This is a genomic window from Nocardia sp. NPDC051750 (assembly GCF_044453135.1).
In the GTDB taxonomy this organism is placed as follows: domain Bacteria; phylum Actinomycetota; class Actinomycetes; order Mycobacteriales; family Mycobacteriaceae; genus Nocardia.
This window is the reverse complement of sequence record NZ_JBITCK010000001.1, coordinates 1,050,369-1,108,039: the sequence shown is the minus strand read 5'-3', so window position 1 is coordinate 1,108,039 and position 57,671 is coordinate 1,050,369. Positions and strand designations below refer to the sequence as shown.

General features: G+C 68.1%; 45 protein-coding genes, 1 tRNA gene and 1 other RNA gene (2 of these 47 cut by a window edge). 22 read left to right on the top strand and 25 right to left on the bottom strand.

The annotated features are described in order from the left end of the window. The 3 genes from ACIA75_RS04785 to ACIA75_RS04775 all read right to left on the bottom strand — a co-directional run. Positions 1-441: the 5' portion of a response regulator transcription factor gene (locus tag ACIA75_RS04785; RefSeq protein ID WP_397099928.1), read on the bottom strand. The gene continues 222 nt to the left of window position 1, outside the view; only the first 441 of its 663 coding nucleotides appear in the window; it begins with the start codon at positions 439-441; the stop codon falls past the left edge of the window. A 3-nt stretch (positions 442-444) separates the two neighbouring features. After that, positions 445-1,860 (bottom strand): sensor histidine kinase, encoded by a 1,416-nt coding sequence (locus ACIA75_RS04780; protein ID WP_397100932.1) that lies wholly within the window; start codon positions 1,858-1,860, stop codon positions 445-447. A 1,130-nt stretch (positions 1,861-2,990) separates the two neighbouring features. After that, positions 2,991-3,482: a hypothetical protein gene (locus ACIA75_RS04775; protein WP_397099926.1), complete on the bottom strand. Its 492-nt coding sequence runs from the start codon at positions 3,480-3,482 to the stop codon at positions 2,991-2,993. A 437-nt stretch (positions 3,483-3,919) separates the two neighbouring features. Between ACIA75_RS04775 and ACIA75_RS04770 the strand changes: the two genes are divergently transcribed. Next, positions 3,920-5,266 carry a serine hydrolase domain-containing protein gene (locus tag ACIA75_RS04770; RefSeq protein WP_397099924.1) on the top strand — a complete coding sequence of 449 codons (1,347 nt, stop codon included), beginning with the start codon at positions 3,920-3,922 and terminating at the stop codon, positions 5,264-5,266. A 42-nt stretch (positions 5,267-5,308) separates the two neighbouring features. On the opposite strand, the gene ACIA75_RS04765 is transcribed toward ACIA75_RS04770, so the two are convergent. From ACIA75_RS04765 to ACIA75_RS04755, 3 genes are all read right to left on the bottom strand, one after another. Further along, positions 5,309-6,343, bottom strand: coding sequence for an aspartate-semialdehyde dehydrogenase (locus ACIA75_RS04765; protein ID WP_397099922.1), 1,035 nt, complete (start codon positions 6,341-6,343; stop codon positions 5,309-5,311). Positions 6,344-6,346: 3 nt separating this feature from the next. Continuing rightward, complete coding sequence (locus tag ACIA75_RS04760) at positions 6,347-7,612, bottom strand: aspartate kinase (protein ID WP_397099919.1); 1,266 nt, start codon at positions 7,610-7,612, stop codon at positions 6,347-6,349. A 178-nt stretch (positions 7,613-7,790) separates the two neighbouring features. Further along, the gene (locus ACIA75_RS04755) at positions 7,791-8,360 is read right to left on the bottom strand and encodes a dihydrofolate reductase family protein (RefSeq protein ID WP_397099917.1); all 570 of its coding nucleotides are present in this window, start codon (positions 8,358-8,360) and stop codon (positions 7,791-7,793) included. Positions 8,361-8,495: 135 nt separating this feature from the next. Between ACIA75_RS04755 and ACIA75_RS04750 the strand changes: the two genes are divergently transcribed. Further along, positions 8,496-8,681 (top strand): DUF1918 domain-containing protein, encoded by a 186-nt coding sequence (locus ACIA75_RS04750; protein ID WP_397099915.1) that lies wholly within the window; start codon positions 8,496-8,498, stop codon positions 8,679-8,681. A gap of 170 nt (positions 8,682-8,851) precedes the next feature. After that, positions 8,852-9,313, top strand: coding sequence for an SRPBCC family protein (locus ACIA75_RS04745; RefSeq protein WP_397099913.1), 462 nt, complete (start codon positions 8,852-8,854; stop codon positions 9,311-9,313). Here ACIA75_RS04745 and ACIA75_RS04740 read toward each other — a convergent pair. From ACIA75_RS04740 to ACIA75_RS04730, 3 genes are all read right to left on the bottom strand, one after another. Beyond that, the gene (locus ACIA75_RS04740) at positions 9,298-10,161 is read right to left on the bottom strand and encodes an ion transporter (RefSeq protein ID WP_397099911.1); all 864 of its coding nucleotides are present in this window, start codon (positions 10,159-10,161) and stop codon (positions 9,298-9,300) included. The genes ACIA75_RS04745 and ACIA75_RS04740 overlap by 16 nt on opposite strands. 220 nt (positions 10,162-10,381) lie before the next feature. Continuing rightward, positions 10,382-12,016, bottom strand: a complete 1,635-nt coding sequence (locus ACIA75_RS04735) for a GMC oxidoreductase (protein WP_397099909.1) — start codon at positions 12,014-12,016, stop codon at positions 10,382-10,384. A gap of 109 nt (positions 12,017-12,125) precedes the next feature. Further along, positions 12,126-12,890 carry a sulfite exporter TauE/SafE family protein gene (locus ACIA75_RS04730; protein ID WP_397099907.1) on the bottom strand — a complete coding sequence of 255 codons (765 nt, stop codon included), beginning with the start codon at positions 12,888-12,890 and terminating at the stop codon, positions 12,126-12,128. 576 nt (positions 12,891-13,466) lie between these two features. On the opposite strand from ACIA75_RS04730, the gene leuA reads away from it, so the two are divergent. Together leuA and ACIA75_RS04720 are read left to right on the top strand one after the other, a co-directional pair. After that, positions 13,467-15,263, top strand: coding sequence for a 2-isopropylmalate synthase (gene leuA / locus ACIA75_RS04725; protein WP_397099905.1), 1,797 nt, complete (start codon positions 13,467-13,469; stop codon positions 15,261-15,263). A gap of 159 nt (positions 15,264-15,422) precedes the next feature. Then, the gene (locus tag ACIA75_RS04720; protein ID WP_397099903.1) at positions 15,423-17,681 is read left to right on the top strand and encodes an AAA family ATPase; all 2,259 of its coding nucleotides are present in this window, start codon (positions 15,423-15,425) and stop codon (positions 17,679-17,681) included. On the opposite strand, the gene ACIA75_RS04715 is transcribed toward ACIA75_RS04720, so the two are convergent. Further along, a complete protein-coding gene (locus ACIA75_RS04715) occupies positions 17,675-18,586 on the bottom strand; it encodes a LysR family transcriptional regulator (RefSeq protein ID WP_397100930.1) in 912 nt (303 codons plus the stop codon). The two genes, ACIA75_RS04720 and ACIA75_RS04715, sit on opposite strands and share 7 nt — an antisense overlap. A 93-nt stretch (positions 18,587-18,679) precedes the next feature. Here ACIA75_RS04715 and ACIA75_RS04710 point away from each other — a divergent pair, with 93 nt between their 5' ends. From ACIA75_RS04710 to ACIA75_RS04690, 5 genes are all read left to right on the top strand, one after another. Then, entirely contained in the window at positions 18,680-19,723 is a 1,044-nt protein-coding gene (locus ACIA75_RS04710) for an EamA family transporter (RefSeq protein WP_397099901.1), read from the top strand. Positions 19,724-19,936: 213 nt separating this feature from the next. Beyond that, entirely contained in the window at positions 19,937-21,631 is a 1,695-nt protein-coding gene (locus ACIA75_RS04705; RefSeq protein ID WP_397100928.1) for an FAD-dependent oxidoreductase, read from the top strand. 304 nt (positions 21,632-21,935) lie between these two features. Next, the gene (locus ACIA75_RS04700; protein WP_397099899.1) at positions 21,936-23,174 is read left to right on the top strand and encodes a MurT ligase domain-containing protein; all 1,239 of its coding nucleotides are present in this window, start codon (positions 21,936-21,938) and stop codon (positions 23,172-23,174) included. Further along, complete coding sequence (locus ACIA75_RS04695) at positions 23,171-23,881, top strand: type 1 glutamine amidotransferase (protein ID WP_397099897.1); 711 nt, start codon at positions 23,171-23,173, stop codon at positions 23,879-23,881. Before ACIA75_RS04700 ends, ACIA75_RS04695 begins: the two co-directional genes overlap by 4 nt. A 9-nt stretch (positions 23,882-23,890) precedes the next feature. Further along, positions 23,891-24,532: a hypothetical protein gene (locus ACIA75_RS04690; protein ID WP_397099895.1), complete on the top strand. Its 642-nt coding sequence runs from the start codon at positions 23,891-23,893 to the stop codon at positions 24,530-24,532. A gap of 21 nt (positions 24,533-24,553) precedes the next feature. Here ACIA75_RS04690 and recR read toward each other — a convergent pair whose 3' ends face one another. Together recR and ACIA75_RS04680 are read right to left on the bottom strand one after the other, a co-directional pair. After that, a complete protein-coding gene (gene recR, locus ACIA75_RS04685) occupies positions 24,554-25,162 on the bottom strand; it encodes a recombination mediator RecR (RefSeq protein ID WP_280438247.1) in 609 nt (202 codons plus the stop codon). Positions 25,163-25,181: 19 nt separating this feature from the next. Continuing rightward, positions 25,182-25,514 (bottom strand): YbaB/EbfC family nucleoid-associated protein, encoded by a 333-nt coding sequence (locus ACIA75_RS04680; protein WP_397099892.1) that lies wholly within the window; start codon positions 25,512-25,514, stop codon positions 25,182-25,184. Positions 25,515-25,650: 136 nt separating this feature from the next. Here ACIA75_RS04680 and ACIA75_RS04675 point away from each other — a divergent pair, with 136 nt between their 5' ends. Both ACIA75_RS04675 and ACIA75_RS04670 read left to right on the top strand, forming a co-directional pair. Beyond that, entirely contained in the window at positions 25,651-26,193 is a 543-nt protein-coding gene (locus ACIA75_RS04675; RefSeq protein ID WP_397099890.1) for a hypothetical protein, read from the top strand. A 68-nt stretch (positions 26,194-26,261) separates the two neighbouring features. Beyond that, positions 26,262-26,615: a VOC family protein gene (locus ACIA75_RS04670; RefSeq protein ID WP_397099888.1), complete on the top strand. Its 354-nt coding sequence runs from the start codon at positions 26,262-26,264 to the stop codon at positions 26,613-26,615. A gap of 146 nt (positions 26,616-26,761) precedes the next feature. On the opposite strand, the gene ACIA75_RS04665 is transcribed toward ACIA75_RS04670, so the two are convergent. Then, positions 26,762-27,196: an SRPBCC family protein gene (locus ACIA75_RS04665; protein WP_397099886.1), complete on the bottom strand. Its 435-nt coding sequence runs from the start codon at positions 27,194-27,196 to the stop codon at positions 26,762-26,764. A 325-nt stretch (positions 27,197-27,521) separates the two neighbouring features. Here ACIA75_RS04665 and ACIA75_RS04660 point away from each other — a divergent pair, with 325 nt between their 5' ends. Beyond that, positions 27,522-28,958, top strand: coding sequence for an FAD-binding oxidoreductase (locus tag ACIA75_RS04660; protein WP_397100926.1), 1,437 nt, complete (start codon positions 27,522-27,524; stop codon positions 28,956-28,958). Then, positions 28,955-30,271: a class I SAM-dependent methyltransferase gene (locus tag ACIA75_RS04655; protein ID WP_397099884.1), complete on the top strand. Its 1,317-nt coding sequence runs from the start codon at positions 28,955-28,957 to the stop codon at positions 30,269-30,271. The genes ACIA75_RS04660 and ACIA75_RS04655 overlap by 4 nt, the downstream gene beginning before the upstream one ends. Positions 30,272-30,283: 12 nt before the next feature. On the opposite strand, the gene ACIA75_RS04650 is transcribed toward ACIA75_RS04655, so the two are convergent. The 4 genes from ACIA75_RS04650 to ACIA75_RS04635 form a co-directional block, all read right to left on the bottom strand. Further along, positions 30,284-34,006 carry a protein kinase gene (locus ACIA75_RS04650; RefSeq protein WP_397099882.1) on the bottom strand — a complete coding sequence of 1,241 codons (3,723 nt, stop codon included), beginning with the start codon at positions 34,004-34,006 and terminating at the stop codon, positions 30,284-30,286. A gap of 410 nt (positions 34,007-34,416) precedes the next feature. Further along, a complete protein-coding gene (locus tag ACIA75_RS04645) occupies positions 34,417-36,567 on the bottom strand; it encodes a 3-hydroxyacyl-CoA dehydrogenase NAD-binding domain-containing protein (RefSeq protein ID WP_397099880.1) in 2,151 nt (716 codons plus the stop codon). Between the two features lie 109 nt (positions 36,568-36,676). Beyond that, positions 36,677-37,888, bottom strand: a complete 1,212-nt coding sequence (locus tag ACIA75_RS04640) for an acetyl-CoA C-acetyltransferase (RefSeq protein WP_357241206.1) — start codon at positions 37,886-37,888, stop codon at positions 36,677-36,679. 299 nt (positions 37,889-38,187) lie between these two features. Next, positions 38,188-41,178, bottom strand: coding sequence for a DNA polymerase III subunit gamma and tau (locus ACIA75_RS04635; protein ID WP_397099877.1), 2,991 nt, complete (start codon positions 41,176-41,178; stop codon positions 38,188-38,190). A 116-nt stretch (positions 41,179-41,294) separates the two neighbouring features. On the opposite strand from ACIA75_RS04635, the gene ACIA75_RS04630 reads away from it, so the two are divergent. Both ACIA75_RS04630 and ACIA75_RS04625 read left to right on the top strand, forming a co-directional pair. Then, positions 41,295-43,571, top strand: coding sequence for an MMPL family transporter (locus ACIA75_RS04630; RefSeq protein WP_397099875.1), 2,277 nt, complete (start codon positions 41,295-41,297; stop codon positions 43,569-43,571). Beyond that, positions 43,568-44,257 (top strand): TetR/AcrR family transcriptional regulator, encoded by a 690-nt coding sequence (locus tag ACIA75_RS04625; protein WP_397099873.1) that lies wholly within the window; start codon positions 43,568-43,570, stop codon positions 44,255-44,257. The genes ACIA75_RS04630 and ACIA75_RS04625 overlap by 4 nt, the downstream gene beginning before the upstream one ends. A gap of 1 nt (position 44,258) precedes the next feature. On the opposite strand, the gene ACIA75_RS04620 is transcribed toward ACIA75_RS04625, so the two are convergent. Then, positions 44,259-45,101, bottom strand: coding sequence for a neutral zinc metallopeptidase (locus tag ACIA75_RS04620; RefSeq protein ID WP_397099871.1), 843 nt, complete (start codon positions 45,099-45,101; stop codon positions 44,259-44,261). 383 nt (positions 45,102-45,484) lie between these two features. Here ACIA75_RS04620 and ACIA75_RS04615 point away from each other — a divergent pair, with 383 nt between their 5' ends. Next, positions 45,485-47,095 (top strand): DUF2207 family protein, encoded by a 1,611-nt coding sequence (locus tag ACIA75_RS04615; RefSeq protein ID WP_397099869.1) that lies wholly within the window; start codon positions 45,485-45,487, stop codon positions 47,093-47,095. A 66-nt stretch (positions 47,096-47,161) separates the two neighbouring features. Here the strand turns inward: ACIA75_RS04615 and ACIA75_RS04610 are convergent, their stop codons facing one another. Together ACIA75_RS04610 and ACIA75_RS04605 are read right to left on the bottom strand one after the other, a co-directional pair. Beyond that, positions 47,162-48,445 carry an ROK family protein gene (locus tag ACIA75_RS04610; protein ID WP_397099867.1) on the bottom strand — a complete coding sequence of 428 codons (1,284 nt, stop codon included), beginning with the start codon at positions 48,443-48,445 and terminating at the stop codon, positions 47,162-47,164. A 269-nt stretch (positions 48,446-48,714) separates the two neighbouring features. Next, positions 48,715-49,020: a hypothetical protein gene (locus ACIA75_RS04605; RefSeq protein ID WP_397099865.1), complete on the bottom strand. Its 306-nt coding sequence runs from the start codon at positions 49,018-49,020 to the stop codon at positions 48,715-48,717. 84 nt (positions 49,021-49,104) lie between these two features. Between ACIA75_RS04605 and ACIA75_RS04600 the strand changes: the two genes are divergently transcribed. From ACIA75_RS04600 to ACIA75_RS04590, 3 genes are all read left to right on the top strand, one after another. After that, on the top strand, positions 49,105-49,479 hold the full coding sequence (locus ACIA75_RS04600; RefSeq protein WP_397099863.1) for a hypothetical protein: 375 nt from the start codon (positions 49,105-49,107) through the stop codon (positions 49,477-49,479). Positions 49,480-49,573: 94 nt separating this feature from the next. Next, positions 49,574-51,637, top strand: a complete 2,064-nt coding sequence (locus ACIA75_RS04595) for a hypothetical protein (RefSeq protein ID WP_397099861.1) — start codon at positions 49,574-49,576, stop codon at positions 51,635-51,637. Further along, positions 51,637-52,353, top strand: coding sequence for an ESX secretion-associated protein EspG (locus ACIA75_RS04590; RefSeq protein WP_397099859.1), 717 nt, complete (start codon positions 51,637-51,639; stop codon positions 52,351-52,353). Before ACIA75_RS04595 ends, ACIA75_RS04590 begins: the two co-directional genes overlap by 1 nt. Before the next feature lie 128 nt (positions 52,354-52,481). Here ACIA75_RS04590 and ACIA75_RS04585 read toward each other — a convergent pair whose 3' ends face one another. Further along, on the bottom strand, positions 52,482-53,054 hold the full coding sequence (locus tag ACIA75_RS04585; RefSeq protein WP_397099857.1) for an HhH-GPD-type base excision DNA repair protein: 573 nt from the start codon (positions 53,052-53,054) through the stop codon (positions 52,482-52,484). Positions 53,055-53,238: 184 nt separating this feature from the next. Between ACIA75_RS04585 and ACIA75_RS04580 the strand changes: the two genes are divergently transcribed. Then, positions 53,239-54,045 carry a methyltransferase domain-containing protein gene (locus ACIA75_RS04580; RefSeq protein WP_397100924.1) on the top strand — a complete coding sequence of 269 codons (807 nt, stop codon included), beginning with the start codon at positions 53,239-53,241 and terminating at the stop codon, positions 54,043-54,045. 13 nt (positions 54,046-54,058) lie between these two features. On the opposite strand, the gene ACIA75_RS04575 is transcribed toward ACIA75_RS04580, so the two are convergent. From ACIA75_RS04575 to ACIA75_RS04565, 3 genes are all read right to left on the bottom strand, one after another. Then, positions 54,059-55,345 carry an aminotransferase class I/II-fold pyridoxal phosphate-dependent enzyme gene (locus ACIA75_RS04575; RefSeq protein ID WP_397099855.1) on the bottom strand — a complete coding sequence of 429 codons (1,287 nt, stop codon included), beginning with the start codon at positions 55,343-55,345 and terminating at the stop codon, positions 54,059-54,061. A gap of 475 nt (positions 55,346-55,820) precedes the next feature. Continuing rightward, an RNA gene (gene ffs / locus ACIA75_RS04570) (signal recognition particle sRNA small type) lies at positions 55,821-55,915 on the bottom strand. 244 nt (positions 55,916-56,159) lie between these two features. Further along, positions 56,160-56,245, bottom strand: a tRNA-Ser gene (locus tag ACIA75_RS04565). A 144-nt stretch (positions 56,246-56,389) separates the two neighbouring features. Here ACIA75_RS04565 and ACIA75_RS04560 point away from each other — a divergent pair. Continuing rightward, positions 56,390-57,127 (top strand): hypothetical protein, encoded by a 738-nt coding sequence (locus ACIA75_RS04560; protein WP_397099853.1) that lies wholly within the window; start codon positions 56,390-56,392, stop codon positions 57,125-57,127. Positions 57,128-57,161: 34 nt separating this feature from the next. Here ACIA75_RS04560 and ACIA75_RS04555 read toward each other — a convergent pair whose 3' ends face one another. Next, positions 57,162-57,671: the 3' end of a wax ester/triacylglycerol synthase domain-containing protein gene (locus ACIA75_RS04555; RefSeq protein ID WP_397099851.1), read on the bottom strand. Its footprint extends 867 nt past the window's final position; only the last 510 of its 1,377 coding nucleotides appear in the window; the start codon falls outside the window, past its right edge; its stop codon occupies positions 57,162-57,164.

Here is a 57,671-nt window from a genome sequence, read left to right as displayed (position 1 = left end):
CTCGACGCGCACCCGCCGGGACCGCAGATCGAGGCTCAGATCGTTGTGCGACAACGAGTCCGACGGCGCACTCGCCATCGTGTCGTCCTGTAGACGCAGCCGCACGCGCGCCAGGAGTTCTGCGAACTGGAACGGTTTGGTCATGTAATCGTTGGCGCCGCCCTCGAGGCCGGCGACCGTATCGTCGACGCTGTCGCGCGCGGTGAGCACCACCACCGGGGTCCGCACGCCTTCGCCGCGAAGCCGGCGCAGCACGGTGAACCCGTCCATCGACGGGAGCCCGATGTCGAGGATCACCATATCGAAGGCACCCGAGCGGGCCATCAGCAGCGCGGTCTCGCCGTCCGCGACGTGTTCGGTGGTGTACCCCGCCGCGCGCAGGCCTTTTCCGACGAACGACACGATGTGCACATCGTCTTCCGCGAGCAGGATCCGGCTCATGCGCTATCCCTTTCGTTCGTTCTGGTCAGCGTCGTCGCGACCGATGGGATGGGCCGGATCGACCGGCAGGTCGAGTCCGAAAGTTGCGCCGTCCCCGGGCACACTGCGCACCCAGGCCGACCCGTGGTGTGCGTCGGCAATCGCCCGCACGATGGCCAGGCCGAGCCCGGCGCCGGAACGCCGGTCGGCACCGGAACTGTCGGCCGGAGCACCACGCCGGAACCGGTCGAAGATCACCGGCGCGTCCTCCGGGGATACGCCCGGCCCCTGGTCGGAGATCCACAGCGATAACGTGCGAGCGGATTCGGCACCGCTGAACCGCGAGCCCAGCTGCACGGTGGTCCCATCCATCGAATAGCCGACCGCATTCGCCGCGAGTTGCAGCATCGCCTGGGTGACCCGCTGCGCATCGATCCACGCGGTCCCCTCGGCGACCTCCATCAGATGCCAGCGCCGCTCCCCCAGGGGCTGCACCTTGGATTCGATATCCAGCATCGTCTGCGCGATATCGACGGGACGCCGCACCACGAAATCCGGCTGTTCGGCCTTAGCCAGCATCAGCAGGTCGGAGACCAGGCGCCCCATCCGGTTCAGTTCGGAATCGACGAGGGCCAGCGTGCGGCGCCGTTCCTCCGGATCATCGGAGAGCAACTCCAAGTGCCCGCGCACCACCGTGATCGGCGTGCGCAGTTCGTGGCCTGCATCGTCGACGAACTGCCGCTGGGTCGTATAGGCGTGCTCGAGTCGATCGAGCATATCGTTGAAGGTCTCCGCCAGCGCCGCGATATCGTCGCGTCCCTCCACCGGAACACGGGCGGTGAGATCCGTTTCGCCGATCTCGGCGGCCACCGCCCGCACCGTGCGCACCGGCAGCAATATGCGCCCGGCGACCAGGTAGGCGACACCGGTGGTCAGCGCCAGCCCGGCCAGCGATACCGCGGCGACGGTGCGCATCGTCCGGTCCACACCCGCACGCGCGACTTCGGTGAACGCGGCAACCACGAACGATCCCCGGTCGCTCCCGGATTCGACGTCCACCCGGCCCCACCGCATCTCGCCGGCCGCCGAGGCGACCACCCCGGACGTCTTCTCCGGTATCGCCGTCGCCGTGAACAGGTCTGGGTCGGCGGCGACGACAGCGGGCAGGTTACCCCGGATGCCACCGAGTTGCCTGCCGTCGACGATCCCCACCATCACCTCACCGTCGATCGGCGACTGACGGAGCAGATAGGTCTCGAGCAATCGCTCCACCGAGGTGAACGGTTGGGTCGTGGTGGGGTCCACACCCTCGTCGGCGAAGGTACGGAATTCGTCGGCCTCCTGAGCGATATCGGCGTTCGCCCGGGTGTTCACATCGCGCAACAGCAGATTCCGGGCGGTCACCAGCACCACGACCAGCAGCACGAATGTCGTGAGCATGATCCAGGCGGTGATCTTCCACCGGGCCGGCAATCGCGATCCCCGCCGAGGCGGTACCCGCCGGTCGGCCGCCGGGAGGCCGGCTGTCGACGGGGTGACCGATCCGGATGGCTGCAGAGGTAACACCACCGTGCCGAGAGAATGCGGGGGGTCGCGATCAATCATCACTGTCGAACTGGCCATCGGAGTCCGGCTGATCATCCGCGTCGTCATCGAATCCGCCGTCGGCGTCATCGTCACCCTGCTGCGGAACCGGAACCGGAACCGGAACCGGAGCCGCGGGCACGGGTGCTGGTGCTGGTCGACCAGGTACGGGCGCAGGAGCCACAGGTCCAGGAGCCGGGGCCATCGTCCCGGAAGCAGACGGCGGGCCGGACGGCCCCGGCACCGGATGCGGTGGGCCGTCCCCCTGATTGTGCCCGGGCGCTGGGGCGGGCGGGCCCGGATCCTCCCCGGCGCGCTGCGCCGTCGACGCGGTCGGCGCGACACTCACCTCGACCGACGAGGGATCGAGCTCTGGCTCCGGAGAGCGGGTCAGGGCAAAACTCACCAGTACCACGGCAGCGGCACCGGCCAGGACGAGCGCGGCGGCAAATGAACGAGAACCGGACATATCAGCCACTATGCCCAACCTCGATGACCCCACCGTGAGACCCGGATGAGGATTTCTTCATCAGCACACGCGAACGACCGGCCGGACGATTCGACACTGCTTCGTCCGGCCGGTCGCTGTCTGTGGGCGCTGCCGTACCGATTCTCGAACGGTTACCTTTCGCGGTGGCGGACCGGACGCACCATGTTCACCGGTCCACCACTGAGCATCCGGAAGAGCCGAACGTTTCGACGGCTGCCGCCGGCCCGGTCACCCCGCGAGACCGGGTCGGCAGACGGCACCCTGCCCGTGAGCCGGTCTGTCACCCCGCGAGACAGACCGACCCACCCGGTCACCCAGCTCCCCCGCTGGTCGACCGGCCCCCCGGGTGGTTCCGGAGCTCCTCCCCGGACACCGGAACCACCCGCACCCCCACCGGATCCCCCACGTCCCCCGGATCCGCTCTTTCCGGGATGCGTACCGGGTCCTCCCCAGGCACCGGTCCGCATCCCGCCCCCTCTTTCAGCGGCGTCGTCGACTACTGGCAGGAGTCGAAGACGCCGAGCTCGGTGCGACCGTCCTTGATCAGGTAACCGGTCGCGTACAGTTCCGTGCTCGCCACCGGGTTCTCGCCGTCCGGTGCCAGCCACTCCACCTCTTGGACCACCGAGTAAGCGTTCGGGTCGTTGCGGAGGACGTCCACCTCGGTGTCGTCCATCTCGGCGGGCTCGGTATCACCCGCGCGTCCGCTCTCCCATTCGCCGGCCCCGGCCAGGACACCCTGGGCCGAGTCGACGATCACCGTGCGGTACCGGATCTGCTGGCGTTGCCCGGGCTGGTAACCGGCCTGGGCAAAGATCACCGGCGCGTCGATTTCGATCACGATCTTGTCGTCGGAATGAGTACAGGTGGCCTGGCCGGTGACGGCGGCACCCGGCTCACCTTCGGTGGCCGCGGCGGGTCCGGCGGTGAAAACCACGGCGGTGGCGGTGCCGGCCAGGGCGAGAGCGGTGGTCAGCTCGGTGATCATCTACGGGTTCCTGTTCGCGGTGTGAGTGCCGGGTTCGTGCTCCGGCATGACTCAACAATGCGGCCCCGTACTTGGCACGCCCTTAACGTGAACTTATAACGCTGCGAACACGATCCGTCACAGGCCGATCAAGGTCGCAGTACGGTCCGAGCGGGTGCACCGGTATCTGTGTATCTCGGGCATCATGGAGGACATCCGCTACGACAAGAGTGGGAGTGTCGATGGATACGTTGGTCCTCTGGGCGCTGGCCTGTGTGGTCTATTGGTTCGGCTTGCTGTAGCCGCGCCCGCACCGACCTCGGGACGGCACCGCAGCACGAGTGCCGTCGACAGGACGCCCCTGATCGATCCGCGATCGATCAGGGGCGTCGCGTATCCACGGCCGCTCCGGCTCGGCGATACCGGTACTGCCGACCACCCGGCATTACTGTGTGCGCATGGCGCGTTTCGGTGGGCTCCTGGCGGGAGTCGCGGCGGTAACACTGGTGGCAGGACAGGTTTTCGCGGCCCAGGCACACGCCACACCCGCGGAGGTCGACTGTGCGGTGAGTTCCGGGCGGGAACCGCAGCGGGCGCAACCGGAACAGGTGGGCCTGGACACGCACCGACTGTCCGACGCGCTGACCTTCGCCGCGAGCCGGAACCGGCTGAATGTCCAGGTCTTCCGGCACAACTGTCTGGTCGGCGAGGGCCCGGCGAACGACCGGACCGGGCATATCCCGTGGAATGTGTGGAGCGTGACCAAGAGCGTGATCTCACTGCTCACCGGGATCGCGGCCGAGCAGCGCCTGGTGGATATCCACGCCCCGATCGACCGGTATCTGCCACCGGGCCTCGGCGACGCGCGGCGCCGGGCGATAACGGTCGAGAATCTGCTCACCGAAACCTCCGGCATGCGTACAGGGGTGGTCACCGAGGGCCTCACCGGCGCCGTCCCCCTCGATCCCAACAGCGCGGTGCAGGCCCTGGGCGTACCACTGGATCACGAGCCCGGCACCGTGTTCACCTACAGCCAGCGCACCGTGGACCTGCTCTCCTATGTGCTGGAATGCGCCGTCGGCGAACCCCTGCAGGAGTTCGCACAACGAGAACTGTTCGCACCGTTGGGTATCGAACGAGGTGACTGGTACTGGGCACGCGACCGCTCCGCCCACACCTACGGCTACGCGCATCTGCTGATCCCGCCGGACGATCTGGCCAAACTGGGCCTGCTCGTCGCGAACAACGGTAATTGGAGCGGGCGGCAGGTTGTGTCCGCGGAGTATCTGGCCCGGGCGATCACGCCGTCACCGGCGAATCCGTGCTACGGGTACCTGTTCTGGGTGGGGCCGGGTTGCGCGGAGAACCCTTCGTTCCTGCCGCCGGACACCTACTCGATGTCGGGTATGGGGTTGCAGAACGTGTTCGTGGTGCCGAGCCTGGACCTGGTCGTGGTGTGGACCGGTGTTTTCGGCAACGTCAGCAAATACGGGCCGGCCGGCATCATCCAGAACTTCGATGAACTGCCGCACGAGTTCTTCCGCCGTTTGCTGGCCGCGTTCCGGGAACCGCCGGTCGCCGATCCGGGCCCGTACGTGGAACCGCCGTTGGCGGTGGACCCGGATTCGTATATCGACACAGATATTCTGCTGGCCGTCTTCGGTATCGGCCCTTCGGCGTACCCGGGCTGCGATGTATTCGCCTGCCTGGGCGAACCGCTGGCCGCACCGTTCAGCGATGCCCCACCGGGATGCGCACTGCTGGTGTGTCTGGGGACGGATCCGCGGACACCGGGGATCCACTGAACCACTGTCCCCGGCGCACCGGATGCGCCGGGGACAGACCGATCAGCGGTCGGCGAGCAGGACTTCCGCGATCTGGATCGTGTTCAGCGCGGCGCCCTTGCGCAGATTGTCGCCGGAGATGAACAACGCCAGACCACGACCGTCCGGGACACCGGGGTCCTGGCGGATACGGCCGACCAGGGATTCGTCCTTACCCGCGGCGGCCAGCGGGGTCGGCACGTCGACGACCTGCACCCCGGGTGCCTTGGCCAGGATCTCCTGCGCGCGCTGCACCGACAGCGGGTCGGCGAATTCGGCGTTCACCGACAGCGAGTGTCCGGTGAACACCGGGACCCGCACGCAGGTGCCGCTCACCAGCAGATCCGGGAGTCCCAGGATCTTGCGGCTCTCGTTGCGCAGCTTCTGGTCCTCATCGGTCTCGCCGGAGCCGTCGTCCACCAGCGATCCGGCGAGCGCGAGAACGTTGAACGCAATGGGTGCCACGTACTTGTTCGGGGCCGGGAAATCCACGGCGCTGCCATCGTGGGTGAGCTTCTCGGCGTCGTCGATCACCGCGCGGGTCTGCGAGGCGAGTTCCTCGACCCCGGCCAGACCGCTACCCGAGACCGCCTGGTAGCTGGACACGATGAGCCGCTGCAGACCGGCCGCGTCGTGCAACGGCTTCAGCACCGGCATCGCGGCCATCGTGGTGCAGTTGGGGTTGGCGATGATGCCCTTGGCCGGATTGCGGGTCGCTTCCGGATTCACCTCGCTGACCACCAGCGGGACATTCGGATCCTTGCGCCAGGCCGAAGAGTTGTCGATCACAGTGACCCCGGCCGCCGCGAACCGGGGCGCCTGCACCCGCGACATGGTCGCGCCGGCGGAGAACAGCGCGATATCCAGGCCGGACGGGTCGGCGGTTTCGGTGTCCTCCACGGTGATCTCACCACCGCGCCAGGGCAGCTTCTTACCCGCCGAACGCGCCGAAGCGAAGAACCGCACCTCGTCGGCCGGGAAATCGCGCTCCTCGAGAAGTTTGCGCATCACGGCGCCGACCTGACCGGTCGCGCCGACCACGCCCACACGAACACCCATGGTTTATCGCCCCGTTCCGGCATGCACGACGGCGACCTCGTCGCCGCCGAGATCGAAGGCGCGGTGCAGTACCTGGACCGCGTCGTCGAGTTCGGTGTCTTTGACCAGGACCGAGATGCGGATCTCGGAGGTGGAGATGAGGTCGATATTGATACCGGCCTCGGCCAGCGCCTCACAGAAGGTGGCGGTGACCCCGGGGTGACTCTTCATACCGGCGCCGACCAGCGACACCTTGCCGATGTGATCGTCGTAGAGGACCTGGGAGAAACCGATTTCGCCCTGGTGTTTGGCCAGCAACTCCACCGCCCGGGTGCCCTCGGATTTGGGCAGGGTGAAGGTGATATCGGTCTTGCCCGTCTCCACCTTGGAGATGTTCTGCAGGACCATATCGATATTGATCTCGGCCTCGGCCACGGCACGGAACACCTTGGCGGCGTAACCCGGCACATCCGGTAGCCCGACCACAGTCACCTTGGCCTCGCTGCGGTCGTGCGCGACGCCCGTGAGGATTGCTTGCTCCAAGGGAATGTCCTCCATCGATCCGTAGACGTAGGTGCCCTGCTTGTCGGTATAGGACGAACGCACATGCACGGGCACGTTGTAGCGGCGTGCGTATTCGACGCAGCGCAGCATCAGCACTTTGGACCCGCAGGCCGCCATCTCCAGCATCTCCTCATAGGAGACCTGTTCCAGCTTCTGCGCGTCGTTGACGATGCGCGGATCGGCGGTGAACACTCCGTCCACGTCGGTGTAGATCTCACAGACGTCGGCTTCGAGCGCGGCGGCCAGGGCGACCGCGGTGGTATCGGAACCGCCGCGACCCAGCGTGGTCACGTCCTTGCTGTCCTGGCTGACGCCCTGGAAACCGGCGACCAGCACAATGGTGCCCTCGTCCAGGGCTTCGCGGAGCCGGCCCGGCGTCACGTCGATGATCTTGGCTTTACCGTGCACGGATGTCGTTATCACACCGGCCTGGGAGCCGGTGAACGACCGCGCCTCGGCGCCGAGCGTATGGATGGCCATGGCCACCAATGCGTTGGAGATGCGTTCACCGGAGGTGAGCAACATATCCATCTCCCGGGCGGGCGGCGCGGGAGAGACCTGTTCGGCCAGGTCCAGCAGTTCATCGGTGGTGTCGCCCATGGCCGAGCAGACCACGACCACGTCGTGGCCCTGCTTCTTCGTCTCGACGATCCGTTCGGCGACGCGCCGGATCCGGTCGGCCGAGGCGACCGAGGATCCTCCGTACTTCTGGACAACGAGTGCCACGAGGGGTCCTCCAATGTCGGCGAACAGGCGATCAGTGCATAAGCGTACCGAGCCCGGTCCGCCTGTCCCGGGAGTATCCGCCCTGGTTGTGGAATAACACACAGCTGCGTGACGTCACGTTTACCGCCCCCGGCGCCCGGCCCACGCGCGGGTACCGGGACCGGGACAGTCACGCGATTCAGCCGCGGTCGAACCAGGTGACCTGGGTTCCATTGCTGAATTCCTGCCGCCGCCGGGGCGTGAAAAGCGTCGGCCGGAACTGCCCTGCCAGCAGCGGGATACCGCTGCCCGCCAATACCGGATAGCTCTTGATGACCAGCTCATCGATCTCGTCGATCAGGGCCCCGGCGAGCTCGGCGCCGCCGCAGAGCCAGATATCGAGGCCGTTCCGCAGTTTGAGCTCGCGCACCAGTTCCACCGGATCGGTGGCGACGATCTCGACTTCCGGGAAATCGGCGGGATCGAGCGTGCTGGAGAAGACGTACTGCTTCAAATGTGCGTAGGGACTGCGGACCCCTTCGACCAGCCCTGGTTCGTAGGTCCGCCGGCCCATGAGCACCGTGTCCCACGACTTGTTGGGTGTATCGACGGGAATCCCGACGAGTTCCCGCACATGCACCGGAATGGATTCCGGGTAGGGGTTCCATGTGGCCATATCGTCGGGCACCGGGAAGAAGTCGTATTCGCCACCGGGCCCGGCGATGTAGCCGTCGATCGTGACGGCGATGTAGTAGACGAGCTTTCGCATGAGGCCACCTTCGGCTTATCACTTCAGTTGGAGTGGTTTGAACGTAGTACTACAGATGAAGTGGTGTCAAGGGAGTGGTAATAGCTGAGGCGCAGGGGTTGTGATTACCGACACGGTCGCCGAATAATGGGAATCATGATGGCGAACGTCGGAGACCGCTTGCATGTGCACGGGCACACCGTCGGGCAAAGTGATCATGAAGGGGAGATCGTCGAAGTGCGCGGCGCGGAGGGATCGCCGCCGTACATCGTGCGTTTCGACGACGGCCACGAATCCCTGGTCTTCCCGGGACCGGACGCGACCGTCGAACATCCACACTGAGCCCGCCCCTACACCCAGCCGGAGCACCAGCAAACGGCCGTAGTTATTTGCGGACCGCATACCCGCGGGCCGGTCACCCTAGTACCCAGGGTCAGCGTGTTGACGATCACGCGACACCCGAGACACAATCGTGGCTTATTTGTAATAAGCCCGGGGGTGTGAGGGACCAGATGCGTACGAAGACCGATATCAGATTCGATGTCCAAACCGACCCCTCTCAGGTCATGGACGCGTTGCTGGCGGTCGAAATGTTCTCCGAATGGTCGCCCGATTTCACCGACGCCCGGGTCGCGACCCGCGACGACGAGGGCCGGCCGCGGCGGGTCTTCGTCACGGTTTCCGTCGCCAATTCGCCCGATATGCAGGTGTGGGAGTTCGCCTGGTCGGACAACCGGATGTCGTGGGAGGTCTCCGACAGCACCCGCGGGATCAAGGGTGGCGGATTCTTCGAGGTCACCGCCGATACCGGTAGCAGCGAGGTACTCCTGCACGTCGAGCAGTACACGCCGACTCCGCTGCCCGGGTTCCTGCTCAAACGATCGGTCCGCAAGTCCTACGAAACCCTGGTGGAGAACTTCGCCGCCTACGCTGAACAGTTCCCCGAGGCCGAGACCACCTACGACCTGGTCTGATTCCGGAGCCCGTTGTGATGCCGGGCGGTGAGGTGATGCGGGGTGGGGCCGTAGGCCGACGGCGCCACTTTCACCCCGGAGCGCACCGAATCGCGGATCTGGTCCACGTTCTCCCGGATCATGTCCGAAACCAGCTCGTCGGTGCGTGGGTCGGCGAGCACCTGGAACAGAATGCGGAACACAGTATCGGCGACCAACCGGATGATGTCGTCGTGGAAGGGGATGTAGCGGACCCGGCCGGTCTGCGGGTCGTTCTTGATCATCTCGACGATCATGTCGTCGAGTTCGCCGCGGTTCTCCTCCAGCGCTGTCGCGATATTGCGGGTGTAGTGGCCCGTGCGCAGCACCGCGGTGACCTCCTCCATGATCGCGATGGTCATCGGTCGCTTGATCACCTCGACGATGGTGCCCACGGAATGGTTGATCACCGCCGCGGTGACCCGGTCGCCGAAGACGCGGTCGGCCACCCGGGCCAGGCGCACGAGGATCACGATGATCCGCAGCAGCCGGAAAGCCCGGAAGAACGGGCTGGTCACCGGGATCATGCCGAGGATCTCGTACCAGTAGACGAACGGGTAGGTCCAGGGCCAACCGGCCCGGCGCCAGCGCCACAGGAATTCGACCGCGAAGATCGCGCAGATCGTGTAATCGGCGATGGCGATGTAGTGGTAGGTCTCCGGTGCGACCTCGAAAAAGGTGATCCAGCAGACCAGCACCACCGAGACGACGGCCAGCGCCAGCATCACGAAATCGGTCCACAGGGCGGGCGGTTTCCGCGGGAATTCGTCCGGTTCGGCCGTATCGGCTACGGGCAGCGGACCGGGCCCCGTGGACGGCGGTGTTGACACCTACATTCCCTTCGACGCCGAAAGTTCGCGTTCAAGTATTACCCGCCGGCCGCGCACCCGGCCGCGGATCATGCCCAGCCGCGGGCCGAGCATCATCGAGCGGGCTGCCGGGATTGTCCGGTGGAGGCGCTCCCATCCGGTTACCGCCGGTCGGCAACGCTGTGGGCACACCCATCCACAGACCGCGCGTATCGGAGCGAAGGCGGCGATACGCGCGGGGTCAGCTGCCCTCGCGGATGATCGCCTCGATATTGCGCTCGGCCAGCGCGGAGATGGTCAGCGACGGGTTGGCCGTTGCCGTGCTACCGGGAATCGCCGCACCGTCCATGACGTACAGGCCGGGGTGACCGTGCACCCGGCCGTACGCATCGGTCGCCTTACCCAGGACGGCACCGCCCAGCGGATGCGCCGTGAACAGCGCGTTCGCCTCGTAACCGAGCGCGCTGTACTCGGCCAGCGCCCCGGCCCGGTCCGCGATCCGCCGGTCCACCGCTCGTGCCGCCGCGGTCACCTCGTCCTGCGCGCGTTGCGGCCAGGAGAGCCCGACCCCGCCCGTGGCCGGGTCGAAACCGAAGCTGGCACGGGTGGGATCCAGGACCACGGCGAGCGAGGCGAGGGCTCCGGTCTCGAACGGAATACCCGGGATGTACCAGTTCTCCAGGGTCAGCGCGGGACCGCTGTCGTCGAAGATCCGGCTGGCACTGGGCACACCCTGGCCGTGGCCGGCGACCGAACTGGCACCGCGGGCGAGCACCACATCACCGTTGGTGCCCCACCCGGCACCGATGTGCTCGTTCAAGCGGGGCAGCGTGCCCATCTCCCGGGCCCGGACCAGCAGTTCGGAGGTGCCGATCGAACCGGCACCGAGGAACAGCTTGTCGCAGGTGAGCGTGCGGGTTCCGAGCACCACGCCGGTGGGGTGGAGCGTGCTCACCGTGACCGCGAACCGGCCACCCGATTCCGCGGCGATGGCGTCCACCCGGTGGCCCGGGAAGATCCGTGCCTTTCCGGTGGCTTGGGCATCCTTCAGATAGTTCTGGTTGAGGTCGAATTTGGCGCCGTTGGAATTGCCGAGATTGCTGCGGCCCACCGTTGCCGAGGGCCGGGTGGAACCGTTCAGTTCACCGCGCACGATGTCCCAGGTGAAAATGGAATCGTTCGGGATCGGCTGGTAACCCGCCTTGCGGACCTGGTCGTCCCAGGCACGCGAATGGCTGAACGGCGCGGAATGGTAGATATCGGCGGGCATCGGGTCCAGCCGCAGCATGGCGCGGACCCGCGGATAGTAGACGCGTTCCAGTTCCCCGTAATCGACCACACCACCGAAAACGTGGTCGAACAGCGAGCGCGGCGGCGCGATCATCGCTCCGGTGAAGACCACCGACCCGCCACCGACCGCGGCCCCACGCCACACATCGATACCCGGATACCGCGTGCAGTCCAGCACGCCGCCGAAATCGGCGAACTGCATCGGCACCTTGGTGACGCCGGTGAAGCTGGTGGTGTGCCAGAACCCGCGGCCGTCGGGCAGGTCGTCGCCGGTGAAGATTTCCCGCCAGGGGTCGTTGGGCCAGCGTGACCCGCGTTCGAGCACCGTGGTGGCGACACCGGCACGGGCCAAGCGCAGCGCCGATACGGCCGCGCCGAATCCGGAGCCGATGACAATGGCCTCCGAATGCTGCGGCGCCTCGGGCACCGGCGCGAATATCTCCGGGACCCACTGGGCGAACAGTTCGTGCCAGATGGGCTGGGCCGCGGCTCGGGGCAGGACGGGACCCGGTTTCGGGACCGCCGACCCCACCGCACCGATCAGAGCAGCCGCCCCCGCGGCCTTGAGAAGGGCACGCCTATCCACCCCGATACCTCTTTCGTAACGCAACAAGCGCACGGATGGTACCGAGATTCACCGGTATTGAACAGCGGAGGCGGCGAACAATGATGGCCCCGAGGGGGATTCGAACTGGTCAGCCGATCAGTAGGCGCACCACCGCGATCGTGCCGACCACCACGATCACCGCGCGCAGCACATTCGGCGACAGCTTGCGACCCACCCGCGCGCCGAGCTGACCGCCGATGATCGACCCGGCCGCGATCAGCCCGACCACTCGCCAGTCGACCTCGGCGACAACAATGAAGATCGCCGCGGACAACGCGTTCACCAGCAGGGCGAGCACATTCTTCACGGCGTTGAGGCGCTGCAGGTCCTCCTGGACGAAAACCCCGAGCAGCCCGAGCAGCAGCACGCCCTGGGCGGCACCGAAGTAGCCCCCGTAGATCCCGGTGGCGAAGATCGCGGCCAGCAGGATCGGGCCGCCGTGCGCAGATGGCGAATCCGCTGCCCGCTGCCGCTCCCGGACCCAGGCCGACAGCCGTGGCTGCACGACCACCAGCACCAGCGCGGCGATGATGAGAACCGGCACGATCGCCGCGAACGCCCCCTCGGGCAGCGTCAGCAGCAGTACCGCGCCGACCGCCGCACCCAGCAGCGACGCCGAACCGTACCGCAGCAGCCGGGCGCGCTGCCCGGACAGTTCCCGGCGGTAGCCGATAACCCCGCTGATCGATCCGGGAACGAGTCCTACGGTGTTGGAGACGTTCGCCGTCACGGGCGGCAAGCCGACGGCGAGCAGCACCGGAAAGGTGATCAGGGTACCGGACCCCACGACCGCGTTGATCCCGCCCGCGGCGATACCCGCGGCGAAAACGGCCAGCATCTCCAGCCAACTCATGCTCGACCTCTCGACTCCAGACGGACCGCGTCCGATTACTCACACCGTGCCCAGCGCACGCTAACCGCCGAGGCGACTGCGGTTCGCGACGGGCCCAGCGGCGGCAGCACAGGTCGACGGCCGGCCGTCACCATCGAGGCGCCCGGCGGCCGCCGCAAGAGGCGCCACCCCGGCCCGAGCCGTAGTGCCCGCACCCGCCAGGCGGATACCATTGCCACGACCGGCTGACACGGTCCCGCCGCGGCCCTCGCGGCATGCGATCGGCCGGGGCGAGGACTCGGAGTGCAGGCTGTCGAAACCACGCCGGGAATCCGGCGGACCAGCACGGCGGCGATAGCGGGCACACCGGTGCGGGCGGACGCCCACAGCCCCGCTACCTCAGCACTCTCGAACGCCGACCCTCCGCACCGCCTTGTCAGGGGCGGCGGCACAGGGGGTAGACTCGCACGGGTCATGCAGCGGGCACTTCTTCTCAGCCGCCGCGACGGGGTCTGATCGGACCGGCGCCCGTCGCGGGGTTCCGCCGCGCTGGTCGACCCGTAATTCGGGAAACAATCTCACCCACGGAGAAATCGCATGTCACCCGCTGACGCCTTCGTATCGAGCACGCGCACCATCACCGCGCCTGCCAAGCCCGCGCCCGCCGACCAGCCCGCGTGGAACCAGCAGAAGAACTCGTCCATGCCGGTCTTCCGCTACCGGCCGTTCGGCGAGGAAGTCGAGCCCGTCTCGGTGCCCGACCGGACCTGGCCGGACAAGGTCATCGACCGCGCCCCCGCCTGGTGCGCCGTCGACCTGCGCGACGGCAACCAGGCACTGATCGACCCGATGAGCCCCGCCCGCAAGCGCCGGATGTTCGACCTGCTGGTGCGGATGGGTTACAAGGAGATCGAGGTCGGCTTCCCGTCGGCCAGCCAGACCGATTTCGATTTCGTCCGCGAAATCATCGAAGACGGCGCGATCCCCGACGATGTCACCATCCAGGTGCTCACCCAGTGCCGTCCCGAATTGATCGAGCGCACCTTCGAGGCCTGCTCCGGCGCCACGAACGTGATCGTGCACTTCTACAACTCGACCTCCATCCTGCAGCGCCGGGTGGTGTTCCGGGCCGATCGCGAAGCGGTTCGCAAGATCGCCACCGATGCCGCGCGGCTGTGCCTGGAAGTCGAACAGCGCTACCCGGATACCAACTGGCGTTACGAGTACAGCCCGGAGTCCTACACCGGCACCGAACTGGAATACGCCAAGGACGTCTGTGACGCGGTCTCCGAGATCATCGCCCCGACCCCGGATAAACCGCTGATCATCAACCTGCCTGCCACCGTGGAGATGGCTACACCCAACGTGTACGCCGACTCCATCGAATGGATGCACCGCAACCTGGCGCGACGCGATTCCATCGTGCTGTCGCTGCATCCGCACAACGACCGGGGCACCGCCGTCGCCGCCGCGGAACTGGGCTACCAGGCCGGCGCGGACCGGATCGAGGGCTGCCTGTTCGGCAACGGGGAGCGCACCGGCAATGTCTGCCTGGTGACCCTGGGCATGAATATGTTCTCGCAGGGTGTGGACCCGCAGATCAACTTCTCCGATATCGACGAGATCCGCCGGACGGTGGAGTACTGCAACCAGCTGCCGGTGCACGAACGCCATCCCTACGGCGGCGATCTGGTGTACACGGCCTTCTCCGGCAGCCATCAGGACGCCATCAACAAGGGCCTCGACGCCATGAAGGCCGCAGCGGACGCCGCGGACACCGATGTCGACGATCTGACCTGGGAGGTGCCCTACCTGCCGATCGACCCGAAGGACGTCGGCCGGACCTACGAGGCCGTTATCCGGGTCAACTCGCAGTCCGGTAAGGGCGGTGTGGCCTACATCATGAAAACCGATCACGGCCTCGCGCTGCCGCGCCGGCTGCAGATCGAGTTCTCGCAGGCCATCCAGCAGATCACCGACGGCGAGGGCGGCGAGATCACCCCGAAGGAAATGTGGGACGCCTTCGCGGACGAGTACCTGACGCCGATCCTGCCGCTGGAACGGATGCGGCAGAAGGTGACCGCGTCGGAGACCGACGGCGGCACCGACTCCATCACCGCGGTGGTGAAGGTCGACGGGGTCGAGCAGGAGGTCACCGGTAGCGGTAACGGTCCGCTCGCGGCCTTCGTCGACGCCATCGCGGCGGTCGGGTACCAGGTGGAGGTGCTCGACTACTCCGAGCACGCGCTGTCGGCCGGCGATGACGCGCAGGCCGCGGCCTATGTGGAGTGCGCGATCGGCGATCGGATCGTCTGGGGAGTCGGTATCGCCACCTCGATCACGACAGCTTCGCTGCGCGCAGTGGTTTCGGCGGTGAACCGAGCCGCCCGGTAACAGCCCTGACGCTCCTCGGCCGCCGTACCCGCATCCCACGGGTACGGCGGCCGAGGTCGTGAATCCACCGGCATGCGATACGCCCAGCACCTGCTAGCGTTGGTCTCGACTCAAGCCGCCGAGCTCTCTGCTCGAAAACCCCGAGCAGATGGGGGAACTGTGACTACTGACGAACACAACCCGACTTCCCAGCCCTGGCCCCCGAGTCAACCGGCGGATACCGCCGGGAGCGGCGGCGAGTCGGAGACCACGCCACCCGCTGATCCGGGCGCGCAGCCGGATCCCGATTCCGGCCCGGGCGCAACCGATACCGAGCCCCCCGCCGCCGCGGCGAGCGAGAGCACCGCCGACGCACAACCGGCGGCCGCCGCCGACGTCGAGAGCCCGGGCGCGGACGGGACACCGTGGCCGGCCGATCCCGCCGCCGGACCGTGGTCCGGCGATCCCACTGCCGGACCGTGGGGTGGGAACAACGGTTTCGCCCCACCTGCGCCGGAGGGGCCGGCACCCGCCGGGAACGGAGCCCCGTACAGCGCGGCCCCGTTCGATCAGTTCGCACCACCGGTGCCCGGTGCGTTCACCGCACCGGCCGGCGAGCCGTTCGCCCACGGCAGCGGCCAGTATCCCCAACCGGACCCGAACCAGTTCCCGGGCAGCGGGCAGTTCTCCCAACCGGATCCGAACCAGTTCCAGGCCGGCGGACAGTTCTCCCAGCCGGGTCCCGATCAGTTCCAGCCGGCGAATCCCGCGCACGGCAGCGGCCAGTTCCCGCAGCCGGACCCGAACCAGTTCCAGCCCGCGAATTCTTCCTACGGCAGCGGACAGTTCGTCCAACCGGACCCGAACCAGTTCCAAGCCGGGAACTTCGCGCCGGGCGGCCAGTTCGATCAGCCATACGCGAATCAGTACCAGTCCCCCGGCCCCGGCCAGTTCGATCAGCAACCCGGCGGCCGGCAGGCTCCCGGTCCGGAGTCCGGCCCGCACGGCAGCGGTCAGTTCGACCAACAGCCCGGCGGGTTCCCCGCACCGGGTCCCGAGTCCGGCCGGCACGGGAGCGGTCAGTTCCCGGCCCCGGACCCCACTATGTATCCGGGGCAGCACAATCCGGCGCCGCCCTATCCGGGTGCGCCTGGACCGGACCGTGCCGGTCAGTTCGATCAGGCCCCGGGCGGCGGGTACGCCGCACCCGGCTCCCCGGAGCCCGGCGCGGCCGCCGCCCCGGACGCTGAAGCGGGCGGGCCGATCTACAGCTGGGCCCCGCCGCCGATTCCCGCGGCGCCACCCGTGCAGCAGCAGCCTTACCAGCAAGCGCCGCCACCGATGGGCAATCCGCCGAGCGGGCAGTTCCAGCAGCCGGACTGGGGCACGAATCCGGGACAGCCCGCGCCGCAACAGCAGCCGCAACAGCAGTTCCAGCAACCGGGCCAACCGCAGCCGGGTCAGTTCCAGCCGCGACATATGACCGAACCCGGTCAGCCGGGCCATTCGGTCAACGATCTGAATCTGCTCAAACGGGCCCGCAAGGCGCCGCGGGGTGGCTGGCGGCGTGCGGTGCACAAGGTTTCGCGCGGTGTCATCAACCCCGGTGAATCGGCGTCCGATGTCGTGCACCGCGATCTGGTAGGCCGGGTGAACGCACCGGTTCACGGTGATTTCCGGATCGCCATCCTCTCGCTCAAGGGCGGGGTCGGCAAAACCACCACGACGGTCGGCCTCGGGGCCACATTCGCCTCGTTGCGCGGCGACCGGGTGATCGCGATCGACGCCAACCCCGACCTGGGCACCCTCGCCCACCGGGTGCCGCGCCAGACCCGCTCCACCGTGCGCAACCTGCTGGAAGACCAGAACATCACCCGCTACTCGGATGTGCGCGCGCATACCTCGCAATCGCCCAGCCGGCTGGAAGTGCTTGCCAGCGAACAGGATCCGGCGGTCTCGGAGGCGTTCAGCGAAGCCGATTACCGCCGGGCGATCGGCATTCTGCAGTCGTTCTACAACATCATCCTGACGGACTGCGGTACCGGACTGATGCATTCGGCCATGTCCGGAGTGCTCGATATGGCGAGCTCGCTGGTCCTGGTGACCTCGCCCGCGATCGATGGCGCCCGCAGCGCGTCGGCGACGCTGGACTGGCTCGACTACCACGGTTATTCGCATCTGGTGCGGCAGACGGTGGTGGTGGTCAATGCCTCGCGGCGCGGGTCCACCTCGGTGAACCTGGACCATCTGCGCCGGCTGTTCCTGGACCGGACCCGCGCGGTTCAGGTGGTGCCGTTCGACGACCACCTCGCCGAAGGCGCCGAAATCGACCTGGAATTGGTGAGCAAACCGACCCGGCAGGCGCTGCTGGAACTGGCGGCGATGGTCGCCGACGATTTCGCCAATGTGGACGGGTACCCGTACGGCAACCGTTACTGACCGGGCGGTGGTTCCGCGGTGGCCCGGCGGGCCGCCGCGGCGAACGAGTCCAGTACCGCCGCGATGGCGGGGCGGGAGTCGGCGCGCGGCCGGGTGACCAGGTCGTAGAGCCGGGCCGCGCGCACCCCGGACAGTTGTAGCTGGGACAATCCGGGGTGGGTGACGACATAGCGCGGCATCAGCGCGACGCCGTACCCGGCGGCCACCAGGGTTTCGATCATCCGGAAATCGTTGAGGCGCTGAACAATACGCGGCTCGACGCCGGTGACCGTGGCGATCGAGCGCAGCACGTCGTCCACCGGGAACCCGCCGCGCACGCTCAACCACGCCTCCTCGGCGAGTTCTGCCGGTGTGACCGCAGGTTTTCCCGCCAGCGAGTGGTCCGGAGGTACCAGCACATCGATCGGCTCCCGCATGAGAACCCGTGAGCTGACCCGCGGGCCGGCCACCGGTGTCGCCCGTTCGTCGCGGTGGGTGAGCACGATGTCGTAGTCGGCGAGCAGGCGCGGGGTCTCGGTCGGCGGGACGTCCTCGTCGCCGGCCAGGATCTCCACGCCGCTGCCCGCCATTGCCGGCAGGACGTACGGCAGCAGCAGGGCTCCGCCCGAGGGGAACACGGCCACCCGGACCTGCCCGCGCGGTGAGCCGCGGTAGTGGGCCATCTCGGCAACCGCCCGGTCGAGCGCGGCGAGCACTTCATCCGCCCGGACCACCAGGGCGTGCCCGGCGTCGGTGAGCCGGACCCGGCGCCCGCTCGGTTCGAGCAGGGTGACGCCCGCCTCCCTGGTCAGTACCTTCAATTGTTGTGATACTGCCGACGGCGTCATGGACAGGGCCCGGGCCACGGCGCCGACAGTGCCGCGATCGGCGAATTCGCGCAGGATGCGCAGCCGCTCCACGGACAGTGACGAACCAGCAGAGACCATGAAGCAATTCTAAATTATTCGTCCATAACAATTCGCTTGTTCTCACCGTTTCAAACATCCCATGATTGACCGGTGACCTCCCGTGACCGCCTGCTCGCCCTGACCGTCATCCTGCTGTGGGGCCTCAACTTCCTGGCCATCCGCGTGGGACTCGACCATCTGCCGCCGTTCTTCTTCGCCGCCCTGCGCTTCGCGGTGATCGCGGTCCCCGCACTGCTGTTCATTCCGCGACCGCCGGTGCGGATGCGCTGGATCCTGCTCTACGGCGCCGGATTCGGCATGCTGCAGTTCGCATTCCTGTTCACCGCGATGCGGGTCGGTATGCCGACCGGGCTGGCCTCGCTGGTGCTGCAGTCCTCGGCACCGTTCACGGTGCTCCTCGGGGCGCTCTTGTTGCGGGAGCGGCTGCGGCCGGTTCAGGTCGCCGGGCTCGGCGTGGCGGTCGCGGGTATGGCGCTGATCGGCTGGAACCAGTTCGCCCACGCCGCGCTGCTGCCGGTCCTGCTCACCCTGGCCGCCGGGTTCGGCTGGGCGCTGGGCAATATCGGCGCCAGGCAGGCAAGCGTAGAAACTCCGGCGGTCAATCCGCTGCACCTGACGCTGTGGACCACGACGGTCCCGGTGCTGCCGCTGCTGGCGATCTCGTTCATCTGGGAGGGCCCCGATACCGGGGTGCGGGCGTTGGCGGGAACCTTCACGGCGGACGGCTGGCCGGCCCTGGCGGCGCTCGCTTATATCGCCCTGCTCGCGACGGTGATCGGGTCGGGTCTGTGGACATATCTGATGACCCGGTACCCGGCGGGTAGTGTCGCGCCGCTGTCGCTGCTGGTTCCGGTGGTCGGTTTCACCGCCGCGTGGGTCTTCCTGGGTGAGACGCCCGCGCCGGCCAGTTTGGCGGGCGGGGCGGTGGTTATCGCCGGTGCATTCGCGGCCACTGCCGGCGCTCGCAAAACTCGCACGTCGCGTCAGGAGGCCGCGGTGGCGCTCCCGGATGTCGCGCGCGAAGACAGCGCCGTGACGCTCCACGACGGCTCCGTGTCACAGGAGGACGGCGAGAACGCCGGCCCACTGAGCGCCGCGGCCGACCCGCGACCGCTGGAACCCGCAGTCCGATGACCCCCGCCGCTCATGCGTTCGATGCGGCACGAACAGTCGATCGCGTTTAAAGTTGGCGCGATCGAGACAGCTTCGCGGGGTTAGGCAGTAGTAGACAACATGGCACAACATCGGTGGCCCGCCCTGGGCACCGCCACGGCTTCTGATCAGCGGTCCACCGGTCCCGGGGCATTTTCCCGGCGCACCGTGCTGCGCGCGACCGCCGCCGCGGGAATGGGCGCGGCGGCAGCAGCGACCTGGCCGTCCGGGAGGGCTCGCGCCGCGTCGAAGGCCCGCGTCGCCGTGCTGGGCGGCGGGGTCGCGGGACTGACCGCGGCACACGAACTCGCCGAACGCGGGTTCGAGGTCACCGTCTACGAACGCCGGGCACTGGGGGGTAAGGCGCGCAGCATCGAGGTCCCGGGAACCGGGGCCGGCGGCCGGCCCGATCTCCCCGGCGAACACGGCTTCCGCTTCTTCCCCGGCTTCTACCAGCACGTTCCCGACACCATGCGCCGGATCCCGTTCGCCGCCAACAACAACGGGGTCTGGGACAACCTGGTCACAGCTCCCGATGCCCGCTTCTCCCGGGCCGGCGGCGACGATATCCGCGCCCCACTGGGCTTCGGCCACCTGTCCGCAGCGACCCCGGAGGGGATGCGGGAAAGTCTCGCCTCGGCGATCTCCACCATGCTGAAGATGCCGCCGGAGGAAGGGTTGTTCTTCGCCAACCGCCTCCTGGTGTTCAACACCAGTTGCGACGCCCGCCGCCTGGGGCAGTGGGAGCGCACCTCCTGGCGGGATTTCGTGGGCGCGCACGAGCGGTCGCCCGAGTTCCGGGCCGTGATTTCGCGGACACTGACCAGCCTGCTGGTCGCGGCGAAAGACGATATCGCCAGCGTCCGGACCATCGGCACGATGGGCGAGCAGTTCCTCGGCAATCCCTTGCAGATCGGCTTCGACGGTGATCTGGACCGGGTGCTCAACGGTCCGACCAACACCGCGTGGATCGATCCGTGGGTCGGGCTGCTGCGCACCCTCGGGGTGCGGTTCGAGGTCGGCGCGGAAGTCCGCGGGCTCGATATCGCCGGCGGCCGGATCACCGGCGCCCGGATCGTCAGCTCGGCCGGCACCGCGGAGACGGTGACCGCGGATCATTTCGTGGTCGCGTTGCCCGCCGAACGCGCCCGCGACCTGTGGAACGCCGATATTCTCACCGCCTGGCCGGAACTGGCGAAGATGAGCCGGCTGTACGCGGACTGGATGACCGGAATCCAGTTCTACCTGCGCCGGAGTCCTGAGGTCGGGGCAGGCCACAGCGCCTATATCGATTCGCCCTGGTCGCTCACCTCGATCGCCCAGAACAGGCTGTGGGCCCGCAAACTACCCGAATACGGCGACGGCACCGTGCAGGACTGCCTCTCGGTGGATATCTCCGACTGGAACACCCCCGGCATCCTGTTCGGCAAAACAGCCAAGGAATGCACCCACGAGGAAATCGCGAAAGAGACATGGGCGCAGATCGTCGCCCACCTCAACGACCGCGAGGAAATACTGCGCGACGCCGATCTGCACTCCTGGTTCCTCGACCCCGGTATCACCTGGCACGCCGACCGCGGCGAGAACAGCAACGCCGACCCGCTACTGATCAATACGGCCGGCTCGTGGGATGCCCGGCCGGAACCGCACGGCGCGATCGAGAATCTCTACCTGGCCGGCGACTATGTGCGCACGAATATCGACCTGGCGACCATGGAGGGGGCCAACGAATCGGCCCGGGCGGCGGTGAACGCACTGCTCGACGTCACCGGGTCGACCGCACCGCGCTGCCGCACCTACACCCTGTACCGCGCCGCCGAACTCGAGCCGCTGCGACTCGCCGACGCCGCGGACTATGCCGCCGGGCGCCCGAACAGGTTCGATATCTGATATCGGCGAAGACACCGGTTCGAGCACCGGTGCACCGACCACACGCGGCACACCGGTGTGGCCGGCGAGTCCCGTCGGCGACGCGAGCCGGTCACCGGCCTGCCGAGGTCGCCCTCGCCGTTGTCGAAGCGGGCGCCGCGGCCACTTCGGCCCGGGCTTCGCGACCGCGGGGCGGTTCTGCCCCCGGACCCTGGGACCCCAGGATCCGGCTCGGCCGGATTCCGCCGACCGGCAGATTGTCACCGGGGAGTGAACTCGTACGCGCCGCGCGAGGCGGAGAGTCGCGGGTCATTAGACTGCCCGCGTGGCAGATATCTCGCTTCGGGGGCGTACCGCCCTCCGGGTGGCCGACGCGGCGGCGTGGGCGTCCCGCAAGGCAGGCCGTGGCAACGGCTCGATGATCGGCGGCCTGCTCGCCCTGCGCATCGACCCCAAGATCATGAAACAGCTCGGCCGCGGGCGGCGCAGTGTGCTGATCACCGGGACCAACGGTAAATCCACCACCACCCGCATGACCACCGCCGCACTGAGCACCCTCGGCGAGGTCGCCACCCAGGCCGACGGCGCGAATATGGACGCCGGGATCGTCTCGGCGCTCAATGTGCACCGCACCGCACCGCTGGCCGCCATCGAGGTGGACGAACTGCACCTACCGCACGTCACCGATGCCCTGCGGCCCGAAGCGGTGGTGCTGCTGAACCTGAGCCGCGACCAGCTGGACCGGGTCGGCGAGATCAATATGATCGAACGCCGGCTGCGCTCGGGCCTGGCCCGGCATCCGGATACCGTCGTCATCGCCAACTGCGACGATGTGCTGATCACCTCGATCGCCTACGACCATCCCAATGTCGTCTGGGTCGCCGCGGGCGGTGGCTGGGCGATGGACGCCACCAGCTGCCCGCGCAGCGGCGAACCGATCCTCTGGGAGGGCGCGCACTGGCACAGCACCGGTACCGATTTCGCCCGCCCGCAACCGGATTGGTGGCTGGACGGGGACAAACTCTGCGGTCCCGACGGACTCCGGCTCCCGCTCCGGCTGGCCCTGCCCGGCCGGGCCAACCGCGGTAACGCCGCGCAGGCCGTGGCCGCCGCGGTGGCCCTGGGCGCCGACGTGGAACAGGCCTGTGCGGCCACCGGCACGGTGCAGGAGATCGCGGGCCGGTACCGGACCGTACAGGTCGGCGAGCATGCCGCCCGGCTGCTGCTCGCCAAGAATCCGGCGGGCTGGCAGGAGGCGCTGTCGATGATCGACCACAGCGCGGCCGGCCTGGTGATCGCGGTGAACGGCCAGGTGCCCGACGGCGAGGACCTGTCCTGGCTGTGGGATGTGCGATTCGAGCATTTCGAGGATGTCCAGGTGGTCGCCGCCGGGGAGCGGGCCACCGACCTGGCCGTGCGGCTGACCTATGCCGGTGTCGCGCACACCACGGTGCCGGATCCGGTCCGCGCGATCGCGTCCTGCCCGGCGGGACAGGTCGAGGTACTGGCCAACTACACGGCGTTCCGCGATCTGAACCGTGACCTCCGGGAGCGCACACAATGAGTGAATCGACCGTCCGGATCGGGCTGGTGCTGCCCGATGTGATGGGCACCTACGGTGACGGCGGCAACGCGCTGGTGCTGCGGCAGCGGCTGCGGCTGCGCGATATCGACGCCGAGATCGTGGAGATCACCCTCCCCGACCCCGTACCGGACTCACTGGACATCTACACGCTCGGCGGCGCCGAGGATTCGGCCCAGCGCCTGGCCACCCGCCACCTGCAGCGCTATCCGGGCCTGCAGAACGCCGCCGGACGTGGCGCGCCGGTCCTGGCGATCTGCGCGGCGATCCAGGTCCTGGGCCGGTGGTACGAGACCTCCAGCGGCGAACGCGTGGACGGTGTCGGGCTGCTCGACGCCACCACCTCCCCGCAGCCCAGCCGCGCGATCGGTGAGGTGACCACGACCCCGCAACTGCCCGGACTGTCCGCCCCGCTCACCGGTTTCGAGAACCACCGCGGCGGCACCACCCTGGGCCCCGACGCCACCGGCCTGGCCCGGGTGACCCGGGGCGTCGGCAACGGTGTCGGCGACGGGCTGGAAGGCGTCGTCCAGGGCTCGGTCCTGGGCACCTACATGCACGGTCCCGCCCTGGCCCGCAACCCCGAACTCGCCGACTACCTCCTGTGCCGTGCCCTGGGCCGGGACTCACTCCCGCCCTTGGACCTCCCCGAGGTGGACCGACTCCGCCGCGAACGCCTACGGGCCTAGGATCTCGGCGTGAGCTACGACCATATGCTGCTGCCGTCCGGTGTCGCTGCCACTCCTGCCGAGGCCGACGCCTATTTTGCGACGCAGGAAGGGCAGGACGAGGCGACCGGGGTCGCGGCGATGGCGGCCGAGCTGAACGATCGCAATGCCGAGCTACCGGAGTCGGACAGTTTTCTGAGCGCTCCGGTCGGCGGCGTGCCCTACGGGACGGCGCTGCACATCGCCAGCCCGTACGACGCCATCGGTTTCGTCCGGAATCTGGTATTCGAGCTGGCCACACCCCGCGGCTACGCGGTGTACGACCCCCAGCTCACCTGGTTGATCGACCCGGCCGGGCATATCCCGGTCACCGTCACCCACGGCGGGGCGGGGGAATTTCCCTATCTCACCGAAACGCTGGCCGGGTTCTGGGTGCGCGAGCTGGCCGAGCCCAACCCGTATCTGATCGTGGAGCGGGAGGCGGAGGTCTATATCCAGACCTACCGGAGCTCGGCAGAGAACTTCACTCTCGAATATCGCGACGGCGGACCCGACCGGCATTTCACCGCCGAGGTGACCGGCGCGGCGACCGTCGCGGAGCTGATCTGGGACTGGACCCGCCGCGACGGCACCCGGCTGGACCGGGTGCCGTGGAAACAGCTGGAGTGGTGAGCACGGCCGGGCCGCGGGCGATCACAGGGCCCGGCGCCCGGAGAATGCCCGGCCCAGAGTCAGCTCGTCGGCGAATTCCAGGTCTCCGCCCATAGGCAGCCCGGAGGCGAGCCTGGTCACCGTCAGTCCAGGAAAATCACGCAGCATCCGCACCAGATAGGTCGCGGTCGCCTCACCCTCGGTGTTCGGATCGGTGGCGATGATCACCTCGGTGACGTCCACCCCGTCGTCCTGATTACCGATCCGGGTCAGCAGCTCCCGGATCCGCAACTGCTCGGGCCCGACCCCGCTCAACGGGTCCAGCGCCCCGCCCAGCACGTGGTACCGGCCCCGGAACTCGCGGGTACGTTCGATTGCCGGCACATCCTTGGGCTCCTCGACCACGCAGATCATGCTGCGATCCCGGCGCGGATCCGCGCAGATCCGGCACAGCTCACCGTCGGCGACGGTGCCGCACTGCGCGCAGAAACGAACCCCGTCGCGGATTTTCTGCAGCACCGCCTGCAACCGGTCGATTTCCGGCGGTTCCACCTGCAGCAGGTGGAAGGCGATCCGCTGGGCGCTCTTGGGCCCGACTCCGGGAAGTTTGCCCAGTTCGTCGATGAGATCCTGAACCGGACCTTCGTACACCGCGATACCCCGGAACGGCTCAGAAGCCGGGCAGGCCCGGCGCGCCACCGCCGCCGGCCAGCGGACCCAGCCGCTCGGCGGCCAGCTTCTGGGCATTCCCCATCGCCTGGTTGATCGCCCCGATCACCAGATCCTGCAGAGTTTCGACATCTTCCGGGTCCACGGCCTGGGGGTCGATGGCCAGCGACACGATCTCGCCGGTGGCCTTGATCGTCACCTTGACCAGGCCGTTGCCCGCCTGCCCTTCCACTTCGGCAGCGGCGATTTCGGCCTGCGCCGCCATCATCTGCTCCTGCATCTGCTGGGCCTGCTGGAGCAACTGCTGCATATCGAACTGACCATCGGGCTGCACGGCATTCCTCTCTACGGACGAGTCACAATTCAGCCTAGTCCGCCGCGCCTCCGGATCCCGCCCGCACCTGCCGCTTACGTTCGGTGTCGCCGACGTCCTCGAGCTCACCGCGGAACCGAACCTCCCGGAGACGACAATGTCCAAGGCTCTGATAGCGGGTGCGATGATTCTGGCGTTCGGTGTGTCGCCGGTTGCGGCCGGCCACGCCGCGCCCGGCCCGGCCGTCGATTACGGGAACGGTTGTGTCATCGATCCGGGAAACGCACAGGTCACCGTGAATTCATTACGGTGGCGGTGTGCCGCACAGAGCATGGAGATCTACACCGCCGCCCAGGCCGGCGCGGTGCCGGCGGGTGTGAAGAACGGGTGGGTCACCGCATCGTCGGCCGTCGAGCCGGTAGCCACGGCGCTCTGGATCGGCAAGACCTTCTACACCGGCCCGGACGGTGGCCGGCTGATGAACCGGGTGACCGGGGCCGGAATCGAGGCCTGGCCGGCCGATATCGCGCGCGGCCGCTCCCGGATCGACGGCGAGACCACCTGGGCCCTGGACTACGCGCCGTCGCCGACACCGCAGGTCTACGACGAGATCCGCGAGGTCGTCCCCGGGGTCTGGCTGGGTTACTCGTGGTGGCCCGGTGGCGGGCAGGCTCCGATGCTGTCCTTCGTCCTCGCCTGACGCCGACTTGTCGGTGGGGCAGCGGAAGATGCGGGAATCCCATTCGTTCGAGGACAGGAACACCCACCATGGCACCGACCATCGCCTGTACCACCTTCGACTGCACGGACGCCGCGGCACTGGCGGGCTTCTACGCGCAGCTACTGGACCACCCGGTGGACGCGGACGCCAGCGAGTTCTTCGCCACCGTAGGCCGCGGTTCCGGGATGACCCCGCCGCTGATGTTCCTGAAGGTGCCCGAGCGGACGCCCGGCAAGAACTCGGTCCACCTGGACATGATGGCGACCGATCTATCGGCCGAGGTCGAACGGGCCGTAGCTCTGGGCGCGAAACATATCGGGGATTTCGACGAGTACGGATTGCAGTGGGCGACGCTGGCCGACCCGGAAGGCAACCTCTTCGATATCGCTACCCACAACTGACGCGGGGATACGGGATCCGCTGCCGGCACCGGGAGGTGCCGGGGCGGGGATCCGTGCGGCCGGGCAGGCTGAGCTGCCCGGCCGGGTTCGGCGAGGGTACGACTATCTCCGTGACAGCGGCCCGGTTCGGTCCGCGCGCCGCGGATTCAGGCGAGTTCGCCCTTCAGGTTGGCCAGTACCTCGGCCTGGATCTTGCGCAGGCCGAGCGGAGCGAAGATGCCCTCGAAGATGCCCGAGATCCCGCCGGCGCCCTGCCAGGTGGTCTCCAGCGTCACCGTCGAACCGGTACCGGACGGAGTGACGGTCCAGGTGTTGACCAGCGTGGAGTTGGCGTCCTTCTCGGTGATCACGGTGCCGGCGACCGATACCGTGGCCCGGATATTGCGCACGCGTTTCTCGGTGGCCTGCAGCGTCCACTCGGCCACCGTGCCGTCGCCCTGACCACCCTCCACCACCTTGTAGTCGCGGTAGTGCGCGGAGAGAATCTTGGGCCGCACCTCCGTATAGTCGGCGACCGCCGCCAGTGTGCGCTGCGGATCTGCGGAAACCTCGATCGAACTGCCGGCCTTGACCTGTCCCACGGCTTGACTCCTTAACTTTTTGCGCCGCCTGCGGCGTCGCGGGTTTCGGCCCCCCTCTGTCCATGCTGTCAGCTCTCGGGACTCGCCGCTGCGCCGCATGCGCTTCGCGGGGCGACAGCACGACCGGGCCCCGAACCACCGGAAACCGGCTCCACCACATGTACAGAAATGGGTGGAGGCGCACGCCGGCGAAATGCCGACATTACGGGCAAATACGGTGAACGTATTGTCGAACGTGGTGCAACAGATATGTGACATTTCGTTACTGATGGTCCCCCCGCGCTGGCCGACCGAGACCATGTAGGACTAGCGTCTAGACGTGGCAATGAGTCTGTTGGGGAAGGCCGGCCACGGTCCGGCCGCAAATGAATCCGGTTTCGCCGCATATCGGACAGGCGTCGATCGCCTGCTCGCGAGCTACCGCGCCATCCCGGCGGACGCCGATGTCCGATTGGCGAAAAAAACCTCGAATCTGTTTCGCGCCCGGGCGAAGAACACCGCTCCCGGCTTGGACGTATCCGGGCTGAATCGGGTGATCGAGGTCGATCCGGAGGCGAAGACCGCCGAGGTCGCCGGGATGACCACCTATGAAGACCTGGTGGCCGCGACCCTCCCCTACGGGCTGGCGCCGCTGGTCGTACCGCAGCTCAAGACCATCACCCTGGGTGGTGCGGTGACCGGGCTCGGGATCGAATCGACCTCCTTCCGCAACGGGCTTCCGCACGAATCGGTGCTGGAGATGGAAGTGCTCACCGGTGCGGGGGAAATCGTCACCATCACCCCGGACGGTCCGGATGCCGACCTTTTCCGCGGATTCCCGAACTCCTACGGCACACTGGGCTACACCACCCGGCTGAAGATCGAACTGGAAACCGTGCAGCCCTATGTGGCGCTGCGGCACTTGCGGTTCCACGACCTGCGTGAACTCGAAGCCACGCTGGACCGGATCGTGGTGGAACGCAGTCACGACGGGGAAACGGTGGACTACCTCGACGGTGTCGTGTTCAGCGCCGGGGAGAGCTACCTCACGCTGGGGCGGCAAACCGGCGAACCCGGTCCGGTGAGCGATTACACCGGAATGGATATCTACTACCGGTCCATCCAGCACGACGGAGCCGAACCCAAACGGGACCGGCTCACCATCCACGACTATCTGTGGCGCTGGGATACCGACTGGTTCTGGTGCTCACGCGCCTTCGGTACCCAGAATCCGAAAATCCGCCGGTTCTGGCCGAAGCGCTACCGCCGCAGCAGTTTCTACTGGAAATTGATCGCCCTCGACCACCGCTACAATATCGGCGACAAACTGCAGGCCCGTAAAGGTGATCCGCCGCAGGAGCGCGTGGTGCAGGATATCGAGGTGCCGGTGGAACGCACCGCCGACTTCGTCGAGTGGTTCCTGCGCGAAATTCCCATCGAACCCCTCTGGCTGTGCCCGCTGCGACTGCGCGATACCGGCGCCGCGCCCGGCACCCAGGCGTGGCCGCTGTACCCGCTGCGGACCGGTCACACGTACGTGAACATAGGCTTCTGGTCGGCGGTGCCGAAATCGCCCGGCCAGATAGACGGCGCGGCAAATCGTGCCATCGAGAAAACCGTCACAGAATTCGACGGACACAAATCCCTGTACTCGGATTCCTTCTACGGACCCGAGGAATTCAACGCCCTTTACGGCGGTGAAAGTTACAAAAAATTGAAAGAACGCTACGATCCCGGCCAGCGCCTGCTGGATCTGTATTCGAAGGCGGTGCAACGCAAATGACGACATTCAAGGACAGATCCGATGCTTTCGCGGACCTGGGCACCCGGCTCAGCATCGCCGAAGTGGTGGAAACCTTGGTCGACGGCGATGTTCCCATCAAGCTGACCGCCTACGACGGCAGCACCACCGGCCCGGTGGATTCCGAATTCGCACTCGAGATCCGCACCCCACGCGGAATCAACTATCTCGCCAACGCGCCGGGCGATCTCGGCCTGGCCCGTGCCTACATCTCCGGGGATATGGATGCCGCCGGCGTGCATCCCGGTGACCCCTACGAGATTCTCGCGGCGATGACGGACCTGAAGTTCAAACGTCCGTCGGCCCTTTCGCTGGTGGCCATCGCCCGGTCGCTCGGCTGGGAACGGCTGCGCCCCGTGCCGCCACCGCCGCAGGAAACCCTGCCGCGCTGGCGACGGATCGCCCTGGAGGGCCTGCGGCACTCCAAGACCCGCGATGCCGAGGCCATCCACCACCATTACGACGTCTCGAACACCTTCTACGAGTATGTGCTGGGTCCGTCGATGACCTACACCTGCGCGTGTTACGGCGAGCGGGACTGGACACTGGAACAGGCACAGGAGAACAAGTACCGGCTGATCTTCGAGAAGCTGCGGTTGAAGGAAGGTGACCGGCTGCTCGATATCGGCTGCGGCTGGGGCGGGATGGTCCGGTATGCCGCTCAGCGCGGCGTCAAGGTTATCGGCGCCACCCTGTCGGCCGAACAGGCCGCATGGGCGCAGAAGAAAATCGCGGAGGACGGGCTGGGCGATCTCGCCGAAGTGCGGCATTCGGATTACCGGGATGTCACCGAAGGCGAATTCGATGCCGTTTCCTCGATCGGATTGACCGAACATATCGGGGTCCACAACTACCCCTCCTATTTCCGGTTCATCCAGAGCAAGCTGCGCGACGGCGGGTTGTTCCTCAACCACTGCATCACCCGGCACGACAACACCCGCACCACCAAGGCCGGCGATTTCATCGACCGCTACGTCTTCCCGGACGGTGAACTCATCGGCTCGGGCCGCATCATCAGCGATATCCAGAACGTCGGGCTCGAGGTGCTGCACGAGGAGAATCTGCGCGAACACTATGCGCTGACGCTCGCCGAATGGTGCAAGAACCTGGTGGCCAACTGGGATGCGTGTGTGGCCGAGGCGGGCGAGGGCACCGCGAAAGTGTGGGGCCTGTACATGGCGGGTAGCCGGTTGGGCTTCGAACGCAATGTGGTGCAGCTGCATCAGGTGCTCGGCGTGAAACTGGGCAGCTCCGGACTCCCCGAAACACCGCTGCGGCCCTGGTGGCAGCCGTAACCGGACTGCCGATCAGCTCAGCAGTTCATCCAGGAAACGGATCGGGACGCGGTTCTCACCCAAGGTGCGAACCGCGTCCGTTCCGTCCGGGGCGGTCACCGGCAGATCGTCGCGCAGTACCCGCATGATCTCGAGGACCGCCGGGCCCGCATCGAGCAGCGGCCGGGTCCAGCCGATATCGGCGCAGGTGGAGACGACCGGCGCCAGCAGCGCGGCCGATTCGCCGACCCAGCCCGCGGCGGCCAGGCATTCGGCGAGCAGCAGCGCCAGATCCAGTTCGGCGCGGGGCCGCCCCTGGTCCCGGGTGCGACTGTGCAATGCTCGGGCATGGCGGGCCGCGCGTTCGTGTTCGTGCCGGACCCCGCCGGCCAGCAGCGCCCGGATGGTGGCGATTTCGCCGGCTTCCGCGTCCAGGGCGGTCGGCGTCCGATCCGCCTCGGGTGGGTGGCGGGTATCGATGGCGTTCCCGGCACCGCCGGCGGTGCTTTCCGGGCCACGGTCGGGCGCCACGATGCCCAGCCGGTACTGCTCGGCCCGGATCTGCGCGGCCAGCCGGGTCAGTTGGTGGTCGGCGGCGATCCGCGCGCCCTCGGCGAGCCGCACCGCGGCCGCCGGCAGGTCACCGCGCAACGCCTTCACCCGGGCACCGGTCACGATGGTCGCGATCAGTGATTCGATCGGGCCGACCCGGGCCACCAGCTGGTAGCTCTCGTCGAACAATTCCTCGGCGGCGGCCAGATCACCGCGCCGGTATTCGAGTTCGCCCATCAGCCCGGCCGCGGCCCGGACCCCGTGCGATCGCGGGCCGGCCCGCAGCTGAGCCGATTTGTACGCCTGTTTATACGAACTCAACGCGACCGGGATATCGAGTCGCTCGTAGGCGATGAGGCCCCGGCCGCACCAGGCGAAGATCTCACCGAGCGGCTCCCGGGACCGCTCTTGATAAGGCCGCGCCCACTCCAGCTTTTCGCTCGCCGCTCGATAATCGAATTCGCAAATTTTGACGTAGGCATGGATATTGGCCGCCGTCGCGACCGTCCAGGCGGGGAGCTCGTCCGCATGATCCAGCGATTCGGCCACCTGATCGAGCACACCCGCCGAGCGGTCGTGTGAGATCTCGTCGGCCGCGGCGAGCACAGCGGCCTGGCAGCGCTGCTTGCGCACCTCGCCATCGCCCTCCGGACTCCGCGCCAGTACGTTCGACAACCGGTTCAACGCGGAGCGCGCCGCCGTGGACTGCTGCAAATTGACATTCGCCCGCGCGACCGCCATCAGTAGTTTCGACCGCGAAGCCACCTGCTGGACGGGAAGTTTGGATACCGACCCGAGCAGTGTCGCGACCCGCGAACCGTCGATCAGGTCCATCCCACCGTTCTCCAGCAGGTCCAGCGCGGTCTTGAAGTCCGTCCCGGCCAGCGAATGATCGACCGCCCGGCGCAGCAGCTGGTGTTCGGCGTACCAGCGCGCGGCCCGCCGGTGCAGGGTCTTCACCCGGCCGGGATCGGTCCGGTCCAGGCGCGCCCGCAGATACTCGGCGAACAGCGGCTGCATCCGGAACCATTCGGGCTCGTCATCGGTGCGCCGCAGGAACAGCTCGCGCCGCTCCGCCTGTTCCAGCAGGCGCGGCGCCTCGGAGTTGCCGGTGAGCGCGATGGCCAGCGACCCGTTCACCAGCTCGGCCACCGCGATCACCGACAGGAAATCCAGCATTGTCGGCTCGAGGGTGTCCAAGACGTTCTCGGCCAGATACTCGCGGATACCGTGCCCGCCCTCGGACAGGCGTTCCAGCAGACGCGCGGGGTCGGGATCGTCGCGCAGCGCGAGGCTGATCAACTGGATCGCGGCGGGCCAGCCGTCGGTGGCCGAGTACAGGCGGTCCACTTGCTCGTCGTCGAGCTCGAAACCGTTGCGGCGGACCAGGATCTCGCCGGTCTCGGCCCGTGTCAGGCACAGCTGCTCGGAATCGACCTGGACCAGCTCGTCGTTCATCCGCATCCGCCCGATCGGCAGCTCAGAGGGGTCGCGGCTGGTCACGACGAAACGAAGGTGATGACAGCCGCTGTCCAGCAGGCTGGACAGCATCCGCTGCGCACCCGGGTCGGTGAGCCGATGCCAATCGTCGATGATCACCACCACGGGTTCCCCGCTGGTGTGCAGTTCGTCGATCAGACTGGACACCGCGAAACAGACCGTATCCGCGGGGCGCTCCTCGAGCATCTGTCCCAGCCCGGCACCGATATCGGGTCGTACTCGATGGATCGCCTCGATCAGATGCGCCAGGAACCACACTTCGTGGTCGTCACGGCTGTCGACCCCGATCCAGGCAACCGGCAGCCCCAGCACTTCCAGTTCGTCACGCCACTGCGCGGCCAGCACACTTTTGCCGAAACCGGCGGGGGCGTGGATCACCGTGAGCCGGCGGTCCATACCCGTGTGCAGGATGTCCAGCAGCCGTGGCCGGCGCACCGGCTCACGCGGCGAACTCGGCGGACGGAACTTCGTGGCCGGACTGGGCGGCAAGGTGGCCGGGGACCGCGGGCGCCCACCGGTCACCCGCTCCCGCCGGCCCGAGCTGCCGGCCTGCGATCCGGTTCCGCCGGAAAGCGCCGTAGCCCCGGTACCGGTCCCGATCTTCCAGCGGGATGCCGTCGGGGGCAGCAGCGGCCAGCTGCGCCGCGCGGTACCCGCGGCCGCGGTTCCGTCCTGTACCGGCGGACCCGCCTCCACCGCGGTGGCCTCGGGGTCCAGCAGCGCCATCTCATCCGGAACCTGACCGTGTGCGGCCTGCACCGCCCGCAGCATCTCACCGAACTCGTATGCGGAGACCGGCCGGTCCGCCGGATCCTGCGCCATGGCCTGTTCGATCACGTCCGCGACATCGGCGGGAATTTCCTGTTCGCGAAGATCGGGAACGGGCTGGGTGGTGATCCGCAGGAACTGCGCCACCACCCGCTCCCCCGCCTGCCGCTCGAAGGCCGCATGGCCGGTGAGCAGTGCGAACAGGGTCGCACCCAACCCGTACACATCGGAACGCACGGTGGGTTCGTCGCCCTTCAGCACCTCGGGGGCGGTGAAGGCGGGCGAACCGGTGATCTGACTGTCCGAGGTCCGGAAACCGCCCGGCATCCGGGCGATCCCGAAATCGGTGAGCTGCGGTTCGCCGTACGAACTGAGCAGTACATTGGCCGGTTTCACATCGCGGTGCAGAATCCGGGTGCGATGCGCGCTCTCGATGGCGCCGGCCAGTTTCACTCCGGCACGGAGGGTATCCGCCCAGCTCAGCGGACCGAGATCGTGGACGAGACGTTCCAGCGAACCATGGGTCGCGAACGGCATCACAATGAACGGCAGCCCGCCCGCGGTCACGTCCACCTGCAGAATATCGACGATATTGGGGTGCCCGGACAGGCGACCCATGGCGTGCTCCTCGCGCAGGAACCGTTCCCGGCTCTCCGAGTCCAGATCCGACGAGAGCACCTTCACCGCGACCACCCGGTCCAGCGCCCGCTGCACACAGCGGTACACCACACCGAAGCCACCGCGCCCGATCTCCTGCGCCTCGGTGAGCCCCATGGTGGCCAGATCTTCGACGATGCGCTCCAGCTCACCGCCGACAGACTCCGGGCCGGGCCCCGGCACAGCCATAGTGGGTTCCGGGCCGGTCCCGGGCGACTCGTCGGCGTAGGAGTCTTCCGATTCGCGGCCCGCCGGGCCCGAACGCGTTCGTGGATTCATCTCACCACCTCGCACTCGTAACGAATCGGCTGCGGTGGAGTCGCCGCCGCGGCGCCGTTCCGGTCTCCACTTCCAACGTAGCGCGGTGTATCCCACTATGGGCGCGATTAACCTCCCCTCGCGTGTCTGTGCTTTTGGCGCGCGGGCGCGCGCGGGGTTTTGGCCCCCTTGGGCCATGCCGTCAGCCCTCGAGACTCGCGGCTTCGCCGCATGCGCTTCGAGGACTGACGGCATGGCCGGGCCAAAACCTTCAAGGGCCTCGTAAGACTCGGCACCGCCGCTGGGCGCGTTCGGGACGGAGGTAGGCCCCAAAAACACGGAGGTAGGCCCCAAAAAACACAGCCCGCCCCACGCGACGGTGGGGCGGGCTGTATCGGTTATCGGCCGGACTGTGGTGTCCGGGACGGAACCTACTTGCGCAGCGAGGCCGGGACCTCGAAGCGCTTGCCGTACTTCTCGGCCAGTTCGTCGGCCCGGGCCACGAAGCCGGCGGTGCCGCCGGGGTAGCCGACGATGAACTGGTGCACACCACCGGTCCAGGCCGGGAATCCGATACCGAAGATCGAGCCGATATTGGCGTCCGCGGTGGACTCGAGCACGCCCTCGTCGAAACACTTCTGGGTTTCGATGGCCTCGGCGAACAGCATGCGGTCGATCAGGTCCTGCAGCGGCACGTTGAACCCGTAGGTGGTCTTGAAGTGCTCGCGCAGCTGCGGCCAGATGTGGAGCCGCTTGCCGTTCTCGTCGTACTCGTAGAAGCCCGCCTTCTCCAGGCGGCCCGGACGACCCTGCTCGACCATGTAGTTCACCACGTCGATGGCCGGGTGCCGTTCGGTGCCCATGGCGGCATCGCCCGCCTTGAGCGCTTCTTCGGTTTCCTTGGCAATCTTCTGCATGAGCTTCATGTTGAGCTCATCGGTCAGCTGCAGCGGCGGGGCCGGGTAGCCCGCCTGCGAACCGGCCTGCTCGATGGTGGCGGGCTCGATGCCCTCACCCAGCATGGCGATCGCCTCGTTGACGAAGGTGCCGATCACGCGGGAGGTGAAGAAGCCGCGGCTGTCGTTGACGACGATCGGGGTCTTCTTGATCGCCAGGGTGTAGTCGAACACCCGGGCCAGGGCCTCGTCGGAGGTCCGCTCCCCCTTGATGATCTCCACCAGCGGCATCTTGTCGACGGGCGAGAAGAAGTGGATGCCGATGAAGTCTTCCTGGCGCTTCACACCTTCGGCCAGCCCGGTGATCGGCAGGGTCGAGGTGTTGGAGCCGAGCAGCGCGTCGGGGGTGACGATGTCCTCGATCTCCTGGAACACCTTGTGCTTGAGCTCGGTGCTCTCGAAGACCGCTTCGATCACGAAGTCGACGCCGGCGAAATCGGCCACATCGGCGGACGGCTTGATCCGGTCGAGCAGCGCCTTGGACTTCTCCTCGGTGGTCTTACCGCGGGAGAGCGCCTTGGCCTCGATCTTCTCCGAGTAGTTCTTACCCCGCTCGGCCGCCTCGATGGTGACGTCCTTGAGCACGACCTCGTAGCCGGCCTTGGCGGAGACGTAGGCGATACCGGCGCCCATCATGCCCGCGCCGAGCACGCCGACCTTCTTGATCTCCTTCTTGGGCACATCCTTCGGGCGCGAACCACCGTTGTTGATGGTCTGCAGGTCGAAGAAGAACGCCTGGATCATGTTCTTCGCGACCGGCCCGGTGAGCAGGTGCACGAAGTAACGGGACTCGATCAGCGACGCATCGTCGATACCGACCTGCGAGCCCTCGACCGCCGCGGCCATGATGGCCCGCGGTGCGGGCATATTGGCGCCCTTGATCTGCTTGCGCAGGTTCGCCGGGAACGCGGGCAGGTTCGCCGCGAACGCCGGGCTGGCCGGAGTACCACCGGGGATCTTGAAGCCCTTCTTGTCCCACGGCTGCACGAAGGCTTCGGGGTTGGCCTTGATCCACGCCTTGGCGGCGGGCACCAGTTCCTCGACCGACCCGACCAGCTCGTCGACCAGGCCGATCTCCTTGGCCTTGGCCGGCTTGTTGCGCTGGCCCTGCAGCAGCACACCCATGAGGGCGGTCTGCAGGCCGAGCATGCGCACGGTGCGGATGATGCCGCCGCCGGCGGGCAGCAGGCCGAGGGTCGCCTCGGGCAGGCCGATCGCGGAGCCGGGGACGTCGGCCGCGATGCGGTGGTGGGTCGCCAGCGCGATCTCCAGGCCGCCGCCGAGCGCGGCGCCGTTGATGGCGGCCACAACGGGCTTGCCGAGGGTCTCCAACCGGCGCAGCGCCGACTTGATCTCGGTCAGTTCCTCCATCAGTTCCGGACCGTTGTCCGGCCCGACGTTCATCATGTTCTTAAGGTCGCCGCCGGCGAAGAAGGTCTTCTTCGCGGAGGTCAGCACGACGCCGGTGATGTCGTCCTTCTCGGCTTCGAGCCGGTCGACGGTCGCCTTCATCGACGTCTTGTAGAGCTCGTTCATCGTGTTGGCGCCCTGGTTCGGGTCGTCCATCGTCAGTACGACGATGCCGTCCGAATCCTTATCCCAACCGATCATGTTGGCTTCGCTCACGGTTTTACTGTCTCCTGAGTTGTTGGGCGATGTTCACGAGCCCTGCGTGGTTACGCAGGCTGCCTTCTCCGGGCCTGACGCGAACATCGCGATGTGAATCGGTTGGGAATCAGACGCGCTCGATGATGGTGGCCACACCCATACCGCCGCCGATGCACAGCGTGATCAGGGCGCGACGGGCGCCGCGGCGCTCCAGTTCGTCGACCATGGTGCCGGTGATCATGGCGCCGGTGGCGCCCAGCGGATGGCCCATGGCGATGGCGCCGCCGTTGACGTTCAGCTTCTCGTCCGGGATCTGCAGATCCTTCTGGAACTTCAGCACCACCGAGGCGAAGGCTTCGTTGATCTCGAACAGATCGATATCATCCATGGTCAGACCGGCCTTGGCCAGCACCTTCTTGGCCGCCGGGGTGGGCCCGGTGAGCATGATGGTGCTGTCGGCGCCGCTGGTGGCGGTCGCGACGACGCGGGCGCGCGGGGTCAGGCCCGAGGCCTTACCGGCTTCTTCACTGCCGATGAGCACCAGCGCGGCACCGTCGACGATGCCGGAGCTGTTACCGCCGTGGTGGACGTGGTTGATCTTCTCGACGAAGTGGTACTTCTGCAGCGCCACCGCGTCGAAGCCGCCCATTTCACCGACACCCGCGAAGGACGGGTTCAGCTTGGCGAGGTCTTCCAGGGTGGTGCCGGGGCGCATGTGCTCGTCACGATCGAGCACGGTCAGGCCGTTGATGTCCTTGACCGGGACGATGGACTTGGCGAAGTAGCCGCCGGTGGTCGCCTTGGCGGCCAGATCCTGCGAACGCACAGCGTAGGCGTCGACGTCTTCCCGGGAGAAGCCCTCGATGCTGGCGATCAGGTCGGCGCTCACACCCTGCGGTACGACGTAGGTGTCGTAGTTGGTGGCCGGGTCGAGCATCCAGGCGCCGCCGTCGGAGCCCATCGGCACGCGCGACATGGATTCGACGCCGCCGGCGATGACCAGGTCGTCGAAGCCGGAACGGACCTTCTGGGCACCCAGGTTCACGGCTTCCAGGCCGGAGGCGCAGAAGCGGTTGAGCTGGAAACCACCGACGGTTTCGGGCAGGCCGGCGGTGAGCACGGTGGTGCGGGCGATATCGGAGCCCTGGTCACCGACCGGGGAGACGACACCGAGGATGAGGTCCGAGATCCGGTCCTCGTCGAGGTTCGGGAAGCGGTTGCGCAGCTCCTGCACCAGGCCAGTGGTGAGATCGATCGGCTTGACCGAATGCAGCGACCCCTTCTTGTTGCGGCCGCGCGGGGTGCGGATGGCCTCGTAAATGTAGGCCTCTGTGGTCATATCGGAGTGTCCCTTCCTAGGAATACGCCCGCGCCGCACCGGGCGGAGCAGACGCGAGTTACCTCGCCGACCGGCCGTTCGACCGACCGTCCGTATTCAGTTGGCAGCGCTGACGGGCCGGAAAACCCGCGCGGGCATACGCTGTACAAACCACGGCACGAACCAGCGGACGGGTATCCGGCGGCCCCGCTCGTCACGGCCCACCATAGAACCTCGTCTCGCGGAAGTCCGCAGCCACCCGCCCATAGTACCGCCGGATGCGAACTCCGGTTAACTTAACGCGGTCGAGACGGTGCTTGTCAACCGTTCAAGGGGGTGGCGCCCAGCTCACTGGCCAGCAATTCCAGAGCGACCTCGTCCGGGTCGCGCCGCTCCCCCGGAGCGGCCGGACGCGCCGCGTCGGCGAGCATCTCCTGCTCCTCCTCCGGAGTGGCCGGCGGCACCGCACCCGATCCGTAACCGTAGTCCTCCGGGCCCGGATCGTCCGGAAGGTCCGGATAGTCAGGGGGCGGTATGTCGTCATAGGGGTTTCCGGCAGCCGCCGCGTTCGTGCCGCGCGCCTGACTCGGCCGCGAGAACCGGGGCGGAGCTGCCGCTGTGCGCCGCGGCGCACCGGTCGCACGACCCGGTTCGGAATCACGGCCGCTCGCCTCGGACTGCCCGGCGGATTCCGGGCCGGCGCCGCCTGCGCCGCGCACTGTGGAAGTGCTCTCCTCCGGCCCGGCCCCGCTATCACCGGAGCCGGCAGCCTCGCTCCCCGGCCGCCCGGTCCAGGTCCGCTTCGGGCCGCCTCGGCGACCCCCCTCGGAATCACCCGAATCGGCGTCGCCGGAGCGCCGGCCACCCCGCTCCCGGCCGCCGGGGCCACGCGAAACCTGCTGTCCGGCGACCACCCAGCGCACGGGATGTTCATGCCCGAGCACCGCGGCCACCGCCGAACGCACCGCCGCCAGCGGCTGCGGTTGCGACAACCGCTGTACCAGCGCGGCATGATGAGCCAGGACGATCTCGCCCTGCTCGACACCGGCGACCGAGGCACCGGAGGTGAGCATCGCGCCGATTGTGGTCCCGAATTCCCGGACCTTGACCTTGATCTCGGGCCAGGCGGCTTCCACCGCGGACAGCAGATCCGGGCCGGACTCCGGGCCGGCTGTTTCGGCGGCCGGCGACCCGGGTTCCGCCGCGGCCGCAGCCTCACCGCCGGCGGCGGATACGCCCCCGGCCGGCCCACGGCCCCCGTCTCCCTCGTCGGCTGCCGGACGCGTAGACGCGCCGCCACCCGGGACACCGGAGCGCGCATCCGAAACACCGCGCGCAGCATCCGAAACACCGGGTCGCACCGAATCCGCGGCACCAGGACCCGCAGTGCCCGAACCAGCAGGCGGCACCGCATCTGCGGCCCCCGACCGCGCGCCTCCCGCAGAATCAGAGGGCACATCCGAGCCGGCAGGGCGCACGGTATCCACAGCATCTGGTCGCACCGCCCGCGCCGCCCCGGAATCCGCAGTGCCCGGACCAGCAGGGCGCACTACATCCGCGGCATCCGGTCGGGCGGTATCCGCAGCGCCAGAGCGCGCGGCATCCGAACCGGCCGGCCGCACGGTATCCGCGGCACCCGGTCGCACCGCATCCGCGGAACCAGAATCCGCAACACCCGAACCGGCGGGCGGCACGGTATCCGCGGTACCCGGCGTCGGGTTCGCGACATCAGAGTGCACGGCGTTCGCAGCAACAGGTCGCACCGCATCCGGGGTACCCGGTCGCGTCGGATCCGCGGACCGTGGTGGCCCTGCCGGCGGGGCATCGGCGGCGGGCCGATCATCGTTCCCGGTTCCGGGTTCATCGTGCGTCCGCGCACCCGGCGCCTCTGCCGGAACGGTTGCAGCAGCGGACGTTTCTACGCGCTGCCCTTGATCCGCGGCAGATCGCCGCGCCCCGGATACCGCGGGCTTGCCGTCCGGCGCCGCATCGCCCGTCGGCCCCTCGGGCGATGCCTTGGCTCCGCGCAGCGCCGCCAGCGCTTCAGCGCCCCGGCGGCGGGACGGATCGGCGGCGGGACGGGACGGTGCCGGGACCTCCCTGCCCGGCGGCAGCCCCGAATCCGCACTCCCCTCGGCAGGTGCCGCGACCGCACCGGAGGCCACCCGCCGCTCCAATTGTTCGAGCCGCTGCAGGGTCGCCGCATCCGAGACATCGGCCGCGGGCAGCAGCATCCGCGAACAGACGACCTCGAGCAGCAGCCGGGGTGCGGTGGCGCCACGCATCTCACCCAGTCCGGCATGCAGCAGTTCGGCGCACCGGGTGAGCGTCCCCGGCCCGAGGCGGGACGCCTGATCACGCATCCGGTCCAGCAGATCGCCCGGGGCTGCGACCAGGCCGCGCTCGGTGGCATCGGGCACTGCCTGCATCAGGATCAGATCGCGCAGGCGCTCCAGCAGGTCCACCGCGAAACGGCGCGGGTCGTGACCGGCCTCCATCACCCGATCGACGGTGCCGAACATGGCGGCACCGTCGTTGCCCGCCAGCGCGTCGACCGCTTCGTCGATCAATGCCACGTCGGTCACCCCCAGAAGCGCCACGGCGCGCGTATAGGTGACGCCGTCGCTTCCGGCGCCCGCGAGCAGCTGGTCGAGAACGCTCAGGCTGTCCCGCGGGGACCCGCCGCCCGCCCGGATCACCAGCGGATACACCGCCTCCTCCACCGGCACGTGCTCCTGCTCGCAAATATCGCCGAGCAGACCCCGCATCGTGGCCGGCGGCAGCAGCCGGAACGGGTAGTGATGGGTACGCGAGCGGATGGTGGGCAGCACCTTCTCGGGCTCGGTGGTGGCGAAGACGAAGATCAGATGCGCCGGCGGCTCCTCCACGATCTTCAGCAGCGCGTTGAACCCGGCCGTGGTGACCATATGCGCCTCGTCCACGATGAACACCCGGTAGCGGGATTCGGCGGGCGCGTAGAAGGCACGGTCTCGCAGCTCACGGGTATCGTCCACACCGCCGTGACTGGCGGCGTCCAGCTCGATCACATCGAGATTCCCGCCGCCCCCCGGGCCGAGCGACACGCAGGACGCACACGTCCCGCACGGAGTCGAGGTGGGCCCCTCCACACAGTTCAGCGATCGGGCCAGAATCCGGGCCGACGAGGTCTTCCCGCACCCACGCGGACCGGAGAACAGATAGGCATGACTGATCCGCCCGGTATCGAGCGCCGTACACAGCGGGTCGGTGACATGCTCCTGGCCCACCACCTCAGCGAACGTTGCCGGTCGGTACTTCCGGTACAGAGCCACGGCTGGAGTTTATCCACCTCCGCAACCTTCGCGGACGAGTGCGTCCGGACCTCTTCCCTCGCTGAGTTAACGGCGTTACGCTAACGCCACTAACCTACCGACCCGGGGGCACCGCAATGCTGATCCGAATCGCGCAGTTCGTTACGAGATTTCCGCGGGCGATACTCGTCGGCGCACTGGCCCTCGCACTGCTGTGCGGCGCCTTCGGTGCCACCGCCGCATCCGGGCTGAAATCGGGTGGGTTCGTCTCCTCCGACGCCGAATCCACCCGGGCCACCGAGCTACTCGCGAACAACTTCGAGGGTGCCGCGCCCAACTACATCCTGCTGGTCGAATCACCGGAGGGCGTCGACGCCGCCGCCGTCCAGGCCCGCGCCCTGCGGATCGTCGACACGATCCGGGCGCACGAGCACGCACGCGGCGTCCAGTCGTACTGGACCGCGCCGTCGCCCGCGGTCGCCTCCGCACTGCGGAGCACCGACGGCAAATCCGGTCTGATCGCGGTACATCTGGACGGCGACGAAACCCAGATGCAGGAGGTCGCGGCGGAACTCGGCCCCCGAGTGACCGGGACGGCCGACGGGATCACCGTGCGCGCAGGCGGCGCGGCCGCGACGTTCCACGAGGTCAACGGGCAGATCACCCACGATCTGGCAATCGCCGAGACCGCGGCGATCCCGTTGACGCTGATCGTGCTGGTGCTGGTGTTCGGCAGTCTCGTCGCCGCCTCGCTGCCGCTGCTGGTCGGGTTGTTCGCGATCGCCGCGACGCTGGCGATTCTGCGGCTCTTCACCCTGTTCACCGATGTGTCGATCTACGCGATGAACCTCACGACCGCGCTCGGGCTGGCGCTGGCCATCGACTACAGCCTGTTCATCGTAAGCCGGTTCCGGGAGGAGCTCGCGGGCGGCCTGGACCCCCGCGCGGCCACCGTGCGCGCCCTGCAGACCGCGGGCCGCACCGTTCTGTTCTCCGCGCTGACCGTGGCGCTGTCGCTGTCGGCAATGCTGGTTTTCGACCTGTACTTCCTGCGTTCCTTCGCCTACTCGGGGGTGGCGGTCGTGGTTGCCGCCGCGGCGGCCTCGGTGGTCGTACTGCCCGCCGCGCTGGTACTGCTGGGCCATCGGGTCAATGCCCTGGACCTGCGCGCGCCGCTGTTGCGGTTGTTCGGCCGGAAACCCGCCCCGCTCGGCGCCATGATCCCGGAACAGACGGGCTGGTACCGGCTGGTGTTGCGGGTGATGCGTTTCGCGGTCCCGGTATCCGTCGCCATCGTGGCGCTGCTGCTGGCGCTGGGTTCGCCGTTCCTGTCCGTGAAATTCGGTTACCCCGACGAGCGGGTGCTACCGACATCGGCCGACAGCCGTCAGGTGGGCGATGAGGTCCGCGCCGAATTCCCGCGGGCCGATCCCGGCGGCAACACCACCATCGTGCTCGACGGTTACCACGACGAGCAGGGCGTCGCGGCATACGCGGCCCAGCTGTCCGAGGTAGACGATGTGACCGGTGTGCTGTCCAGCGCGGGCGTGTATGTCTCGGGCAGCCGGCTCGCGGCCACACCTCCCGGCATGGCGAACGACACCGGCACCTACCTGACCGTCAACACCTCGCTCGACCCGTTCTCGCCCGCCGGCGGCGACCAGTTGGCGACTCTGCGGTCGGTGCCGGCGCCGGCCCCACCACTGTTCTCCGGCGCGGCGGCAGTGAACGAGGACTCGCTCGACGCACTGGCCGATCGCCTTCCACTGGCCGGCCTGCTGATCGTGCTGACCACATTCGTGGTGCTGTTCCTGTTCACCGGCAGCCTGATCCTGCCGCTGAAAGCCCTGCTGCTGAACACCCTCTCGCTCACCGCTGCGTTCGGCGCCATGGTGTGGATCTTCCAGGAGGGACATCTGGAGGGCCTGCTCGGCTTCACCGCCGTCGGATATCTGGTGCCGACCATGCCGATCCTGATGTTCTGCCTGGCCTTCGGCCTGTCCATGGACTACGAGGTGTTCCTGCTGTCGCGGGTCCGCGAGGAATGGCTGCGCAGGCGGGCCGGCCGGACCGGCAACGAATTCGCCGCCGAGGACAACACCCAGTCCGTCGCCATCGGGGTGGCCCGCACCGGCCGGATCTTCACCGCGGCGGCGGTGCTGATGGCCATCGTGATCGGGGCACTGACCACCTCCAAGGTCTCGTTCATCCAGCTGATGGGCCTGGGGCTGACCCTGACGGTGCTGGCCGACGCCACCATCATCCGCGCGCTGCTGGTACCGGCGCTGATGCGGTTGCTCGGGCCGCTCAACTGGTGGGCGCCGAAACCGCTGGCCCGGCTGCACGCCCGGATCGGCCTGAGCGAGGAAACCGGTCCACGCGCGGCCGATAGCGAACCTCCGGTGCGGGTATGAGCGCGCGACCGCGATCACCGCGCGGGACCGGTGGCCGGTTGCGGGCCGAGATCATCACCGCCACCCGGGAACTGCTCGAACGGACGGGCAGTGTCGACGCCGTATCGATTCGCGCGGTCGCGGGCCTGGTCGGAGTCAGCGCACCCTCGATCTACCGGCATTTCACCGATAAGGACGCACTGATCGACGCCGCGGTCGCGGAAGTGTTCGAAGCACTGAACACCGCGATGCAGGCCGCGGTCGACCCGGCCGACCCGCCGGCGCTACGGCTCCGGCGGCTCGGACTGGCCTATATCCGCTTCGCGCTCGACCATCCCGAACAGTATCGGCTGGCCACCATCCCCACCCATACCAGCGGGGCGGTGGATCTGGTGCTGACCAGCGGCGCGTTCCGGTACTTCGCGGCCACGGTCGAGGAGGCCATGGCGGACGGACTCATCGACCGCGGTGACCCGACCCCACTGGTGCTCGAACTGTGGGCGGCCGCGCACGGTATCGCCTCGCTGTTGGTGGCGAAACCGTTTCTGCCCTGGGGTGATCCGATGGCGATGGCCGCACGGGTACTGGACGCAGCCTGCGCGGGCCACGTCCTCACCGAACTGATCGGCCCCGAGGCCTCTCCGGCGGAGATGACGCAGTGGCTGACCGAGTTACGGAACCACGCGCGCGGAACCGCCCCGGACTGATTCAGCTCACCGCGTCATCGGGAGCGGTGAAGGTGTTGCACTGGGCCGACCGGTTGTGTTCCACACCCAGCCCGAACCAGCGCCCCCCGTTCTCCGGGGTGCCGTGATCGCGCATATCGCCGCTCTGATCGCCTCGATTGTCGGCATCGGTGCGGGCCTCCGACATCTGTTCCGCTGTCAGCGATCCGCCGCCGGCCGAGGACACCAGATACATCCCGTCGAAACAGTTGGCCTGCAGTTCGACTCGGCGTGACAGTTCCAGCCCGTCCGGACTCTGGGCCCCCGCATCGATCCGCTCGTTGTTGGCGGCGAGCAGAATCCCGGACAGGTTCTGGATGTGATGGCCGTATTCGTGCGCGAACACCGACAGGTAGACGACCCAGTTGTCCTCGTAATAGTCGGTTTGCAGCTGGCTGATCGGCATATAGATGGTGCGATTGGCCGGGCAGTAGAAGGCGGCGAAATTACTGGTCGATCCGGTGCACGGGGTGGAGATCCCGTCGGTTGTCGCCGAAACGTGCACGGTCGGCGGTTCGAACGGCAACCCCGCGGCCGCCAGCACCGGCTGCCAGGCCCCTTCCAGGCATTTCTCGGCACTACCGAAGAACGCCCGAGCGGTGTCCTCATCGGTCGACCACTCCGCGTACGGGCAGTTCGCCGGAACGAGTGTGGCGTTCGGATCGGTGAGCAACGGGTTCGTCCCGGTTTCGGCGGGCCCGGTCGCGCCGGTGTCGTAACTGTGCTCGGGCTGCGGCCCGAGAACGTTCAAACTGCCGGTGCCCAGGGCCCCGCGGATCAGCCCCGCCACCACGAGAACGGTGATCACGACCAGCACTCCGAGCACCCCGCCACCGCGCCGGCGCCGGGGCTGCCGCCCGTGTGGCGGCCGCTGCGGAACAGGCGGAGGCATGGGCGGGGCGACGATCGGGCGATAGCCGGGTATGGGACCGCGCTGCGGCGGCGGACCCGGCCGCGGCGCATACCCGGGTCGCTGCTGCGGATATCCCGGCCCGGCGGGATATCCCGGCCCGGGTCCGGGCGGCGGCGGCCGATGCGGCTGCCCCGGCGGCCCGTAGGGCGGCCGGCCGCGTGGCGGAATCGGCTGCCTACCAGGGGGAACCGGCCCGCGTCCGTCAGGTGGTCGAGTCATTCCCCCGGGCCCCCTCATACTCTCGGTTCACCAACAGCCGCTGACGCAGGATAGCAAGCTGATTAAGGTAACGAGTCATGCTCACATCTCGGGGGGGCGCACCGGCGCTACTACTCGCACTGATCGGATTATTCACGCTGTTCGCGCCGGGGGCACCGGCCGCCCGGGCCCAGCAACCCGCCGGTGTGATCCTCAACCTGGACATGACCCTCAGTCGCGAGGGTGTCCTCGAAGTCACCGAAAAGGTGACGGTCCCGCCCGGTGAAAGTTTCACCATGTCGCTGCCGCTGCGGGTGCAGATCAGCGAGGACTCCGAACGCCGGTTCGCTGTCACCGATATCGAAACCACCGGCCCCGGGACCGCGGAGATCGCCGACGATCTGTTCACCATCAACGCCGATCCCGGCGAGTCGACCTTCCGGTACTCGGTGCAGAACACGGTCAGCGACGCCGAGGGCAGCCAGGTGTTCCGCTGGTTCGGCGTGCTCAATGTCGATATCGCCGAAATCCACGCAACCCTGATCAGCCCCAGTTTCGAAATGGGCATCGTGGAATGCCTGCTGGGCCCGATCGGTAACACCCGGCCGTGCGCACAGGTGCGGATCGAACCGGACGGCGTGCTGTACCTGGACCAGACGAACCTCCGCAAGGGCGAATCGGTGGATCTGACCCTGCAGATCCCGCCCGGCACCGTACCGTCGAACGCCGATATCAGCGGGCCGGGAAGCTCGCCGTTCGCGGTCACCGGCCCGGTGCTGCTCGCGTTCGCGCTGCTGCTGGCCGCGGTGGCCGCACTCGCCGCCTACATCCTGTGGACGCGCCGGCAGGCCGCACCCGGCGAACCGGCGCAACCGCTCGTCCGCACCGACGGCCGCACCCAGTTCGGTTCCCCCGCGGGCATCCTGCCGGGCGAGGCCGGCGTTCTACTGGACGGTCACGCCGACCCGACCGATATCGCCGCCACTGTCGTCGATCTGGCGGTGCGCAATTATCTCTGGATCGGGCGCACCGGCGAGACCCAGTGGCAGATAGTCCGGATCAACCCCGCCGACGATCTGCTGCGGCCCTACGAACGAGCCGTCTACGACGCACTGCTACCCGCCGGCACCGGCGAAGTCACGATCGCCGAACTGGGCGTTCCCGGCCGGCTCCCGGCCGAACCACTCCGCCGGTCGATGCTCGCCGACGCGGTCGAACGCGGCACGTTCGCCGACCCCACCCGACGCCGCCTACCGCTGTGGCTCGGTGGCGGGCTGGTGGTGCTCGGCGCCGGGGTCACCGTTCTCGCCGCGCTGCTGGGCGGCCACGCCCTGGTGGGCGTGGCGATCGCGCTCGCGGGCGGTGCCCTGCTCGCGGCCCGGAAGTTCCTGCCGATCCGGACGGCGTTCGGGCGGTCGCTCACCGGCCAGGTCCGCGGACTGCAGCTCGGCCTGGAACAGGTCACCACCGAGCAGATCCCGCCCGGCGACCGGGAACTCGTATTCTCCCGTGGCCTGCCCTACATGGTCGTCTGGAGCCGGGCCGACAACTGGGTGCGGACATTCCGTGACCTGGACCCGTCCGCGGACGACGATCCGGGCCTGTACTGGTTCGGCGGCTTCGAGCGTGACCGAGATCTCCATCAATTCGCCGGGCACTTCCCGTATTTCATCACCGCGCTCGAAGGTCTCTTCCCCGCGAAGAAGTAACCCCGCCCGCACAACGAACTGCCCCGCGTGCACACAGCACGTGGGGCAGTTCGGTTTCGCGGGAGCTCAGGCCTGGAGACGGCGCAGGGCGGCCAGGGGATCCGCGTACAGCGCACTCAACGAGGTGACCACCGCAGCGAACTCCTGCACCTTCGACGCATAGCCGGTGACCCGGATATCCGTGGGCGGCAGCACCGTGGCCTCGTTGAACGCACGGGCCACATGGGCCAGTCCGGGACGGTAGGTGGTGAACGCCTGTCCGCCGAGCACCACGCGGTCCGGGTTGAGCATATCCCGTACCAAGGCCACCGTACGGCCGAGTACGGTCGCCCGTTCCGCAAGCAACTCCTGAGCCGGTTCCGAACCACGCACCGCGGCACGGTAGAGATCACCGATATTCGAGCTGGCTTTCCCGTTGTGCGCGGGAATGATTCCGCGACCCACCGCGCGCGCATGCAGCGCGCGGTCACCCACGGTGGCCTCCAAGCAGCCGCGCCGGCCGCACTGGCATTCCACATCCGACCCGGTCGGCAGATGAGCGATCGAACCCGGTCCGCTGCTCGGCGTGTGCACCCGGCCGTCCAATGTCACCGAGATACCGGCGGTTTCCCGGACATAGAAGTAGAGGCTGCTGCCGTGCAACGCACTTGCCTGATCGGGGGTATCGGCCGATTCCTGACTCACACCGGGCAGCAGCAACTCCGCCGCCGCCATCGCCTCGACGTGCGGCGCCACCGAAATCGGCAACCCGAGCACCTCGCTGAACACCGCCCCTACCGGCGCGGCATGCCAGCCCAGTTTCGGATGATCGACAACGCCGGTGGTCGGGTCGACCCGGCCACCGATCGCCACACCGACCCACAGCGGGGTCCGCCGATACCACCGCTGCAGAAAAGATTTCGCACTGTGCGCAACGGTTTTGACCGCGAACTCCTGCCCGGTCTGCGGGGTGGCGATGGTCAGGCCGCCGAGAATCCGGCCACGCAGATCGGCGACGACGATCCGGGTGGACGCGGCGCCGATATGCACGCCGAGCGTGCCGGCGGTATCGATATCCACCTCGAACGGAACCCGGGGGCGGCCGACCGCGCCGGAGGCGGTGAGGTCGGCGCGTTCGCGGAGCAAACCCGCGGTGAGCAGCGCGGACACCTGACGATTGACGGTGGCGATACTCAACCCGGTGGCGCGGGCGGTCTTATCGCGGAACACCGGGCCCGTGGTGGCGGATCGCAGGACCGCCGCGGCCGGATTATCGGAAAGTCGCAGATCCGGGGGGACGACCGGACGGGGGATACGGGTGCGAGTGGTAGGAGCCTGCGACGCGATGCGTTCGGCGGTGCGGACAGCCATATGATTTCCTCGATTTAATTCCCGTACGCCGGGATTTGCCTACATGTGCTGCAACGAGGCGGCGAGTGGATCGGAATCGCTCAACCGCGGCGGCGGGAGCAACACAACTCGCGGGTGAGGGGCAGCCGCAGACCGAGCGCGGCGGTCACATAAGTGACCGGCTTCGGCTTGGTGTGGCTGGTAGACATAACAAATAAATTAACATCCCATACCGCGCCACACCAAGGGGTACGCCGCATCCGCATCCCTGAGCCGGGCGTTTCTCCAGGTCAAATCCGCTTTTCCGGCGCGCCATCGCACCCTGCCCCCACTGCATCCCCACGGGCTGCGGCCACGGATAATTCGCCGCCACGTACCGTCTTGCGCGCCCGATATGCACGGGTGGATCGATTTCCGCAAACATCGCGCGAACCGCACACCGAAGGGTATTTGTTCACCGGAAATTTCCGGAAATAATTCTCCGCGATCCGGCGGGAAATATTGTCCGTCTTTTCACGGAGAATATTCTCCGCATCCCGGTGGAGAATTTGCCCGCGCAACGCCACCGCATACGCACGAACGCAGGAGCCGGTCACGGCCCATCCAGATCGACCCTGGTACGAGCCCTTTTTCGCTGCTAAGCTCCGGTCGCGAGGCGGGGAGTCCGAAGGGGGAAGACGATGTCCGTACCGGAATTGGGCAGACAGACGGGGTTGGGACTGTACGAGGCGGCCAAGGCCGGCGAGTTCCACATGTCGGAAGAGGTGGCCCGCGGTCTGGCCGATTCCTGCGACCGGCTCGTGGAGCGGGTGCGGGAGGCCAGGAACAATGCCGCGGCACTCACCCCGGTCCACGGGTTCCCGGATCTACCGTCCGGCCGGGCACTCACCCGCGGATTCGACGCCAAGGGCCGGGAATATCTCGACGTGCTCGACGCCTTCGAACAGGCCGCGCTCCAGCACAAGGCGGCTTACCTGGCGGCCGCCGCACTGTTCCAGGAAGCCGACGCCGCCCTCGCCGCGACCCTGGCGGATACCGGCCGGGATACGGCATGATAGCGAATTACGCAGGGGCACAGTAGAAGTGAATCCATTCGATCCGAGGCTCTTTCCCGGGTAGCCACGGACCGAACGACCAAGGGGGCCGACCGTGGCGCACCAGGGGCAGACCGGCAGAACGAACACCGGCACCGATCCGGCCTATGTGCCGGACCGCGAGATATTCGACGCGTACACCCACCAGCAGATCTGGGACCTCGCACACGAGAAGCTGGCTCCGGCCGAACTGCGTCGCCTCGCCGACGCGTGGGGTCTCGCCGCAAGCGTGCTGGAGTCGGCATTCGACGATCACGCCCGCGAGATCACCCGGCTGTCCGGCGAGTGGTCCGGTATCGCGGCGGCCACCGCCGCCCGCGCCGCAGCCGCCCTCGTCCAGGCCGGTGACGATTCCGTCGCGGTGTGCCGGGTTCTCCAGCAACTCATGACAGCGGATTCCGGAGCGGCAGAATCGGTGCGGGCAGCCATCCCACCGCCGCCGGCGCCGTACCGGCCGGACCCGGACCCGGCGGTCGAGGCCGCCACTGGAGCCCAGCGCCGGATGGCTTACAACACCGCCGTCGCGGCAGCGGCCGCCGCCGCCCAGGACGCCATGACCTTCGGCTACAACCCGACGATTCCGGCGAGCGGCGACGCTGTCCCCCGCTTTCCCACCGCGGTCGAGGGCGCGGACACCGCCGGCGTATCGGGCGTTCCAGGTACTCACGCTGGTGCGGCGGCACCGGGAACCGAGTCCGCGCCGGCCGTCGGCGCATCGCCCGGAGACGGCGATACCGCCCCGGCAACGCCCGGAGTGGCACCCCCCAGCGAGGACACGGCACCCGACCCGGAATCCGGCCGACCGGGCACACACCCGCAGCCGCTGATCGGCACCGATTCGGCGCCATATCCGCAGCCACCCGTGCAGGAGTCGCAACAGGGCGGCCCACCACGCGAGGTTCCATCCCAGGCCGTGCCACCGGCAGACGGATCAGGTACACCGACAGACGCGGCAGGCGCACCGGAGGAAGAACCCACGCGGCCGGAGAACGCGCCCGAGGCCGGCCCACCACCCCCGGAGGGCACCGCGCCGGCCGATACGACATCGGCCGGTACAGGCCCGGCACCTGCCGCCCACCCTGCCGGTGCGGATCCTGCGGGCCGGACAGCCGCCCCGCCCTCGGTCGAACGCGGCACTGTTTTCGCAGGCGGTCCAGGTATCGCGGACCCCGCACCGCGACCGCCCGGCGCTGCGGTAGGTGGCCCGGCCGTTACAGGCACCGGCCCCGCGAATCCGGCCCCGCCGCTTTCTCCCTCGCCACCGGGCGGCTCGAGCGGGGCAGCCGGACATAGTCATCACGGCCCGGTTTCCGGGCCTTCCGGAGCCGCGCCCGCACCCGGCTCCGCGACCGGATACCGTCCGGGTTCCGCCGTCCTGCCTCCAGCCCCCGCTGGTCCGGGGATTTCCGCTCCGGCCGGTCCAGGAGCCCCAGCTCCTACCGGTCCAGCCTCGGCGCCGGCCGGTCCGGAGCCGACCGGGCCAGGGGGCCCGGTTCGCACCGGTTCGGGAGCCCCGATTCCCTTCGGCCCGGACACTCCGGGATCCATCGGTCCGGACACTCCAGTCCCACTCGGCCCGAACGCTCCGGGTGCCGTCGAGCCGGACGCTCCGGGTGCCGTCGAGCCGGACAGCTCGGGCCACTGCCAAGGAGGCCCCGGTCGCACCGGCGCAGCTACCCCGTCTCCCGCCGACCCGGGAAATTCGACTCCCACTGCACAAGGCCCGGCCGGGCCGGGCACCTCGTCCCCCATCGGCTCCGGCCCGGACTCCATCGCCCGGGCCCCGGGCGGCTCCCCGGAGCCTGCCCGTCCACCCGTCCCCGGGTACCGGGAACCCTTCGTCGCGGCCGGCACCGAATCGGATCCGTCCCCCGGCACAGCAGGTACCGAGCACCCTGGGGCTCGACCCTTTCGCCTGGTCCCTGCCGGGATTCCGCTGGCCGGCGCGGGCGGCTCGCCACCACTGCGCCCGGCCGATGACGAGCGGTCCAGCCCCGATTACCTGCAGGCCCCCAACGAGGATCTGACCGCGACACCGCCCTCGGTTCCACCCGTCCTCGGCGAGTACACCGAGGCGGAGCGGGCCGAACGTGCCGATCCGGGTGGCGGGAGCCACTGATGGAGTGGGCGTTCACGCCGGACGAGTTCAGCTACATCTGGCAGACCGAAACAGGACTCGACCGGCGCCCCCACCCCATCGACCTCGCTCCCCGCGCCACCGCCGCCACCGAGAGCGCCCGGTCCGCGCTCGAGCTCGAACGCCGCTTCCCACCCAACGGCGACCCCGACCTCACCGGCACCCTGCGTTTCCTCGCCCGCACCGATGTCACCCGGGTCACCGTTTTCGGCGACGATTTCGACGGCGAGGGGCGGCGCTGCGATCCCGTTCTCGCGGTCGCCGTCGGTTTCGGCAACTGGGGCGCGCTGGTGCGCGCGCGTTCCGGGGAGGTCACCGTGATCGCCTGCCATGCGCGAACCGTCGGCAAACATCTGGTCAGCACGCTGGGACCGGCACGAGCGGGCCGGTTGCCCGCGATGCGCGAACCACGTGCCGCCGTGCTGTGCCCGGACCAGGGTGCCGGCGCGACCGCGACCGCGGCGATCCGGGCACGGCGGCTGCGGGCGGCACTGCACCGGCCGATCGATGCCCGCGGATTCTTCACGATCGCGGTCGCCCCGGACGACCCGATGTCACCGCCACCGATCTACCGCACCTGGCTCGATTTCACCGGCGACGGGCGCTACCTGCTGGCCGCCGGCGCCGACTTTTCCCTCACTCCGATCGGCGATTCCGGTCTGGCCGCCGAACTCACCCGGCTCGCCCGATTCCGCTGACGGACCACCCCGGCGCGCCCGGCAGCGTTTTCTTCCCGCTACGCCGGGGCGGGTGTTCTTCGGGCGGCGTCGCAGCGCCTATTCCGGTTGCGCCGAGTCGGCGCTTGTCCGGGCCGCGCCGCGGCGGTTCATTTCTGCTTCGCCGCTGCCTTCATCTGCTTCTTGAATGCGCGGACCTCGAGCAGTGTCTCGCCGTCGACGATATCGGCCGCCGATCGCCGCGAACCCGGCTCGGCGTAGTCCCCGGCCGCCGCTTCCCAGCCCGGCGGGCGGATATCGAGCTGCTTACCCAATAGCGCGAGGAAGATCCGCGCCTTCTGATCGCCGTACCCCGGTAGCGCCTTCAAGCGCCGGAGCACCTCTTTGCCGTCCGGATCCCCGGCGGTCCAGATCGCGGTCACGTCACCGTCGTAGTGCTCGAGCACATAACGCGCCAGATCCTGGATGCGCCGCGCCATGGACCGGCCGTACCGGTGGATGGCAGGCGGGGTCGCCGCCATGTCCTCGAACTCGGCCTGCTCCGCGGCGGCGATCGCGTGGATATCCAGCCCGCCCATCCGGTCGGCGATCTTCTTCGGACCCCGGAAGGCGTGTTCCAGCGGATACTGCTGATCCAGCAGCATCCCGATCACCAGCGCCAGCGAACTCTCCGACAACAACTGGTCCGCCTCGGGTTCCTGCGCCAGACACAATTCGGCCATCGCTCGCTCTCCTCACTTCGGACTACAGCGATGATCCCACGGCGCCTGCCCACCCAGCGGGCATACCTCGCCTCCGCACCGGCCATGCGCGGACTGTGGGCTTCGCCCAGCCGCACCTATTAGGCTCGCCTCCATGCCACACACGGCGATACACCCACCCACCACCACGGATGGACACGGACCCATGGACAGTTTCGGGTTACGCCCCGACCGCTTCGACGCCGCCGGCCAGGACCAGCTGGTCGATATTCGCGATCTACAGGCCACGCTCCCCGGGCTCACCCGGTTGCGGGAATGGGCGCACGATGCGCTCGCACTGCAACCCGGTGAGAAGGCCGTCGATATCGGATCCGGCACCGGTTCCGAGGTCATCACCTTCGCGGAAGCGGTCGGGCCCACCGGTATCGCCGCCGGCGTCGAGCCAGACCCCAATCTGCTGGCTGCCGCCGAAAAGCGGGCCGCCGAGGCGCATTCGCCCGCGACCTTCCACTCCGGCGATGCCTACGGCCTGCCGTTCGGCGCCGACACCTTCGATGCCGTGCTGAGTGAACGCGTTTTCCAGCATCTCACCGCACCCGCCCGCGCGGCCCGCGAGATCGCCCGCGTCCTGCGACCCGGCGGCCGGACGGTTGTGATGGACGCCGACTGGGGTTCGGCGATCGTGCACCCCGGCGATCGCCGCGTGGTGCGTGAGGTCGTCGACACCCTGATCTCGGCGACCACCAATCCGTATTCGGGCCGCCGGTTGCAGGGTCTGCTCACCGCCGCGGGCCTCGAGGTGGTGAGCACCGGCTCGCACGCCCTGGTCCAGGAACGGTCCGTTGGGGCCGGTGCGCTAGTCAGTAGGGTTTCCGCAATGGCGGTGGCGCGGCGGGTGATCACCGAGGCCGAACGGGAACGGTTGCTCGCCGATCTGGCCGCGGGCGCGGCGGGCGGGGATATCCACCTCTCGGTGACCATGTTCGCCGTCCACGCCCGCAAACCGGCCTGACCGGCGCCGTCTCCTACTTCAGCAGTTTCTCGGTCGCTGCCAGCAGCACGCAGGTCGCCAACCCGTCCATGGCCTGTTCCAGCTCCGGCAGCGCCGGGAAACTGGGGGCGATCCGGATGTTCTTGTCGTCCGGATCCTTCTTGTACGGGAATGCCGACCCGGCGGCGGTCAACGCGATACCGGCCTGCTTCGCCAGCTCGATCACCCGCGCGGCCGTTCCCTCGAGCACATCGAGGCTGACGAAATAGCCGCCCTTGGGCTCGGTCCAGGAGGCCACCTTGGACGCCCCCAGCCGTTCCTCGAGTATCCGCAGGACCAGGGCGAACTTCGGCTCCAGAATGGCGCGGTGCTTCTGCATATGAGCCCGCACCCCCGCGGCATCGCTGAAGAAACGCAGATGCCGCAGTTGGTTGATCTTGTCCGGGCCGATGCTCTTCTTCCCCGCGTGCCCCAGATACCAGTTCAGGTTCTCGGTCGACGCACCGAGGAAACTGACCCCGGAACCAGCGAAGGTGATCTTCGAGGTGGAAGCGAAAACCAAGGGGCGGTGCGGGTTTCCCGCCGCCGCGGCGAGCCCGAGCACATCCACGACCGGGGCCGCGGTATCGGTCAGCGGGTGCACCGCATAGGCGTTGTCCCAGAACAGCCGGAAGTCGGGCGCCGCCGCGGGCAGCGAAACGAGTTCCCGGACAACCTCTTCGGAGAAGATCACACCGGTCGGGTTGGCGTAGTTCGGTACCGCCCACAAGCCCTTGATCTGCGGATCGGCGGCCACCAGTTCGGCGATCATCCGGGTATCGGGCCCGTTGGGACCGATAGGCACCGGGATCATCTCGAAGCCCAGCGATTCGGTGATCGCGAAATGCCGGTCGTAGCCCGGGCTGGGGCACAGGAACTTCACCACGGGCTCATCGGCCCACCGCCGCGGCGAATCGGGCAGGCCGTACAGCGTGGCGAAGACGATCGTGTCGTGCATCAGCTCCAGGCTGGCGTTGTTACCGGCGATCAGGTTGTCGACGCCGATACCCAGGAGCTCGCCGAAGATGGCACGCAGCTCCGGAAGTCCGTGCAGACCACCGTAGTTGCGGCAGTCGGTACCGGTGCCGTCACGAAAATCGCCGTCACCGGGCAGCGAGAGCAGGGCGGAGGACAGGGCGAGTTGTTCCGGTGACGGCTTGCCTCGGGTCAGATCAAGGGTGAGCTGAGCGGCCTGCAGTGTCGCGTAGTTCGCGGACTGGAGTTCGTGCTCGGCGGCGAGTTCCTCGGGACTCATCAAACCGATCTGCGTTTGCCGGGGCATCCTGGACAGCCTTTCCAACTACCTGGGTGGGGTGAATGCTCTATACAGGCGGCCGATGTGACGGCCGCCCCGAGCCACGTTACCCGGCCGGTCGCTGTCACTGGGAGGTGTTGGGCTTCTCGGCGAATCAGCGTCGACCGGATCCGGCGCGATTGCGGTACCGCCACCGTGGAATACCGGAACCGCCCGGCGCAGGAGCGGGCCGGGGCGCTGACCGTCACAAACGGCCCCGCTCATGTGCCCATGGACACAACACCGGAGTGGGTCGGGCAGGGCGGCAGCAGCGAGCGGCACCCGCGGCCGTTTGCACCGCGGCCGGGCTCACCGAGCGATACTTCTACGAGAGCTTCACCGGGCTCGACAGGGCCTTCGCCCATATGCCGATACACGCAGCGGAGAATGGATCGGGCTCGGAGGCGGTAGCGGAGCGTGACCATACAAGACCTTCGCCCGCATGCCCCGGAACACGGTTCGAATAAGGGGACCCCGCGCACCCGGCAGAGCCCGTTGACCCTTGCTGCCTTCCGGCCCTGGGGGAGTTCACAGGATGCGCGCCGCGCGGGATCCGTGGGCCAGTGTAGCCGCTACCCGCGACCACCCGAACCGGGGGTCGCGGCGATCCTGCTCACCTCCGGGAGCCCACGACCACGTTCCGGCAATGCGGGCGCCCGTCCGGCAGCCGTAGCTGTGCCGATATGCCCGGACCAGTCCTTACGCGGCCGCGCCGGGTCGGAGTGCAGCCACAACGACGGTTCGCCGAGCCGGCACAGAAAAAGGCCCCGCCGGGAGATTGCTCCACCGGCGGGGCCGACTGCGGAGGATGCGGGATTCGAACCCGCGAGGGCTGTTAACCCAACCCGCGTTCCAGGCGAGCGCCATAGGCCACTAGGCGAATCCTCCGCCGAGCAGCATACCTGCCACCCCATCGCATCGTGAAAACACCCGCTCATCCCTCCTGCCGAGGCAGTGCCCACACCGCGCTCATAGCACGAATCACCTTATCCCGCAAGATATCCAATGCGTCAGCCCGCTGAGCACCCAATTGTGACGGCCGTCGCGCCTGTCCACGCCGACGGTGCCATGATGGGCGCCGTGGATCCCCAGGTGATCGAGATCGTTCAGAGTTCCCCGGCCTGGTGGCAGTCGTGGCTGCCGCTGCTCGGTTCGCTCGCGCTCGGTGGCGCGGCGGTGATCGCCGTGCTGGTCAACAACCGCACGAACCGGGATGCGATCGCCGCTGCCGATGAGCGGGCCCAGCGGACCCTGTCCGTCGCGTCCCAGCACCAGAGCGACAGCGCCCAGCGCCAGGCCGACTCCACTCGGCTCCAACTCGACGCCGCCCACCATCAGGTGGAATCCGCGCATGCCGTGGCGTTGGTCCAGGCGGGTGAGCATTGGCGGCGGGATACCGTCGCCGCGGCCGTTGCCGATTCCCTGGGCATGTCCGGCCGCATCTGCCAGGCGCTGCGCCGCGACGACGAGTGGACCGATGAGCTCATCGGCGATCTGATCCACGAACTCGAGGCCGGTTCGGATCGGGCGAACGTCCTGCGTCTGGCCGGCTCGGATCCGCACTACAAACAGTGGCGCCGGCTCGCCGACACTCTCTCCGACGTGCTGCTGTCCGCCCTCACCCTGCAGCGCAAGAAACTGCAGGATGCCCCGCCGGAGGAGATCCGCGCGGCGCGCGACCACAAGACGCAACTGCTGGGCGAGGTCCGGGTCGCCGAACGCGAACTCATCGTGGCCACCCGCGAAGAGCTGGGCATCGACCCGAACTGACGTATCGGGCAGGGCCGGGGAACGGGCCGGTCTGTCAGCCGGCCGAGCGAACCAACTCACGCACCGCATCACTCAGATGGCCGGCATAGGTATCCAGATCAGGTACGACGCCGGGATCGGCATGCACGGACAGCGTGACCGTCTCCCCGAGCCCGTGGATCCCGTGCGTGAGATGCATCACTGCCCCGAGGGCGGGGAATCCGCCGGTGAATCGCACCGGCGCGCCGCCGAAGGCCAGATCGGCCGGCCCACGATTCACACTGGAGACCACGGTGTGCCCGGTGATCTGCTCGGGCACGGTGTCGATCGGATAGCTGTGCACATCCCGGCGCAACAGCAGCGGCGGCAGCACCGCGGTGACGGAATCCTGTGCGGCCAGCAGCGGATGTCCGGCCCGCTCCCGGCGGGCCGCCAGTTCCGTCGCGATCGCGGCGGCCCGCCGGAGCGGATCCCGTTCACCGGCGCCGAGGTCCACACCCAGGCTGCGGTAATTGTTCCGGATGCCGGGGCGCGGCGGTAGCGCCATCGGTACCTGCGCACCGAG

What these genes read in the sequence shown, in the direction of transcription:
- ACIA75_RS04780 (WP_397100932.1), bottom strand. Translation starts at nt 1,860, where the DNA reads ATGCTCACGACATTCGTGCTGCTGGTCGTGGTGCTGGTGACCGCCCGG.
- ACIA75_RS04775 (WP_397099926.1), bottom strand. Translation starts at nt 3,482, where the DNA reads ATGATCACCGAGCTGACCACCGCTCTCGCCCTGGCCGGCACCGCCACC.
- ACIA75_RS04770 (WP_397099924.1), top strand. Translation starts at nt 3,920, where the DNA reads ATGGCGCGTTTCGGTGGGCTCCTGGCGGGAGTCGCGGCGGTAACACTG.
- ACIA75_RS04765 (WP_397099922.1), bottom strand. Translation starts at nt 6,343, where the DNA reads ATGGGTGTTCGTGTGGGCGTGGTCGGCGCGACCGGTCAGGTCGGCGCC.
- ACIA75_RS04755 (WP_397099917.1), bottom strand. Translation starts at nt 8,360, where the DNA reads ATGCGAAAGCTCGTCTACTACATCGCCGTCACGATCGACGGCTACATC.
- ACIA75_RS04750 (WP_397099915.1), top strand. Translation starts at nt 8,496, where the DNA reads ATGATGGCGAACGTCGGAGACCGCTTGCATGTGCACGGGCACACCGTC.
- ACIA75_RS04745 (WP_397099913.1), top strand. Translation starts at nt 8,852, where the DNA reads ATGCGTACGAAGACCGATATCAGATTCGATGTCCAAACCGACCCCTCT.
- ACIA75_RS04730 (WP_397099907.1), bottom strand. Translation starts at nt 12,890, where the DNA reads ATGAGTTGGCTGGAGATGCTGGCCGTTTTCGCCGCGGGTATCGCCGCG.
- leuA (WP_397099905.1), top strand. Translation starts at nt 13,467, where the DNA reads ATGTCACCCGCTGACGCCTTCGTATCGAGCACGCGCACCATCACCGCG.
- ACIA75_RS04705 (WP_397100928.1), top strand. Translation starts at nt 19,937, where the DNA reads ATGGGCGCGGCGGCAGCAGCGACCTGGCCGTCCGGGAGGGCTCGCGCC.
- ACIA75_RS04695 (WP_397099897.1), top strand. Translation starts at nt 23,171, where the DNA reads ATGAGTGAATCGACCGTCCGGATCGGGCTGGTGCTGCCCGATGTGATG.
- ACIA75_RS04675 (WP_397099890.1), top strand. Translation starts at nt 25,651, where the DNA reads ATGTCCAAGGCTCTGATAGCGGGTGCGATGATTCTGGCGTTCGGTGTG.
- ACIA75_RS04670 (WP_397099888.1), top strand. Translation starts at nt 26,262, where the DNA reads ATGGCACCGACCATCGCCTGTACCACCTTCGACTGCACGGACGCCGCG.
- ACIA75_RS04660 (WP_397100926.1), top strand. Translation starts at nt 27,522, where the DNA reads ATGAGTCTGTTGGGGAAGGCCGGCCACGGTCCGGCCGCAAATGAATCC.
- ACIA75_RS04655 (WP_397099884.1), top strand. Translation starts at nt 28,955, where the DNA reads ATGACGACATTCAAGGACAGATCCGATGCTTTCGCGGACCTGGGCACC.
- ACIA75_RS04650 (WP_397099882.1), bottom strand. Translation starts at nt 34,006, where the DNA reads ATGAATCCACGAACGCGTTCGGGCCCGGCGGGCCGCGAATCGGAAGAC.
- ACIA75_RS04640 (WP_357241206.1), bottom strand. Translation starts at nt 37,888, where the DNA reads ATGACCACAGAGGCCTACATTTACGAGGCCATCCGCACCCCGCGCGGC.
- ACIA75_RS04630 (WP_397099875.1), top strand. Translation starts at nt 41,295, where the DNA reads ATGCTGATCCGAATCGCGCAGTTCGTTACGAGATTTCCGCGGGCGATA.
- ACIA75_RS04625 (WP_397099873.1), top strand. Translation starts at nt 43,568, where the DNA reads ATGAGCGCGCGACCGCGATCACCGCGCGGGACCGGTGGCCGGTTGCGG.
- ACIA75_RS04615 (WP_397099869.1), top strand. Translation starts at nt 45,485, where the DNA reads ATGCTCACATCTCGGGGGGGCGCACCGGCGCTACTACTCGCACTGATC.
- ACIA75_RS04610 (WP_397099867.1), bottom strand. Translation starts at nt 48,445, where the DNA reads ATGGCTGTCCGCACCGCCGAACGCATCGCGTCGCAGGCTCCTACCACT.
- ACIA75_RS04600 (WP_397099863.1), top strand. Translation starts at nt 49,105, where the DNA reads ATGTCCGTACCGGAATTGGGCAGACAGACGGGGTTGGGACTGTACGAG.
- ACIA75_RS04590 (WP_397099859.1), top strand. Translation starts at nt 51,637, where the DNA reads ATGGAGTGGGCGTTCACGCCGGACGAGTTCAGCTACATCTGGCAGACC.
- ACIA75_RS04585 (WP_397099857.1), bottom strand. Translation starts at nt 53,054, where the DNA reads ATGGCCGAATTGTGTCTGGCGCAGGAACCCGAGGCGGACCAGTTGTTG.
- ACIA75_RS04580 (WP_397100924.1), top strand. Translation starts at nt 53,239, where the DNA reads ATGGACAGTTTCGGGTTACGCCCCGACCGCTTCGACGCCGCCGGCCAG.
- ACIA75_RS04575 (WP_397099855.1), bottom strand. Translation starts at nt 55,345, where the DNA reads ATGCCCCGGCAAACGCAGATCGGTTTGATGAGTCCCGAGGAACTCGCC.